Raw genomic sequence first — 52,832 nt, 5'->3', positions numbered from 1 at the left:
CGCTACGCACTCCACCCCCCGCCCGACGACCCCACACCGCCTCGGCGACGGTCCCGCCGCAGGGTCTTGGGAGCCGGGGGATGGCCGCTCGTCCGGACGGGAGTCAGGCGATGGCGCCGGATTGGATGACGTGGCGCAGGTGCTTGGGGTCGGCGAGGACGCCGGCGTCCTCCAAGGGGTCGCCGTCGAGGACGAGGAGGTCGGCGCGGGCGCCGATGTCCAGGGTGCCGATCTCGCCCGTCAGCCCGAGCAGGTCGGCCGCGCCGGACGTGGCCGCGCGGAGCACGTCGAGAGGTGGCTGCACCTCGGCCCGGAGGCGGAACTCGTGGCTCTGGTGCCGGTGCATGCCGCCGAGCAGGTCGGTCCCGAACGCCAGCCGCACGCCGCCGCGCGCGGCCCGCTCCAGCGCCGTCAGACCGGCCTCCAGCACCTCGTCCACCTTGCGCCAGCTGTTCTCCGGCAGCCCGAACGCCGGCCCCTCCTCCTTCAGCGCCCAGTACGTCACCAGCGTCGGCACCAGGAACGCGTCATGCCGCCGGAACAGCTCGACGCTCGTGTCGTCGATCAGGTTGCCGTGCTCGATCGAGCGCACGCCCGCCTCAAGCGCCCGGTTGACGGCTCGCGCGGTGTAGGCGTGCGCGGCGACGTACCGGTTGGCGGCCTCGGCCTCGGCCACGATGGCGCGCAGCTCGTCCATGGAGTACTGGGTCGAGTCGATCCGGTCGGTCGGGGAGGCCACGCCGCCGGAGGCCATCACCTTGACGTGGTGGGCGCCCTTGCGCAGCTCGTCGCGGGCCGCGGCGCGTACGGCGTCGACCCCGTCGGCGACCCGCCCGACGCCCGCGCAGCACGGATGATCGTCGACGTGCTGCTCGCCCCGGCCGCGGAAGTCGGAGTGGCCGCCGGTCTGGCTCAGCCCCTTGCCGCAGAACAGCAGCCGCGGCCCCCGGACGAGGCCTTCGGCCTGCGCGTCGGCCAGACCGAAGTCGGCGCCGGAGTTGTCGCGGACGGTGGTGAAGCCCCGGTCCAGCATGCCGCCCATGATGCGGGCGGCGTGCGCGGTGACGTACGAGGGTGACATCGTGCGCAGCGCGCCGAGGTCCGCGGTCGAGGCGGTGACGTGCACGTGAGCGTCGATCAGGCCGGGCACGACCCGGGCGCCCGCGAGGTCGATCACTCGCGTGCCGTCGGGGGCGCGCAGGTTCGTCCCGGTCTCGGCGATGCGGCCGTCGGCACAGCGCAGGTCGGCTTCGGTGTACTCGCCGGTCGCGACGTCGAGCAGCAGGGCGTTGCGCAGCAGCAGGCTCATGCGGCACCCCCACGCGGCGCCGCGCCTTCGTGCAGTGCCGCGGCGGCGTCGCCGGCCAGCGCCTGTGCCGCCGCCACGGAGCTCTCGTCGTAGCGGCCTTCGGCGTCGAGCAGGTTGAGCACGCCGACCACCTCGTCGCCGTCCACGACGGGCACGTTGACGACGGCGCCGCAGCCGAGGCTCTCGATCAGCTCGTGGTCGGCGAAGATCTCCCGCACGGCGGCCCGGTCCTTCCCGAGGTACGGCCGCCGCCCCTCGATGCACGTCGCCAGCCAGCCCTGGGCGACCTCGACGGTCTTCTCGCCGCCCACCGGGTACTGCTCGGGGTGGCTGCTGTGCACCCGGCGCAGCGCCCGCCGTTCCGGCACCCAGGCGAGCACGGTGAACAGCCGCACGCCCACCTCCCGGCGTACCTTCTCCTCCAGCTCGGTCAACGTGGTCACCTGGTGGCCTCCTGCACGGGGGGTTCGGTCAGCTCTTCAAGGGATTGCCCGGCCGTGGCCAGGCCGAAAACGATCACACACACCACCCCGGCCACCAGCACCGCGGTCGTCAGGCCGAACACGCCCGCGAACCCGAGGCTCGCCGCGGAGAACCCGATGATCGTCGGGGCGAGGATGCTGCCGACCCGGCCGAAGGCGCTGGACAGGCCGGTGCCCGTGGCGCGGATCCACGTGGGGAACACCTCGGGGGTGTAGGAGTAGACGCCGGCGTAGGTGCCGTTCAGGAAGAACGACAGCACCGCGCCCGCGACCGTGATGGAGACGGGCGAGTCCATCTGCGACAGCCAGAACGCGCTGACCGCCGAGCCGGCGAGGTAGAGGGCGATGGTGTTCTTGCGGTCCAGCCGCTCCGACAGCCAGGCGGCGGAGAAGTAGCCGGGGATCTGGGCGAGATAGATGATGATCGAGAACTCGAAGCTCTTGGTGACGGTGATGCCGCGGTTCACCAGCAGGGTCGGGATCCACGAGAAGAACCCGTAGTACGAGAACGTGATCACGAACCACACCAGCCAGATCACCCCGGTGCGCCTGGCCATGGCGGGGCTCCACAGGAAGCGCAGCGCGCTCACCAGGTTCACCTTGCGGGCCGTGGCCGAAGGGGCGACGGCGGTCTCGGGCACCGGGGGCAGCGGCGCGCCGGTGGCCCGCTCGACGCGGCGTTCCAGGTCGGCGACCACCGCCTCGGCCTCGGCCGTACGGCCCTGATGGAGCAGGAAGCGTGGCGACTCGGGCAGCGAGCGCCGCCACCACAGCAGCATGAGGATCGGCAGCGCGGTGATCACCTGCGCGATCCGCCAGCCGTCGTCGAACGTGGGCACCACGAAGCGCCCGATCAGCGCGGCCATCACGAACCCGAACGAGAAGAATCCGGCCAGCGCGCCGATGAACCACCCGCGCCGGTCGGCCGGCACGAACTCCGACAGGAACGGCGCGATGATCGCGCTCTCCGCGCCCGCGCCGGCCCCGGCCAGCACGCGCGCCGCCAGGAACACCTCGTACGAGGGCGCGAACGCGGCCACCACGGAGAAGACGGCGTAGAAGGCGAGCGCGTACATCATCACTTTTTTGCGGCCGATGCGGTCGCCGAGCAGGCCCGCCACGGTCGCGCCGAACAGGAAGCCGAACGGCGTCGCGGACCCGATGAAGCCGAGCTGTCCGTCGGACAGGCTCCAGGCGTCCTGAGCGCTCGGCAGCAGGAACGCGACCACGGCCGAGTCCATGCCGTCGAAGGTGTAGCCGAGCCCGCCGATCAGCAGGAGGACATAGTGAGGACGGCTCAGCGGGAGCCGATCGAGACGGGCCAACAAGGACATGGACGCACCTTTCCCCAGGTCGTGGCCCTACAGGGGGACTTCGAAGCAAGATATAGTGCGAAATGCCGGAAATGCAATGGTCATTGCATGAGGCGATTGCGGCGAATGCGTAGCATGGTCCCGGCCGAGGGAGGATCAGGGTGACAGAGCGCGCCGCCGACAGCTTCGAAGACTGGTTGCGTGAACGGCTGCCCGAGCGCGGGCTGCGCGGCAAGGCCGCCGCCGTCGTGGAGCTGCTGCTGTCCCAGCCACGGCGCGCGTCGTTCGCGTCGGCGGGGGAGCTGGCCCAGGTCGCGGGCGTCAACGTCGCGACCGTCACCCGTACGGCGCAGGCGCTCGGCTTCGCCGGCTGGCCGGCGTTGCAGCTGGAGCTGCGCGCCCGCTATCTGTCCTCGCTCAGCGCGGGCCAGGTCGCGGCCGAGCACCGGGGCAACGGCTCGCCCAGCTCCCGCTCGCTGCGCCGCGACCTCGACAGCCTGGCGCTGCTCAACCGGCGCATGGACGAACGCGTACTGCTCACGATCGCCGAGGCCGTCGCGGCGGCGCGGCGCACCGTCATCGTCGCCGACGGCAGCTACGCCGCCGTCGGCCTCGCCCTCGCGCACAACGCCCGCCTGGCGGGCTACCCCGTGGCGGCGGTGACGGCGGGCGACGCGGAGCTGGCCAACACGGTCTCCACCGTCGCCGCCGGCGACGTGCTGATCGCGATCAGCTTCTGGCGTCTGTACGAGAGCACGGTGCTGGCGGCCAACGAGGCCGGGTCGCGGGGCGCGCGGGTGTTCGCCATCACGGACGCGGCCAGCCCGGCGCTGGCGAACGCGGCGGAGGAGGTCGTGCTGGTGCCCGCCGAAGGGGAGGCCTTCTTCCCGTCGCTGACCGGGGGCATGGCCGTCGCCCAGGCCCTCGTCGCCCAGCTCGCCGCCGTCGACCCGGCCCGTACGGGCGCCTCCATCGAGGCCGCGGAGGCGATGTGGGCCAGGTTCGGCCTCCTCCACCGCCGCCCCGCGACCCCCTGAGATCAGGCGGTCGGGTAACCGGTCAGAGCCAGCTGGCGCGGACGCTGGTGGCCGACTCGGCGCCGGGAGGGGCGTCCGGGGAGGTGGTGCGGATCTGGTCCAGCAGGCGGGAGACCGTCTCGACGATCTCGGGGGCGCGGTCACGCAGGCCGCGTACGTCCTCCGGGGTCACCTCGTCACGTGCGACGCCCGCCTCGTCGAGGACGCCCTCCAGGTCGGCGAGGCGTTCCCCCAGCCAGGCCAGCGGCTCCTTCGACAGCCGCTCGTCGAACACCCGCCGCCCCGGCTCCCACCCCCGCGTGCCCGGATGGTGGTGCGTGCGGTCGAAGCTGCCCGGCGTGCCCTCGACGGACTCCAGCAGGTCGACGCGCCAGATCGGCCGGTCGATGCTGATCGGGCGGGCGGAGTAGATCGAGCCCTTCAGCTCACCCTGCTCCAGCCGGCGCAGCTCGAGCCGCACGCCGCGCTCGGCGCCGTCCTGGCCGGGCAAGGGGGCTGGGTCGACGAAGTAGATGTCGCTCACGGCCACGCCGATCCGCTCGAAGCCGAAGAGGTAGAGCACGGGAACCACGTCCTTCGCAGGTGTCGGGACACGCCTCGAACCTCAACGTAACACCGCATATCGGACGATCAACCCCCAACCGGCCCAGGGTCAGCAGAGCTCGTCGGGCGCGGGCAGATGCTCCTCGGCCCAGCGGGAGATCTGGTCGAGCGCCGGTATGAGCGCCCGCCCGCTCTCCGTCAGCTCGTACGACACCGTCACGGGCGGCCCCTCCTCGACCCGGCGGGCGATCAGCCCCGCCTTGGTCAGCTCGGCCAGCCGGTCGGAGAGCACCGAGTCGCTGACGCCGTCGATGGCCCGCGACAGCTCGCGGAACCCCGCGGGGCCGGCGCCCAGGCTGCCCAGCAGCAGGCCGCTCCAGCGCTTGCCGAGCAGGGTGAACGCGCGGGTGAGGGCGGCGTCGCCGCGGGCGCAGTTTTCCAGGTCGTGTCGCGTGGGCGCCATGCCCTCCAAACTAGCAGATCAGCTGTCGCTTTGATTTCCGAAGCGAGTATGAATAGCCTAGCAACGCCTTCCTTCCTAGTAGCTTTGGAGATGTGATGAGCGAGAACGCGCGTCCGAGCGTCGTGGTGGTCGGCGGCGGGTACGCCGGCTTCAAGGTGGCCAAGCTCCTCGACGACGTCGCCGACGTGACCCTGGTCGACAAGACCGACACGTTCATGCACAACGTCGCGGCGTGGCGGGCGCTGGTCGAGCCGGAGTGGCTGGAGCGGATCTTCCTGCCCTACCGCCGCCTGCTGAAGCACGGCAGGTTCGTCCAGGACCGTGTCGTGGAGGCCGACGGCCGCCGTGTGCGGCTCGCCTCCGGGCAGGTCCTGGAGCCCGACTACCTGGTGCTGGCGACCGGGTCGGCGTACCCGTTCCCGGCGAAGATCGACGAGCCGGACGTCGGGGCGGCCAGGGCCAGGGCGCGGGCCGCGCACGAGGCGCTGGCCGGCGCGGAGCGCGTACTGCTCCTCGGGGCCGGACCGGCCGGGCTGGAGCTGGCGGGGGAGATCAAGGCGTCGTTCCCCGGCAAGCACGTGATCATCGCCGACGCGGCGTCCGACATCCTGCAGGGGCCGTTCGACGACGAGCTCCGCGTCGAGCTGCGCAAGCAGCTCGCCGACCTGGGCGTCGAGCTGCGGCTCGGCGCCGCGCTGCGCGGGCTGCCGAGCGTGCAGCCCGCCGTCGCCGGGCCCGTCAGCGTCGTCACGGAGGCGGGGGAGGAGCTGACGGCCGACATCTGGTTCCGCTGCTTCGGCGTCGTGCCGCACACCGACTACCTGCGCGGTTCGCTCGCCGCCGCCCGCGACGAGCGCGGCTACGTACGGGTGGACGAGCGGCTGCGGGTCGCCGGGCACGAGAGGGTGTTCGCCATCGGCGACATCGCCGACGCCGACCGCAAGATGGCCGGCTTCGCCGGCGCCCAGGGCGAGCTGCTCGCGGCGAACCTGCGCGCGCTGATCACCGGCGAGGGTGAGCAGCAGGACTACGAACGGCAGCCGCCGGTCATCCTCGTCCCGCTGGGCCCGGAGGGCGGCGCCGGCCACCTGCCCGACTTCGGCGGGCTCGTGGGCCGCGAGGTGACGTCGCAGTTCAAGGGCCAGGCCATGCTGCTGGACATGTTCACCGGCCACTTCGACGCCTGACGCGCCGGGAAGGACTCCGGCCCGGGGCCGACGGCGTCCCCGGGCCGGATGACGGGGTCAGGACCGGACGGGGCGGTCGTCCACCCCGCTGACGTCAGCGCGTCTCGGCCCGCCGTTCGTAGCGGGCGCGGGCGAGGCGGTGGGCCGTGCGCAGCAGGTCACGGACCGCCGCCTCCGTGCGCGGGCCCGGGTTCACGACGGCGAGCCAGCCCAATTCGCCGTAGACGGGGTGCGCGATCACGGTGTCTACCACGCTCGGATCGGGGTCGTCCGTGGCCGGGTCGCGCGGCTGCCTGCCGGTCCGGCTGACGAAGGCGTCCTTGCCCGCGAAGAGGTTCAGGCGGAAGACGTCCGGCCGGTTCAGCCGCGATCTCTCGTCGCCGGGATAGTCCTTCGTCACGATCGTGGCGAAGGGCTGCGTCGTCGTCGGAACGACGCCATCGGGCGCGTAGGAGAAGAACGTGTCGCCCCAGCTGATCTCGGGTGAACCATCGCCGGGTCCCGGCCTGAGCGCGAGAACTCCGCCGAGGTCGTCGAGGAACTTGATGATCTCGTCAACGTCCATGCGTTCTAGCATTCCATTGAAGTCCTTGTGGAGACTTTTCACGAAAGAGCCGAGGTCACAGGGTGCGAAGCCGCAACTCGCCAGGAATGCGCACCGCCGACATCGCACGGCGGACCGGGTACTCCGTGCAGCAGATCCGCAATCTGGAGCGAGACGGTGTGCTGCCGCCCGTGGGACGCACTCCCACCGGTTACCGGATCTACGGCGATCCGCACGTGCACGCGGTGCTGGCCTATCGAGCGCTCGCGGCCTGCACGGGCCCGGTCGAGGCCAAGAGGATCATGCGCGCCGCGCACGCGCACCCGCTGTCGGAGGCGCTGGCCCTTCTGGACGCGGCGCATGCCCGGCTCGACACGGAGCGCCGTGAACTCGCGCTGGCCAAGAAGGCCGCCGAGGCCATCACCGCGGAGCCGATCGACGCCGTGCGCCCTTCGGACGCGATGAGCATCGCCGAGCTCGCCGCCGCGCTCGGCGTGCGCCCGTCGACCTTGCGGCACTGGGACGCGGAAGGTCTCGTCGTCCCCGGCCGCGACTCCGTACGAGGCCCGCGCCGCTACTCGCCCGCCCAGGTGCGCGACGCCCGCGTCGTCCACCAGCTGCGCATGGCCGGCTACCGCATAGCCCCGCTCAAGGCCCTGATGCCACAGCTGCGCCGCGGTCGTCGCTGGGAGGAGGTGCTGAGCACGCTGGCGGCCCGGGACGCGAGCATCGACACCCGTTCGAGAGCCCTCCTGGAAGCCGCCGCCGCACTCAACGCACTGCTCGCACGCTGAGAACCGACGATGAGAATGCCGCTGACCCGCGACCGGTTCCTGGCGCACCGCGGTCCCCCGCCGGCGCCGGCCAGATCCAGCCGGCGGGGGAAAAGCTGGTGAGGTGATAGACGAAGATCCCGGCGACCGACAGCAGCAGCACCGTCATCGGCAGGCGGCGCCTGACCAGCAGGAGGGCTCCGAGGAACAGGGCGAGCGGGATCACGCCCTGCCACGGGCTGCGCACTCCGGTGGCGAGGGCGACGGCGACGAAGAGCACCACGGCGACGGCGGCCAGCCCGACGTCCACGAGCAGAGCGGAGTGCCGGACGTGAAGGGGCTCACGTCGCGATGGCGATCCGGCCAGACCGCCGGACGCGCCTCCGGCGCCCAGCCCCAGCGCACCGGCCGTCAAGGTGAGCGCGGCCACCACATTGATCGTTCTCTTGCTCATGGCGGAACGCTATGCCGCGCCGCGGCGGCACCGCGTCGTCCATCGACTGTCACTCGCCTCTGCTCCGTTCGCCGTAGTCCCTGCACCGAAAGAAGCAGACGGCGGCTGTCGCGAGCCGAGTGCTCGTTCCGCTGCGGGATGACGTCCTGCGCGCCGGCGCGCCCCGGCCGGAGAGGTGCCGGTGTCCCTGACAACACGAAAGGGCGGTCACACCCGCGGGTGTGACCGCCCCGTGCCGGCCGTGGCTAGCCGGGGATCGGGTACGGGAAGGCGCTCGTCACGCCGATCTTGTCGTACTCCATCTTCGAGGCGTCGAAGCCGTCCTGCCAGTTGGCGTTCGTCACCTCGTTGCACTGGTAGCTCTGGTACTTGTCGTCCGTGACCTCGCCGACCTCGATGTTGGCGAAGGCGAAGCCGCAGCCGCCGGCGTCCATGTGCACGCCGCGGGTGCCGCTGTCGGGCATCGACGCGTCAGGGATGACGTCGCCAATGACGACCTGGGAGACGCGGTTGCTGATCGGATGCGGCTCGGCGTTGTCGACGCCGTAGGTGTAGAAGGCGCCCATGTCGCCGCTGTCCAGGCCCGCCTCCTCGATGCGGAGGTAGGAGAACTCGTTGCCGTGGGCGTAGCCGTCGCCGTCCTTGACCTCGGGGCGGACCTCCAGGCTGATGCCGTAGCGGGCGCTGTGCCGGACGACGGAGTGGCTGATTTCGTTGTTCCCGGTGTTCATCAGCTCGACCCCGGCCGCGTCACCGGGCACCAGCTCGCCGATGTGGTGGATGTAGTTGTTCGTGAACGTGTGGTGCCCGGTGAGGTCACCCTCGCCCGGGTAGCCGCCCTCGACCTTGATGCCGTCGGCGCCGATGTTCTCCAGCAGGCTGTCCGACACCCTGACCCGTTCGTTGGCGAACAGCAGGTAGACGGCGGTGAAGCCGGTGTCGGAGATGCGCAGCCGGGTCAGGTCGACGTCGCGCGTGTTCGTCAGCGTCACCGTGCCGAACCGGTTGCGCGGCATCTCGATCTGCCGGTCGTACTCCGGGTACTTGTGCGGCTCGCCGGCGTCGCCCGCGCTGATCCAGCCGTTGCGGTACCAGCTCACGAAGTCGCTGTACTGCAGGGCCAGGCCGTCGAAGGCGAGGTTCCGTACGCGCTTGTCCGGGCTGCTGCCCTTGAGCGACAGGATCGTCCTGACCGTCGGCGCCACGACCTTGTCGATCGAGCCGCGCGGCCAGTAGTACACCTCCTGCTTGTCGAAGTCGAAGAAGTACTCGCCCGGCTGGTCGAGGAAGTCCAGCGAGTTCTGCAGGAAGTAGCGCGAGCCGCCGCGGCTGTTGACCATGGCGTAGCGCGTCCAGTGTTCGAGGGTGATCTGGTTGTCGTCCCACGACGGGTTCTGGATCGGCACGGTGTCGGTGAACCAGCTCCACGACCCGCCCGACCAGACTACGGCCTGCGCGTTGTCGAAGTTCCAGCTCTTGTCCCAGTCGCCGGGGTTGGAGTACAGCCACTGCTGGACGGCCTCCTTCTCCGGCTCCTTGAGCACCGAGGTGAGGTACGGCGCCCACTCGTCGTCCGACCTGCGGTTCGGGTAGCGCGCGGTGGTGGCTCGCCTGCCGTCCTCGAACAGCGTGTAGAACGTACGGTCGACCTTCGTCTTGTAGATCTCGCCCTTGACCTTCTCCCACCCGGTCACCGGGCGTGCGCCCAGCAGCCGGGCCTTGCCCGGGCCGTCGGCACTGCGGTAGATGATCTTGTGGCCGTGCTCGCCGGAGTCGGCCTCGGTGAACTCGATCGTCTCGTCGACGTGGTAGTCGCCGGCCTTGACGTTGACCACGATGTCGCAGCTCTGCTGCCGCTTCTTGGCCCGCAGCTGGTCGCGGGCGTGCTCGATCGTCTGCCACGGGCGCTGCGCGTTGCCCGGGCCGCCGTCGGTGCCGTCCGGGGCGACGTAGAACTCGATCGGCTTGCACGGCGCCTGCGCGCCGGCCGAGGGGGTGACGACGAGGGCCGCCAGGACGACCGCCGCCGCGCCGATGACCTTCATCACGCCCCCTGACCCGGGATCGGGTACGGGAAGGCGCTCGTCACGCCGATCTTGTCGTACTCCATCTTCGAGGCGTCGAAGCCGTCCTGCCAGTTGGCGTTCGTCACCTCGTTGCACTGGTAGCTCTGGTACTTGTCGTCACTGACCTCGCCGACCTCGATGTTGGCGAAGGTGAACCCGCAGCCGCCGGCGTCCATGTGCACGCCGCGCGTGCCGCTGTCCGGCATCGCCCCCGCGGGGTCGTTGATCACGTCGGTGATCACCATCTGCTCCACGCTGTTGTCCCGCAGGTGCGGCTCGGTGTTGCTGACGCCGTAGGTGTAGAAGGCACCCATGTCGCCGCTGTCGAGGCCGGTCTCCTCCAGCTTGATGTAGGAGAAGGAGTTGTTGCGGGCGTAGTTGTCCTCGTCCTTGATCTCCGGGCGGACCTCGAGGCTGATGCCGTAGCGGGCGCTGTGCTTGACGTTGATGTGGCTGACGGTGCTGTTGCCCGTGCTCATCAGCTCGATGCCGGCCGCGTCGCCCGGCACGAGCTCGCCGACGTGGTGGATGTAGTTGTTCGAGATCGTGTGATGTCCGGAAATGTCGCCCTCGCCGGGGTAGCCGCCCTCGACCTTGATGCCGTCCGCCCCGATGTTCTCCAGCAGGCTGTCCGACACCCTGACCCGCTCGTTGGCGAAGAGCAGGTAGACGCCCATGAAGCCGCTGTCCGACAGGTGGAGCCGGGTCAGGCCGATGTCCCGGGTGTTCTCCAGCGTGATCATGCCGAACCGGTTGCGCGGCATCTCGATCTGCCGGTCGTAGACGGGGTACTTGTGCTCGTAGCCCGAGTCGCCCTCGCTGATCCAGCCGGCCCGGTACCAGTCCACGAAGTCGCTGTACTGCAGGGCCAGGCCGTCGAACGACAGGTTCCGCACGCGCTGCTCCGGGCTGCTGCCCTTCACCGACAGGATCGTCTTGACCGTCGGGGCCATCACCTTGTCGATCGAGGTGCGCGGCCAGTAGTAGACCTCACCTGCCGCGAAGTCGAAGTAGTACTCGCCCGGCTGGTCGAGGAAGCGCAGCGTGTTCTGCAGGAAGTAGCGCGAGCCGCTGCGGCTGTTGACGAACGAGTAGCGGGCCCAGTGATCGAGCGTGAAGAAGTTCTTGCGGAAGTCGGCGCCGCCCAGCGGCACGGTGTCGGTGAACCAGCTCCACGAGCCGCCCGACCAGACCACGACCTGCGCGTTCTCGTCGAAGTCGGCGTCCCACTCGACGGGCACGTCCTCCGGCTTGAAGTACAGCCACTGGCGCACCGCCTCCTTCTCCGGCTCCCCGAGCACGGAGAACAGGTACGGCGACCACAGGTCGTCGCTGGTCCTGTTCGGGTGGCGGGCCGTCGTGGCGCGCTTGCCGTCCTCGAACAGCGTGTAGAAGGTACGGTCGATCTTCGTCTTGTAGATGTCGTCCTTGTACTTCTGCCAGCCGGTCAGCGGCCTGGCGCCGAGCAGCCGGGCCTTGCCGGGGCCGTCGGCGCTGCGGTAGGTGATCGTGTGGCCGTTCTGGCCTGAGTCGGCCTCGGTGAACTCGATGGTCCGGTCGACCTGGTAGTCACCGGCCTTGACGTTGACCACGATGTCGCAGGTCTGGTGGTTCTTCTTGGCCCGCAGGTGATCGCGGGCCTGCTCGATGGACTTCCAGGGGTTTCTCGCGCTGCCGTCGCCCCGGTCGCTGCCGGTGGGGGAGACGTGGTAGTCGCAGTTCTGCCGGGAGGCCGCCGGAGTGGGCGCCGTCAGGCCGCCCAGAAGTAAGACGATCGCGCCAACGGACCTGAGGATCACTGGCTCTCCTTTACATCCCGCCACCGTTCGAACTCGGCGCGGGTCTCGGGGGTGAGGGGGTAGTAGTCGGACAGCGCCCCGCCCTCCTCGATGCGGGCACGGCTGTAGCGCTCCCACTGCTCGTGGTCGGCGGCGGCCTCCAGCACCGAGCCGGCCCGGCGGCGCGGCACCACCACGGCGCCGTCGTCGTCGGCCACGCACAGGTCGCCGGGCAGCGCGAGCGCGCCGCCGACCGCCACCGGCACGTCGTACGCCCACGGGAACAGCTCCGCCTGCGAGGCGTAGTGCGGGGTGGCGCCCGTGCACCAGATCGGCACGCCGAGCGCGCGCACCCGGGGCAGGTCCCGGATCCGGCCGTCCACGACGATGCCCGCGCCGCCCTTGCGCCGGAAATAACGGACCAGCATGTCGCCGAAGCAGCCGGTGTAGGCACTGCCATAGGCCTGAACCACGAGCACGTCGCCGGGCTGCACCGCCTCCAGGACGGCCCACAGGGCGGTGTGCCGCTCGACGTACTCCTGGCCGAGTCCGGAGGCGACGTCCTCGCGCTGCGGCATGAACTGCAGCGTCCGGACCCTTCCGGCGATCTTCTGTCCTGGTGCGATGGGACGCGGTCCCTCGATGAAGGTGCGCCGGATGCCCTGGGCGTGCAGCTTGGCGCAGGCGGTGGCCGAGCTGATCCGGGACAAACCCTCCACGAGGACGGGATCGGGTTCGGCGGGCAGCGGCCCGCGAACAGGCAGATCCCAGATGGCGTCGTCCATGAAACTCCTCAATAGTGCTGGTGCGACGGCGTGCGGACGCGCGCGGTCGTGTGCAGGTCGAGCCGGATGCGGCGGCCGGGCGGCAGCTCCACGAGCAGCCGCGGGCCGTTCACCGCCACCTCGTGCTCGGTCTCGGTGACGGGAGGAGAGGTGTAGTCGCGGGGGTCGCCCGGGTAGCCGTCGCCGGCGCGGGTGCCGGCCTGGGTGATGGTGGCGCCGTCGATGCGGTCCTCGCCGAACGCGCCCGCCTGCACGACGACCCGGCGGGTGCGGCCCAGGCTCAGGTTGACCAGGTCGACGGTGGTGCCGCCGGGGCGCACTGAGCCGACCAGGGCCGCCACGTCCGGAGGCAGTCCTGGACGGTGCCGGTCGGCATCGAAGTAGGCGAGGCGCGCGGGCAGCAGCCCGCCGTTGTAGAGGACCTGCGGGGTGCCGGTGACGAGCTGCAGCAGCGCCTCGGTGAGCACCGGGTTGAGCCGCTGCCAGTGGTGGACGTGGACGGTGGCCAGGTCGGCGCTGTCAGCGTCGATGAGCGCCGTGCGCCGCTGCACCTGCCCGAGCGCGGTGGTGAGCATCCGCTCGGGGTAGCCGGGGTTGGCGCCGCGCAGGAACTCCAGCCAGGGGGCCTCGTGCCCCGCCTCCTCCTTGTTGCGGAACGGCCGCACCGTGGCCCAGTCGTAGCCGGCGGCGGCGCGCACCCGCTCCAGCCGCTCGGCGTCCGCCCGCGCCCGGCTCGTGTGCCACAGCCAGACCGGCAGGCCCAGCTGCGGGGGCTGGAAGTCGAACCAGCCGTCGTCGTCGTGCCGGTTGGGCACCAGCATGGTGGGCTTGCCGGCCTCGTCGCCGAGCTCGGCCAGCCAGCGGTCGCTGATGCTCATCTCCGTCTCGGTCACGCTCGCCTGCGTGGCGCGGGCGTACACGGTGTCCAGCGGGCCACGCCCGATGGCGAGCGCGCTCTCGTCGCCGGTCAGCAGGTGGGCGTTGACCGCGGCGATCGCGGCGGCGGCCCCGACGCTGTAGAGGCCGTGCGGCCACTGCCAGCCGTAGTTGCCGCCGTACCAGCGCCCGCCGTGCAGCTCGCCGACCACGCCGGACGGGCCCACGTTGTCGGGCAGGATCCCGTCGTTGGCCTCCGCCCGCCGCTGCCAGGCGCTGATGTAGCGCAGCGCCCAGTCGCGGTAGCGGCCGTCGCCGTCGTACAACCAGGCGTTGACGGCCAGGCTGGTCGCCGCGAGGTTGACGGCGACGTCGCCGCGGCCGATGCGCTCGGTCATGGCCGCGCCCATCCGCGCGGCGTTGCACGGGTCCGCCAGGTCCTCCCACCGCGAGATGCCCGGCAGGTCGCGCAGCGGCAGCCCGTACGGCCGCATGCTCACCAGGTCGGTGTGGTAGGAGGCCCACTCCCGCTGCAGCCCGTAGCGGGGGCCGCCGGCGCCGTTGTGCGGGGCGCGGATGATGTCGTGCTCGGCGTCGTAGTTCGCCGAGCCCGGCAGGTAGAGGTCGGCGAAGCGGCGGGCCCGCTCGCGGAAGCGCTCGTCGCGCGGGTCGGCGGCGCAGATGCCGTAGAACAGCAGCAGCGACTCACCCTGGTGGAACCAGTCGTAGCCGCGCTCGAACTCGTCCACCAGGTAGCCCAGCTCGGTGAGCTGCGCGGTCACGCCCTCCCAGTGGTGTTTGGCGGCATCGAGCAGGTCGTCGGCCCCGCCGAGCTGGTAGAGCGTCGGCCAGTTGAAGAACGCCTCGTAGAAGTCGTCGGCGCCGTCGCGGTCGGCGGCCGGGCCGTGGTAGATCAGCCGGCCGTCGGGCCCGCAGTAGCGTGCGGCGAAGGCCCGCCAGGCCTCGTCCAGCGCGTCGAACAGCCTGCGCTCCAGCACCGCCCAGGCCGGCGGCTCGCCGAGCGGGACGGTCGCGATGATTTCCCGCATCTTCCACCCTTCCCTGTGGTTGTCGAGAGGGTCATCCCTTGGTGGCACCGGCGGTGAGGCCGCTGATGATGTGCCGTTGCATGAAGACGAAGAAGACCAGCAGGGGCGCGATGGCCAGCAGCAGCGTCGGGAAGACCACCGTGTAGTCGGTGGCGTACTGGCTGACCGCCGCGTAGACGCCGGTGGTGACGGTGTACAGGCCGCTGCCCGGGCCCAGGATGATCTGCGGGTTCACGAAGTCGTTCCACACCGAGAAGGTGTTGAGGATGACCATCGTGGCGACCGCGGGCCGCATCAGCGGGAAGACGATCTGCCAGAACGTCCGCAGCCTGCCCGCGCCGTCCACGGCCGCCGCCTGGTCGAGCACGGCCGGGATGGTGGCGATGTAGCCGGCGTACAGGAAGATCGAGAACGGCAGCGTGAGCGTGGTCTCGAACAACACGAACCCGCGGATGGTGCCCATCAGGCCGAGGGTCTTGAGCACGTACACGACCGGGATGACCAGCACCTGGCCCGGGATGAACGTCCCGGCGAGGAAGAACAGCATGAGGACCCGGAAGCGGCGCTTCGGGCTGCGCGCGATCACGTACGCCGCCGGGGCGGCCAGCACCACCGACAGCACGTTGACGGCCACCACGAACAGCAGCGTGATCGCGTACCCCTTGACCACGTTGAACTGCGGGTTCGTCAGCGCTCTGGCCAGCGGCTCCAGCGTCAGACCGGCGAGCCCGAACGGGTCGGCCAGGATCTCCTGCTGCCCCTTGAACGCGTTGACCGTCAGCACGTACAGCGGGACGAGCATGAAGACGGCACTCAGCCACAGGAACGTCTTCCTCACTGGTGCACCGCCAGCTCGCCGCGCCTGCGCAGCCTCGTCACCACGAACGCGAGCGCGGCCGTCACCAGCATGAGGATGACCGACTGGGCCGAGCCGAAGCCGAGGCGGGCGTCGTGGAAGGAGTTCCACAGGATGAGGTAGGCGACGGTCTGCGTCTGACCGGCCGGTCCGCCCGCCGTCAGCGAGACCACCAGGTCGTACGTCTTCAGCAGCGTCACCAGCGACAGCACGATGTTCACCGTCACCGACGGGCCCAGCGCCGGGAGGGTCACGTTCCGAAACACCTGCCACCGGGTGGCGCCGTCGATCCGCGCCGCCTCGATCAGCGAGTGCGGCACCGCCTGCAGCCCGGCCAGGTAGAGCACCACGTTGACGCCGAACCCGGCCCACACCAACACCGCGATCATGGTGACCGTGGCCCACTCCGGGTCCGACAGGAACGGCAGCACCTCGCCGCCCCACGAGGTCACCAGGTTGTTGACCGCGCCGCTGGTGCCGAGGATGGCCGACCAGAGGAAGCCGACCACCAGGGCGCTGAGCACGTGCGGGTAGAACAGCACGATCCGGAAGAACGTGTTGGCCCTGGAGGCGCCGTTCACCAGGAGGGCGAAGCCGAGGCCGAGCAGGTTCAGCCCGGCCGTGCCCGCGGCCGCGATCAGCAGCGTGACCGCGGCGGCTCGGCGCAGCTCGGGGTCGTCGAGCAGGTCGGCGTAGTTGCCGGCGCCGACGAAGGCCGGGTTCGCGCTGAAGCCGTCCCAGTCCGTCAGGCTCAGGTAGAACGCCAGGCCGACCGGGACGATGAGCATCACGGTGTAGAGGACCGTCGCCGGGGCCACCATGAGCGCGTTGGCCAGCCCGTCGCGCCTCGGCCGGGTGCGGGCGGCCGGCGGCGCCGCGACGACGGGCGCTTCCCGGGTGAGCGTCACGATCGCCCGGCCAGCCAGCGGTCGACGCCCTCGGCCACGTCCTTGGGCGACTTGCCGACGTACAGGCCCTGGACCTCGGTGTTCCAGGCGGAGTTGAAGCCCTTGGGCAGGCTGGCGTCGCCGTACCCCTCGCCCTGCGGGACGCCCGCGGGCGCGGCGTCGAGAATCGCCTGCACCTCCTTCTCCAGCGGGGTGAAGTCGCGCTCGACGCCGGTGCGGAAGTTGCCGTCCTGGGCGAGCTGGCTCTTGACCGCGGCAGGGTCGGTTACCAGCCACTGGACGAGCTTGAGCGCCGCGTCCTTGTTCGGGGTCGACTTCAGGATCATGTACGGGGCCGCGAGCGTGGCGCCCTGCGGGCCTGGGTGCTGCTGGCCCTCGTCGACGGGGGCCGGGAAGACGCCGACCTCGAAGTCCTTGTCCGCCTTGGCCTCGGTGGCGGTGAACCAGCTCCCCATGACGTACATACCGGATTTTCCGGACAGGAACGCCGTCTCGGCGTCGGCGTACTTCATGCCGAGGGCGTTCTTGTCGACGTACCCCTTGTCGATCCAGGTGCGGTAGCGCTCCAGGTGGGGCAGCATCGACTCGCCCGCCTTGATCGTGCCCGCCTTGACGTCCTGCTGCCAGGTGGGGTGGGTCTGGGCCCGGCTGGGGTTGGTCAGCTGCAGCAGCTGCAGGCCGGTGAGGAAGTCGCCGCCGGTCTGCAGCGGCAGGTAACCGGCCGTCCTGAGCTTGCCCATCGCGGCGTCGAACTCGTCGAACGTGGTCGGCGGCAGCTCGATCCCGGCCTTGTCGAAGGCGGTCTTGTTGTAGAAGACCAGTGACTGCGCCTGCACGCCCACGCCCACCGTGTAGATCCGGCCGCCCAGCTTGGCCTGCTCGGCGAGCGGTGTGTCCTTCGCCCACGGCTGGTCGGTCAGGTCGAGCATCTGCTTCGCCAGCGTCTCGTCCGCCATCAGCGTCTCGACCACGTCGGGCGCGTTGCCGGCGGCCAGCTGCTGCGGCAGCGTGTCGGCCACGCCCTTGCCGGTCGGCGCCTCGATCTTGACGTCGATGCCGGGGTTGGCCTGCTCGAACGGCTTCACCAGGCCGTCCCAGTACGCCTGGGTGAGGTTCGGGCTGATGTTGACCAGCATCCTGACCGTGACCTGGCCGTTCTCGTCCTGCCGGGCCTGCGAGTCGCCGGCGAAGCCGCCCCCGCCACAGCCGGTGAGCAGGAGCAGGGAGCCGAGAGCCGGCCAGAGCGGGAAGAGGGATGGACGGGGGGAACGCATCGCACCTCCAAGGGGGCGAGATCTGCGACGCCTATTAATGGGTCGTACTCGATTAGCGATTATTTAATACGTTGGTCATATGGGGTCGTCAAGGGAGAACAGGGCGCTACAAATATGTTTCCTCTGGAACGCTGAGTCATAAGTACGTTAAAGTCGTCCGCATGGTGGGACGCGGAGACGACAAGCGCCTGGTGTTGAGCGCTGAAGAGCTGGCCACGCTGCGCGACTGGGCGGCCGGGCGGTCGGAAGGGCTGGCCCTGCGCAGCCGCATCGTGCTGGCATGCGCCGACGGGTCGCCGCGTAAGGAGATCGCGACGCGGCTCGCGGTGAGCCCGGCGACCGTGGCGAAGTGGCGGGCCCGCTTCGTGGAGCGCGGCCTGGACGGCCTGGCCGACGCGCCGCGCCCCGGCCGCCCGCGCAGCCGCGAGCGCCAGGAGGCCGAGCGGGTGATCGCCGCCGCGGGCGGCGGCGCCGTGCCGTCCACCCGGACGATGGCCAAGCAGCTCGGCCTGTCGCAGTCGACGGTGGCGCGCATCTGGCAGGAGCAGCAGCTCGCGCCGCCGGCCGACCGCGTGCTGCCCAGGGAACTGCTGTCGGACCGGGTCTACGCGCTGCTGCGCGGCTGGATCGTCTCCGGCGAGCTGGTGGCCGGGCAGCGGCTGGTCGAGGCCGAGATCGCCAGGCGCGTCGGCACCAGCCAGGCCCCGGCGAGAGAGGCGATCAAGCGCTTGGCGCATGAGGGCCTGGTCATCTCCTATCCCAACCGGGGCAGCTATGTCGCGGAGATCTCCGACGAGCAGGCCAGGGAGGTCCGCGACATCAGGGTGCTGCTGGAGGAGTATGCCGCACGAGGCGCCGCGGTCCGCATCCTGCCCGACACGCTGCGGCAGCTCTCGGCCGACGTGCTGGCCATGCGCCGGGCCGCCCGCGACGGCGACATCGGCGCGTTCCGCGACGCCGATCTGGCCTTCCACCGGCGGGTCTGCGCGGCCTGCGGCAACTCCTTCCTGCTGCGGTTGTGGCGGACGATCGAGTCGAACCTGTGGAGCCTCCATGTGGTCGGCAACCCCCTCTACGACGGGGACTGGACGGCCATGGCCGGCCACCACGACGACCTGGTGGCCGTACTGGCCGCGGGCGACCCCGACGAGGCCGCCCGGCTCTTCGCGGCCCACGCCCGCGGCGAGGCCTCCCGCACCCGCCCGCGCACGCGTCCCTCCACGTCCACGGAGCCGTGACGGTCAGACGGTGATCTCGTAGGTGGCGCCCCTCCAGGTGGGGAAGGTGACGACGCCCGGCTCCGGGCGCTCCCCGCGCACCGGCCGGCCGTCCTCCGTCACCGTGACAGGGGTCGCGGTGCGCAGGGTGAGCGGGCGGCCCAGGTCGGAGCGGACGCGCCCACGGCGCAGCGCGCCACCGGCCCACTCCACGTCCACCTCGAAACCGCCGCGCGCCCGCAGGCCGCGGAACGACCCGGCCGGCCAGGCGGCGGGCAGGGCGGGCAACAGGTGCACCTGGCCGCCGTGGCTCTGCAGCAGCATCTCGGTGATGCCGGAGACGCCGCCGAAGTTGCCGTCGATCTGGAACGGCGGGTGCAGGTCGAACATGTTGGGCGCGGTACGCGCGGGCACCAGCAGGTTCCCCAGCCGCTTGTACGCCTCGGCGGCGTCCAGCAGCCGCGCCCAGAAGTTGATCTTCCAGGCCAGCGACCACCCGGCCCCCGCCTCCCCGCGCAGCTCCAGCGTGCGCCGGGCGGCCCTGGCCAGGTCGGGAGACAGGCGCGGGTCGATCTGGTGCCCGGGGAACAGCCCCCACAGGTGGGAGATGTGGCGGCTGCGCGAGAGCGCGGCGTCGCCCCGGTAGTCCTCCTGCCACTCCTGGATCTGCCCCAGATGACCGATCTGGTGGGGCACGAGCCGTTCGCGGGCCTCCAGCGCCTGCGCCCGCATGCCTGCCTCGGCCTCGAGGACCTCCGACGCCTCGGCGAACGCGCCGAACAGGTCGCGCAGGATCTGCATGTCCATGGTCGGGCCGGCGCAGATGCTGACGTTCTCGCCGCCGTCCTCGTGGTGGCCGACCTCGGGGGAGTGCGAGGGGTTGGTCACCAGGTAGCCGGTCCTGGGGTCGGTCTGCAGGGTGTCGAGGAAGAACTCCACCGAGCCCCTGATCAGCGGGAAGTGCTCGCGCAGCCGCCGCTCGTCACCCGTGTAGAGGTAGTGCTCCCACAGCGTCAGGCACAGCCACGCGCCGCCGGTGGGCCACACGCCGTAGAAGGCGAAGTCGACGGGCGCGGTCCCACGCCAGCCGTCGGTGTTGTGGTGGGCCACCCAGCCCTTGGCGCCGTACATCGTCCTCGCCGTCCGGGCGCCGGTCTCCGCCAGGTCCTTGATGAGGTCGAACAGCGGATCCATGCACTCGATGAGGTTGGCGGGCCCGGCCGGCCAGTAGTTCATCTCGCAGTTGATGTTGATGGTGTACTTCGACTCCCAGGCCGGCGCGAGGGAGTCGTTCCAGATGCCTTGCAGGTTGGCGGCGTAGCCGGGGGAACGGGAGCTGGAGAGCAGCAGGTAACGGCCGTACTGGAAGTAGAGCGCGGCGAGCTGCGGGTCGGTGTCGAGCTGACGGCGGGCGATGCGCTCGTCGGTCGGCAGAGCGACCGCCTCCGAGGTGCCGAGGTCGATCTCCACCCGCCCGAACAGCTGCCGGTGGTCCTCCACGTGCCGGCGCAGCAGCATCTCGTACGGCCGCTCCTTCGCCCGGACGAGATGCCGCCCTGCCACCTCGGCCGGGTCGCCGCCGACGTCCTTGAAGCTGCGGTAGCTCGACCCCATGGAGATCAGCAGCGTGACCTCGTCGGCGCCCTCGACGGCCAGCGTGCCGCCGTCCGTGGTGACCGTGCCGCCCTTCGCCTCGGCCCTGGCCAGGGCGCGGAAGCGGACCTCGCCCGGGCGGCCCTGGGACGCGCCGCTGACCCCGTCGAGCGCGATCGTGTCGCGGTCGGCCGCGGACGCGGCCGAGCTCTGCGGGCTGGAGAAGGCCGCACGGAACGTCACCGCGCCCGCTCTGTCTGCCGTGTGCCTGACGACGATGACCTGGTCGGGCCGGCTGGCGAAGACCTCGCGCGTGTGCCGTACGCCGTCGCGGACGAACGTCACGGTGGTGACCGCCCGCGTCAGGTCGAGCTCGCGCCGGTACTCACCGAACTCCTCGGGCCCCGGGTACGTCAGCGTGAGGTCGCCCAGCACCTGGTACGCCGCCTGCTCGCTGGGCCGGCCGAGGAACTTCTGGTCGGCCAGGTTCTGCGCGGCCTGCCACTTGTCCTCCCAGACCAGCTGCCTGATCTGCGGAAGTGCGGCCAGGGCCTCGGGGCTGTCGTAGGCGTGCGGCCCGCCGGCCCAGATGCTGTCCTCGTTGAGCTGCAGCCGCTCGGTTGTCACGCCGCCGAAGACCATGGCGCCGAGCCGCCCGCAGCCGACCGGCAATGCCTCCAGCCATTCGGCGGCCGGGCGGGTGTACCAGAGGGTGAGCGGGCCGGCCTGGTCGGCCGCCCGCGCGGGGCCGGCGGTGACGCCGCCCGCCAGCAGGGTCCCGGCCGCCGCGCCTAAGCCGGTCGTGATCACGCCTCGCCGTGTGTAGCCGTCGTTGGTCACCGTCACTCCTGTTCAGTGAGCCGAGGGGAGTCGGGAGGGCCGCGCCGTATCGGCGCGCTCGCCGGACGTCGGACCCGCGTACGCGGGGAGTCGAAGGCGATGGGTTCGTGGAGATTACTCGGACACGTCGGATGTATATCTACGCGTAACGGTGAGATCTGTCCATAGCTGGCGGCAATTCGGACGAAACATAGGAGGTCTGTTAGGTTGCGTGCGGCCGTCGTCCCCCGGCCATGGCATGATCCTGACCGAGCCGTACCGACCCGCACGGAGCTGGAACCCCATGAGCCGCATCGACGCCCACCACCACGTCTGGGACCTGTCCGCACGCCCGCACGCCTGGCTGGAGCCGGAGCGGATGGCGCCCGTGCGCCGCTCGTTCACCCTCGGCGATCTCGCCGATCACGCCGCCTCGGCCGGGGTGACCCGCACGGTGCTCGTGCAGGTGCTGCCCGCCCTCGACGAGACGCGCGAGTTCCTGGCCCTGGCCGCCGCGTCGGAGCTGGTCGCCGGGGTGGTCGGCTGGATCGAGCTCACCGCGCCCGACGTCGCCGACACGCTGGCCGCGCTGCCCGCCGGGCTCGTGGGCGTGCGTCACGGCGTGCAGTCCGAGCCCGACCCGGCCTGGCTCACCCGCCCCGACGTGCGCCGGGGCCTGGCCGCCGTGGCCGCCGCCGGGCTGGCCTACGACCTGCTCACGCTGCCGCACCAGCTGACCGCCGCCATCGAGACCGTGGCCGCGCTGCCCGAGCTGACGTTCGTGCTCGACCACCTGTCCAAGCCGCCGATCGCCTCCGGCGAGCTGGAGCCGTGGCGTACGCGCGTCCGCGAGCTGGCCGCCCACCCCAACGTCTTCTGCAAGCTGTCCGGCATGGTCACCGAGGCCGACTGGGCCTCCTGGCGGGTGGCCGACCTGCGGCCGTACGCCGAGGTGGTGCTGGAGGCGTTCGGGCCCGAGCGGGTGATGTTCGGCTCCGACTGGCCGGTCTGCCTGCTGGCCGCCGAGTACGAACAGGTCGCCGCGGCCGCCGACGAGCTGTGCGCCGGGCTGTCGGAACACGAGCGTGCCCAGGTCTTCGCCGGCACGGCACGGCGGGCGTACCGGCTGGGCTGAGCCTCGGCCCGTCAACTCATGGGGCCTCCACCCGGAACGTCGTGTGGTACGTCCGCGACTCCTGCGGGCCGAGCCAGATCATGGCGCCGTCCCGGCGCGCCGCCGCGTCGCCGGCCACGTGGTGCGTGGACGGCTCCAGCCCCACCGCGTAGTTGCCGGAGCGCAGGTTCAGCCACTCGAAGAAGTACGGGAACTCCGCGGCCCGCCACTCCACCGCCACCCGCATGCCCAGCCGGTCGTTGACCACGGCCACCCTGTGCAGCCCGTCGGCGCGAGGCACGAGCGCGTGCTCGTACACCTGCTCCACGAACCCCGGAGCCGGCCCTGGGAAGACGACGTGGTCGGCCTTCTGCTCGGCCACGCTGTCACTCTGCCACAGCGTCTCGCGGATGTCGGCGTCGAACCTGGCGCCCTCGTCGAGCAGCGGCCAGCCCAGGTTGATGTGGTACAGGTACATGTGCGGCGCCGGCTCGAACCCGGCGTTGGTCACCGTGTCGACCAGCCGGATCTCGTCGCCGCCGAGATCGGCCTCGATCCGGCGCACCAGGCGCAGGTTCTCGGCGAAGACCGCCGCCTGGCGCACCTCGCCCTCCGCCCACAGCACGCAGCGTTCGCCGTCCCACCGCTCGCCGTAGCCGGTCAGCCGGGCGGGCAGGTTGCCGGCCCGGCCGTGCAGCCCGTGCCGTACGGACTGCCGGGGCGGATACCGGTAAGTGTCGGCGGGCACCTCGTCCCCGAACAACGTGTGGTCGAGCCCGGCGGTGACGATCAGCCCCGAGAACGAGCGCAGCCACGACAGCCCGTCCTCGTCGGCGTGCTCGTGCAGCCCCGGGTGCCGGAAGCCGGTGGGGGAGCGCCAGCCGAACGAGCGCCCGGCGTGCTCGGCGTGCCCGATGTCCATGCACCGGTCCACCAGCACGTCGAACGCCAGACCCGATCCGGTGCGGAACTCCAGCGCCCTGATGCCGCGCTCCACCCCGTCGCCCAGCGTCACCAGGCGCACCCCTCCAGCCGCGCCGAGGTCGCCCGTCAGCTCGGCCAGCCGCCTGCGGTCCGGCGTCATGCCATCACCCACCCTCCGTTGACTTCGATGGTCTGGCCCGTGACGAAGGAGGCGTCCGGCCCGGCCAGGAACGCCACCACGGCGGCCAGCTCCTCGGGCCTGCCGCGCCGCCGCAGCGCCTGCCGCTCCAGCACCATCGCGTTGTACGCCTCCGGGTCCTCGTGGATCTCCTCGGCGGCCGTCGGGAACGCGCCGGGGGAGACACAGTTGACCCGGATCTCGCCCGGGCCCAGCTCGCGGGCCAGCGCCCGGGTCAAAGAGGCCGCCGCGCCCTTCGTGGCCACGTACGCGGCCAGGTCGGACCAGCCGCCGTGCATGGTGATCGAGGCGACGTTGACGATCGCGCCGCCGCCGTTCGCGTTCATCTGGCGGGCCGCGTGCTGGGCGCACAGCCAGTAGGCGCGCTGGTTGACCGCGTGCACGGCGTCGTACTCGGCCAGCGGCACCTCCAGGAACGGCCGGGCCGGGTAGACGGCGGCGTTGTTGACGAGGATCCCGACCGGCCCGAGCCGCGCGGCCGTCTCGGCGAACGCGGCCTCGATCGCCGCCGGGTCGCGCAGATCCGCTTTGAGTGCGAGGTCGCCGTCGAGCGAGCTCGCGTCGACGTCGAGTGCCGCCACCCGGTGGCCGTCGGCGGCCAGGCGGGCCGCGATCGCGCGGCCGAGCGCTCCGGCGGCGCCGGTGACGAGCGCCGTGGTCATGCGTTCCTCCATTTCTCGTGCAGCTCCTTGAGCACGTCGCGGGTCTTCACGCGGGCGAGCAGCCCGTCGCGGATCAGCGCGGACGACCTCTCCTGCAGGGCGATGTAGCCGGGGAAACGCGGCCTGACCCAGGCGGCCTCCACGGTGGCGCGGGTGTCGCGGTGGAAGCCGGCGCGCTCCCACGCGGCGCGGGCGGCGGGCTGCCCGCCGGTCGCCGGGAACAGCCGGGTCTGCACCGGCTCGGACACCAGGCGCAGCAGGTTGGCGCGGACTGCCTCGCGGATTCCCTCGGCGCGCCGCCGGGAGACCGCGAGTCCGGTGCCGCCGAGCACGCTGCCCGGCGCGCCGCCCGGCCAGGCGGGGGCGTCGGCCCAGGCCAGGGGGTAGGAGGCGTAGCCGTACAGCAGGGGGCACAGGTCGGGGCCGCCGTCCGTCATGGCCTCCAGCACGCCGATCGGGTTGCGCAGGGAGACCTCCGGATCGGACAGCGCCAGCAGCTCGGCCATCGTCTCCAGCGCCCGTTCCCCGGTCTCCTCGCCGAGGAAGTCGCCCTCGCACAGCGCGCAGAACATCAGGAACGCGTGCGGCCCGCCCAGGCACAACGCCGTCCGCGTGCTCCGCGCCAGCTCCACGACCTGGGGCCACGTCTCCGGGACGGTCACGCCGGGGCGGGCGGCGGCCACCTGGGCGGCGGCGTCCAGCGGCAGCGCCCACTGGCGGCCGTCGAGGTGGTAGCTGTCGTAGCCGCGGCCAACCGTGCCGGCCCGCACGGCCGCCAGCTCGTCCGCCGTGAACAGCTCCTCCATCGGCATCAGCGCGTCCAGCGCCGCCCCGAGACCGGGATGGTCGACCACCAGCACGTCGTACGTCTCGCACAGCCGCGCGATCGGCTCCGACTCGAAGCCCTCCAGCGGCTGCCGGTCCCACATGATCGGCTCCGGCACGTCCCCGTACGGGTTGCGCCCGGCCAGGTCGAGCCGCGTCAGCTCGTCCAGCGGGGCGTACCCGCGCGGGTGGTCCCAGGTCAGTCCGAGCATGCCAGCACGCCCTTCGCCAGCAGCTCCGCCGCGCGCTCCGCCGGGTAGCCGAGCTCCTCCAGCAGCTCCCTGGTGTGCTCGCCCGCGAGCGGGGCGCCCCTGCGCACCTGCGGCGGGGTCGCGCTGAGTCCGTACGGGAAGCCCGGTGTGGTGACGGTGCCCTCGGTGGGGTGCTCGTAGGTGACGAACGAGCCGTTGTGCCTGACCTGCGGGTCGTTCACCAGCTCCGCGTAGCCGTACACCGGCCCGGCCCACAGGTCGTGGCGGGCGCAGATCTCCAGCCACTCGGCGGTCGTGCGCTCCGGCAGGCGGCGGGCCACCATCGCGGTGATCTCGTCCCGCCTGGTGTGGCCGTCGGCGTCGCCATCCATGGCGGCGAGCTCCGGCAGGCCGAGGGCGACCGCCAGCGCGTCGAGCCGCGGCATGGCGAGCGCGAGGTAGCCGTCCTTGGTGGCGAACACGCCGTACGGGGCCCGGATGTAGGTGTGGCCGTGCGGCTCGCGCCCGCGCCGCTGCGGCACCTTGCCGACCGTGAAGACCGACAGCTCCTGCATCTGCACGGCGACGGCCGCGTCCAGCATGTTCACGCTCACCCGCTGGCCCTCGCCGGTCCGCTCGCGGTGCAGCAGCGCGGCCAGCGCGCCCTCGAACGCGCTGTAGGCGGTGATGGCGTCGATCGCGTACGTGCCGGCGGGCGCGGGCGGGTCGCCGTCCCGGCCGGTGCTCAGCATGGCGCCGCTCATGGCCTGGAGCAGCAGGTCCTGGCCGGGCCTCGACACGTACGGGCCGCTCTCGCCGTAGCCGGACATGGAGACGTACACGACGGAGGGGTTGAGCCCGCTGATCGTGGCGTGGTCCATGCCGAGCCGCTCGGCCACGCCGGGCCGGTAGTTCTGCAGGAACACATCGGCGGTCGCGGCGAGCCGGTGCACGATCTCGCGGCCCTCCTGCGACTTGAGGTCCACGGCGAGGCTGCGCTTGTTGCGGTTGAGCGACAGGAACGAGGCGTTCACCCGGTTGCCGGTCGCGCCGCCCGCCGGGGCGTGCCGCTGCCACTCGCCGGTCACCGGCTCCACCTTGACCACGTCCGCGCCGAGGTCGCCCAGTCGCATGGCGGCCAGCGGGCCCGCCATCGCGATCGACAGGTCGACCACGCGGTAGCCGTCGAGGACGCCCATCAGCGCCCCTCGAAGACGGGCTCGCGCCGGGCGGCGAAGGCGGCCCGGCCCTCAGCCGCGTCGGCGGTGGCGAAGCAGACGGTCTGCAGGTCGCGTTCGTAGCGGATGGCCTGGTCGAGCGGCATCGAGTAGGCCGCCCTGAGGTTGGCCTTGGCGGTCTGCGCGGCGATCGGCGGCCGTGCGGCGATGGTCTCGGCCAGCCTCCGTGCCGCCGGTATCAGCTCCTCCCGCGGATGCACGTCGGTCACCAGGCCCCAGGCCGCGGCCCTGGCGGCGTCGATCGGGTCGCCGGTGAGCAGCATCTTGGCCGCGTTGCCCGGCCCGACGGCATGGGCGAGCAACGCCGACTGGCCGCTGCCGCCGATCCAGCCGAGCTTGATCTCCGGCGCGGCGAACATGGCGGTCTCGGCCGCCAGCCTGATGTCGCAGGCCAGGGCCAGCTCCAGGCCGCCGCCGTAGGCGTAGCCGTTGACGGCCGCGACGATCGGCTTGCGCAGCGCGCGGACGGCGTCGCCGTAGTCGGCCCGGTTGCGGAACTCCCACGGGGTGGCGTACGCGTCGAGCTCGCCGATGTCGCTGCCGACGCAGAACGAGCGTTCTCCGGCGCCGGTGAGCACGGCCACCCGGATGCCCGGGTCGGCGTCCACCCGGTCCAGGCAGGCGCGCAGCATGGCTGCCATGTCGGGGGTGATGGCGTTGAGCTTGGCGGGTCTGTTGAGGGTGACGACGGCCACGGGGCCGTCGACGTCGAGCAGGACGTCCACGGATCGGCTCTTTTCTAGCAGCTCTTCTAGCAGCAGAGACGTGCGTGCTGGTCGGCGCTTCGCGCGGCGTCGGCGCGGGCGACCTCGACCACGCCCCGCATGGCCTCCTCGGCCTTGCGGTGGTGGCGGCGCCGGATCGCCTGGGCGACGCGCTCGTGGCCGGGCAGCGTTTCCTTGTTGTGCTCGACCGAGCGGGTGTGCACCTGGCGCACCGACCGCAGGGCGATGCTGATCATGTCGTAGATGTAGAGCAGCAGGTCGTTGTCGGCCGCGGCGAACACGGCCTGGTGGAAGGCCAGGTCGGCCTCGATGAACGGCTCGGGGTCGTCGGCGGTGGCGTACAGCGCGGCCAGGGCCTCGTCGATGCGGCGCACGGCGGCCGCGTCCGCGCGTTCGGCGGCCACTCTGGCCGCGCCCGGCTCCAGAGCGACGCGCAGGTCGGCCAGCACCCGGATGTCCTCCGGCCGCGGCTGCGGCTCGAAGCGCCAGCTCAGCACGTCGGCGTCGAGGAGGTTCCAGGACGCGCGGGGGCGCACGATCGTGCCCGCGCTCCTCCTGGTCTCCAGCAGGCCCTTGCCGGCCAGCACCTTCACGCCCTCGCGCACGGCCGAGCGGCCCACACCGAGCTCGGAGACCAGCTCCTCCTCGATGGGGATGGACGTGCCGGGGGCCAGCGAGCCGCCGACGATGCGGGCGCCGAGGGCCTGCACGACCTGGACGTTCCGGGCCGAGTCCCTCTGGGGATCAGTTGCCACGGTTCCGCACGGTATCCCGGCCGCGCCGGTTTTCCTAGCCTTTCATCGGATGAAGTTACTTTTTCATCAGATGAAGGTCTTAACACGGCGCACCGTCGGTAGTACCGTCCGGACAAGTCCCTCACCGGCCTGAACCAGGAGCGGCCTTGACGAAGACCCTCGGACTGATCCACACGTCGGCGACCTTGGTGGAGGTGTTCGCCGCGTTGTGCGCGAAGCACCTGCCGGGCGTCGAGACGTTCAACATCGTCGACGACAGTCTGATCAAGAACACCATCGCCGCCGGCCGTCTCACACCCCTGACCGCGCGCCGGGTGGCCGATCACATCGGCTCGGCGGAGGCCGCCGGAGCCGACCACGTACTGGTCACCTGCTCCTCGATCGGCCCGGCCGTCGAAGCGGCCGAGCCGCTGACCGGCGTCCCGGTGACGCGCGTGGACCGGCCGATGGCCGACCGGGCCGTCTGCCTGGGACGCCGGATCGGCGTGCTCGCCACCGTGTCCACCACCCTCGACCCCACCGCCGACCTGGTACGGCGGCGCGCCGCGGCGGCGGACCGGCTGATCGAGCTCACCACGCGGCTGTGCGAGGGCGCGTTCGAGGCGCTGATGAGCGGCGACGCCGCCGCTCACGACGCCGCCGTGGCGGGAGCGCTGCGCGAGCTCGCCGCGCAGGTGGACGTGGTCGTGCTGGCCCAGGCCTCGATGGCGCGGATGGCGGGCGCGGTCGAGACGCCTGTGCCCGTCCTGGCCAGCCCGCGGCCGGCCATGGAGCACCTGGCGACCCGACTGGCGCACTCGTGACCCGAGCGCGCTGCAGGGGGACCACCGTGACGGGTCGCCGGGGGCGTTCGGCACGATGGCGGGGTGGACTTGCAGTCTGTCGCGCGGGATGGCGGCGCGTTCCAGCAGCCGGTGACCTCCGGCCTCATCCGGCGGATCTGCCGGCGCGTCCTCGGCCGGGACGCGGTCTCGGCGGTCGAGCTCGGCTGGGGGAGGTACAACACCACCTACCGGGTCGCCGTCGCCGGGCTGGAGCGGCCGGTCGTGCTCCGGTTCGCGCCCGAGCCGGCCCGCCAGTTCGCCTCCGAGCGGGAGCTGATGCGCAACGAGTACGCCACCGTGCCGTACCTGTCGGTGATCGCCCCGCTGATGCCGCGGGTCATCGCGGCCGACTGGTCCCATGAGCTGATCGGCCGCGACTACCTGGTGCAGACGTTCCTCGACGGTGTCCCGGCCCCGGAGCGCCTTCCCGGCTACCCACGGGCGTCCTGGACGGCCTTCTACCGGCGCCTCGGCGAGATCACCCGCACCGTCCACGACGTGCGCGGCCCGGCGTTCGGCCCCGTCGCGAACCCGGCGTACGCCACCTGGAGCCAGGCGGTCACCGCGTCGCTGTCGGAGATCGCCGCCGACCTGGAAGGCGCCGGCCTCGACGGCGCCGACGTGCGCCGGGCGGCGGCTCTGGCGGCCGACCGGCACGAGCTCCTGGACGAGATCACCGAGCCCCGCCTGCTCACCGGCGACCTGTGGACGGTCAACACCATGCTCGCCGCCGACGCCCCTGAGCCCACGATAACCGGGGTGTTCGACTTCGACCGCACCTGGTGGGGCGACCCGGCCGCCGACTGGACCATCCGCCTGGCCTCGGCCAAGCAGGACGAGCGCGTGGCGTTCTGGGAGGCGTACGGCCCGGCGGACCGAGCTCCCGCGGCGCTCTGGCGCTCCCTGGTGTACGAGATCCGCCATCTCGGCGCCGTCCGCCTGGAGCGCCACCGTCACGGCGACGCGGCCGGCGTCCGGACGTCCTACGCCGAGGTGGCCGCCGTGCTCGCGGAGCTGAGTGACCCAGGTCGCGCCCTATGACGTGGATCACTTTCTCCACACGTCAATATATGTCCGGATTCTGTGACGTACAGGGCGGTCGAGGGCACTCTGAGTGATCGCTACGGAGCGTGTTCTCCCTGGTCGGGAGGTTGTGATCGAGTATCGGACAGGTCGCGGTGATCGTTTGTGAGTGACCTGACCGTTATGTGGTGCCGTTTCTGACTGTTATATATTTGCTTATATTCTTTCGCCCTGATCGCCACCTACTCGTCAGTTGAATTTAAAACTACGAGCGGGTTTACGTCGCGGCGCCGCCTCCCCAGGCGGACGCTCGCGCCCCGGTCAGCGCGAACGGAGAGTAATGGGCAAGTACCTGCTCCGCAGGTTGGCAATAAACGTGATCCTGGTCGCCCTAGCGGCCAGCCTCGCGTACATGCTCGCGGCCACCACCATGAACCCGCGGGCCACGTACCAGGGACGCCAGCCTCCCATTCCCGAGGCGGTCATCGACCAGACCCTCGACGCCTACAACCTCAACGACAAGACCCCGGTCCTGCAGCGGTACGCGACCTGGGCCTCCGGCGTCATCGTGGGCGACTTCGGGAAGACCTGGAACGGTGGATCCGTCAACGCCGAGATGGGCCGGCGGATCTTCGTCAGCCTCCGGCTGCTGCTCATCGGCACCATCCTCGGCTTCGCCGTGGGGGTGGCGCTGGGGGCGGTCTCGGCGGTCAGGCAGTACAAGCTCAGTGACCGGTTAATAGGCGTCAGCTCGTTCGTGATCATGGCGATCCCGGTGTTCGTGCTGGCCACTCTCCTCGCGATCGCCACGTACAACGTCAACCGGGGCCTCGGGTTCACGCTGATCGAGTACACCGGCGAGTACAACCCCAGGCTGTCGGGCTTCGATCAGTTCCTCAACCGGCTGAACCACCTGATCCTGCCCACCATCTCGCTCAGTCTGGGCTCGATCGCCTTCTACAGCCGCATCCAGCGCAACATGATGCTCGACGTGCTCGGCCAGGACTTCGTCCGCACGGCCATGGCCAAGGGCCTGCGCCGCAGGACCGCGCTCACCAAGCACGCGCTGCGCACGGCGCTGATCCCGTCCGCCACGTACTTCGCCTTCGCTTTCGGAACGATGTTCACCGGAGCCATCTTCACCGAGAAGATCTTCGCCTGGCACGGCATGGGTGCCTGGCTGATCGACGCCATCAACGCCAACGACGTCAACTCCGTCGCCGCGGTGACGTTCTTCACCGCCATCTGCGTCCTGTTCGCCGCCTTCCTGTCGGACCTGCTGGTGGCGGCCCTCGACCCCCGGGTGCGGGTGAGCTGAGATGCGTTCGAAGGTCGTCCTCAGGCGCCTGTACAAGAACAGGCAGGCCCGCTACGGGTTCGCCGCGCTGATCCTCCTCGTGGCGCTGGCCTACGTCGGCCCGCTCTTCGGCAACTACGAGTGGACGGAGAAGGACTTCCTGTCCTTCCTGTCGCCCCCCGGTCCCGACCACTGGTGGGGCACCACGTCGATCGGCCAGGACATGTACGCGATCACCCTGCGCGGCATGCAGAAGTCGATCGTCATCGGCCTCCTGGTCGCCGTCATCTCGACCGGGCTGGCCGCGATCGTGGGCGCGTTCGCCGGATATTTCGGCGGATGGGTGGACCGGTTGCTCATGTCGGGCGTGGAGCTGCTCCTCGTCCTGCCGAGCTTCCTCATCATCGCGATCGTCTCGCCGCGGCTGAAGTCCGACGCCTCCTGGCTGTGGTTCGTGGTGCTGCTGGCCGCGTTCTCCTGGATGGTCACCTCCAGGGTGGTGCGCAGCATGACGATCTCGCTGCGCGAACGCGAGTACGTCCAGGCCGCCGTCTACATGGGCATCCCGCGCTGGAAGATTATCTTCCGGCACATCGTGCCCAACATGTCCTCCCTGCTGATCATCGACGCGACGCTGAACGTCTCCGCGGCGATCATCGGTGAGGCGGCGCTGTCCTTCTTCGGCTTCGGCATCCAGCCTCCGGACGTCTCGCTCGGCACGCTCATCGCGAGCGGTTCCGGCAACGCCACCGGCTATCCGTGGCTGTTCGCCTTCCCCGCGGGCCTCCTGGTGCTCCTCGTGCTCAGCGTGAACCTCATCGGCGACGGCCTGCGTGACGCACTCGACCCCGGGAGCAACTCGTGAGCATCTTGGAGGTCAAGGACCTCACCGTCACCTTCCCCGGCGGCATCCAGGCCGTGCGCGGGGTGTCGTACGAGGTCGAGCGCGGCGAGGTGCTCGGCATCGTCGGCGAGTCGGGCTCGGGCAAGTCGGTCACCTCGCTGGCGATCATGGGCCTGCTGCACCGGAACGCCGTCGTCACCGGCTCGGCGAAGCTGCACGGCCGCGAACTGATCGGCATGAAGGAAGACGAGCTGATCAAGGTCCGCGGCAAGGCGATCAGCATGATCTTCCAGGACCCGCTGTCGGCGTTCACGCCCGTCTACACCATCGGCGACCAGATCGCCGAGGCCGTGCGCGTCCACCAGAAGATGAACAAGGACAAGGCCGCCAAGCGGGCCGTGGAGCTGCTCGACCTGGTGGGCATCCCGCACCCGAACGTGCGCGCCAAGGCCTTCCCGCACGAGTTCTCCGGCGGCATGCGGCAGCGCGCGATGATCGCCATGGCCATCGCCAACGACCCCGACCTGCTGATCTGCGACGAGCCCACCACCGCGCTCGACGTCACCATCCAGGCGCAGGTCCTGGAGGTGCTCAAGACCGCGCAGCGGGAGACCGGCGCCGGCATCGTGATGATCACCCACGACCTCGGCGTCATCGCCGGCATGGCCGACCGGGTGCTCGTCATGTACGCGGGCCGGCCGGTCGAGCAGGGGGCGGTGGACGACATCTACTACCGGCCGCGCATGCCGTACACGATGGGGTTGCTCGCCTCGATCCCCAGGATCGACGGCGAGGAGGGGGCGCTGGTGCCGATCGAGGGCAACCCGCCCTCGCCGGCGTCGCTGCCGCCGGGCTGCCCGTTCGCGCCGCGCTGTCCCATGAAGGTGGACATGTGCGACGAGGAAGAGCCGCCGCTGGTGCCGTTCGGCGGCGGGCGGCACGTCGCCTGCATCCGCGCGCAGGAGATCGAGCACAAGGGCCTGACGGGCGCCGACGTGTTCCCCGTGCCGGTGATCCCGCCGAGCGACGTGGTACGGGTGCCGCGCGCCGAGCGCGCGACCGTGCTGGAGCTGAACGACATGATCCGGCACTACCCGCTGATGAAGGGCGCCGTCTTCAAGCGCCGCGTCGGCACGGTGCACGCGGTCGACGGCATCAGCTTCGACATCGCCGAGGGCGAGACGCTGGCCCTGGTCGGCGAGTCCGGCTGCGGCAAGACGACCACGCTGCAGCAGATCATGCAGCTCGTGCCGCCGCAGGGGGGCCGGGTCGTCGTGCTCGGCAAGGACAGCGCCGAGATGGACTCCGCGACGCGCCGGGCGCTGCGCCGGGACGTGCAGATCGTCTTCCAGGACCCGATGGCCGCGCTCGACCCGCGCATGCCGGTCGGCGACATCATCGCCGAGCCGCTGCGCGCCCACGGCAGGAAGGACGTGCAGGCCCGGGTCGCCGAGCTGCTGGACCTGGTCGGGCTCGCCCCCGAGCACGCCGAGCGCTACCCGCAGCAGTTCTCCGGCGGCCAGCGGCAGCGCATCGGCATCGCCCGCGCGCTCGCGCTGGAGCCGAAGCTGGTCGTCCTGGACGAGCCGGTCTCGGCGCTCGACGTCTCCATCCAGGCGGGTGTGATCAACCTGCTGGAGGAGCTGAAGAACACTCTGGGGCTGTCGTACCTGTTCGTCGCGCACGACCTGGCCGTGGTCCGGCACCTGGCCGACAGGGTCGCCGTGATGTACCTCGGCAAGATCGCCGAGATCGGCACGGTCGAGAACGTCTACGACCACCCCGCCCACCCCTACACGCAGGCGCTGCTGTCGGCGATCCCGCTGCCGGACCCGGAGCTGGAGCGCAGCCGCAGGCGGATCCTGCTCGAAGGGGACCTGCCCAGCCCGGCAGACCCGCCATCGGGTTGCCGGTTCCGTACCCGCTGCCCCAAGTTCGCCCGCCTCACCGAGGCCGAACGGCGGCGGTGTGTGGACGAAGAGCCCTCGGTTGCTCGGCTGGCGAACACCGTGGACCACGGTGCCGCCTGCCATTACGCGGAGGAGATCGAGGTCATCACGGCCTCGGACGATCAGGAGGAAAAGTGAAGGTTCGTTACCGGGCGGCCGCGGGCATCGCGGTCCTGTCCCTGGCCGTCGCAGCGTGCGGCGGAGGTGGCGGCGAAACAAACCAGCCGAACGCCGAGCAGTCGCAGCAGGCCCAGCAGGCGATGACGCAGACCCCTGCCATCAGCATCAACCCCATTCCTTACGAGCAGGTCAAGGAAGGCGGCACCCTGACGCTGGCGATCGGCCAGTGGCCGTCGCAGTGGAACCCCGCGCACGTCGACGGCAACCAGGCCGACACGGCCGACATGCTGGACCCGATCCTGCCCCAGCTGCTGATGGCGGACGAGAACGCCACGTTCACCCCGAACCCCGACTACGTCACCGACGTCAAGAACGAGACGGTGGACGGCAAGCAGGTCGTCACCTACACGCTCAACGACAAGGCCCAGTGGTCGGACGGCACGCCGATCACCTGGAAGGACCTCGAAGGGGCGTGGAAGGCCGCCAACGGCTCGAACGACAAGTACAAGCCGGCCTCCACTGACGGCTGGAAGCAGATCGAGTCGGTCGAGCAGGGCGACTCCGAGAAGGTCGCCGTCGTCACCTTCTCCAAGCCGTACCTGGAGTGGGAGGGCCTGTTCAACCGCGGCACCTTCCACCTCGTCCCGGCCAAGCACCTCGACACGCCGGAGAAGTTCGACAACGACTACCTGCAGAAGATCCCGGTCACCGCGGGACCCTTCAAGGTCGAGAAGATCGACGAGGGCACCAAGACGCTCACCCTCGTGCGTGACGACAACTGGTGGGGCAGGAAGGCCAAGCTCGACAAGATCATCTTCCGGGGCATCGAGTCGCCCGAGGCGCAGGTGAACGCCTTCGCCAACGGCGAGATCGACGGGGTCGAGATTCCCTCCGGCGCTCCGGCCGAGCTCAAGCGGGCCAAGGAGGTGCCGAACGTCGACATCCGCAAGGCGCTCAGCCCCGACTGGCGGCACTTCACGGTCAACAACCAGAGCGAGATCCTGAAGGACAAGAACGTCCGGCACGCCGTGGCGTACGCGATCAACCGGGACGCGGTCACGCAGTCCGACCTGAAGGACATGGACTGGCCGATCCAGACGCTCGGCAACCACGTCTTCATGAACAACCACAAGGGCTACGTCGACAACTCCGGCGACCTCGGCAAGTACAACCCGGAGAAGGCCAAGCAGCTCCTCGACCAGGCGGGCTGGAAGCTGGACGGCCAGGTCCGCAAGAAGGACGGCAAGGAACTCAGCCTGAGGTTCGTCATCCCGACGGGCACGCCGGTGTCGCAGTCGGAGGGTGAGCTGGCCCAGGCGATGCTGCAGGAAGTCGGGATCAAGGTCAACATCCAGGCGGTCCCGCTCGACAAGTTCTTCAACGACTACATCATCAAGGGCGACTTCGACCTCACGCCGTTCTCGTGGATCGGCACGCCGCTGCCGATCGGCTCGCTCGCGCAGATCTACAAGACCGGCTCCGACAGCAACTTCCCGAAGGGCAGCGACCCGGCGGTCGACGCCGCGATCGACGCGGCCGTGGCCGAGACCGACCCGGCCAAGGCCATCGAGCTCGCCAACGCCGCCGACAAGCTGATCTGGGACATGGTGCACACCATCCCGCTGTACCAGCGGCCCAACATCCAGGCGACGAAGAAGACGCTCGCCAACTGGGGCGCGCGCGGCTACAAGTACCTCGACTACACGGAGGTCGGCTTCACCGGCTGATCCCCTGAGGTGACGAACCCCCGGCCGTTCCCCCGGCCGGGGGTTCTCTCATGCCCGGGCGAACGCCCTCAGCGACAGCGGCGCTCGGCCGCCGTGACGTTCGATGCTCCGCGTGACCCGGTAGAGCGGGTGGTCGCCGGAGCCGATGAAGCGGAACAGCGCCCACAGGTGGGTCAGATGCTCGACCGTGTACGGGTCGCCGTACACGTCCGTCGCCCACCTCTCCCACTCCGTCGGCGGCACGTCCTCGTACGCGACCCCGAGCGCCTGCGCCGCCTCGCCGGCCGTCGCCATCTGCCCGGTCACGAGACACACCGGGTCGGCGGGCACGGGGTCGAGCAGCAGCCCCGCCGCCACCCGGGCCACGTCCTCGCCCGCGACCAGCGGGATCCGGGTGTCCGCCGGGCCCAGCGGCAGGGCCAGCCGGCCGGCCGCGGCAGCCACGACGGCCAGGTTCTCGAAGAACACCGCCGCCCGCAGGTGCACCGCGCCCACCCCGGCCCGGTCGAAGACCTGTTCGGCCACCCAGTGCCGTCGCATGCGCGGCGTGCCCGCCACGGGGGAGGCGTCGAGCTGCGACACCTCGACGACGCGCGTCACCCCCTCCTCCCTGGCCGCCGCCGCGAACACGGCCGTGGCGTCCAGCAGGCCCGCCGTCACCGGGTAGGTGAAGAACGCCCGCCGCACGCCGTGCATCGCCGGGCGCACGTCGGAGATCTCGCGCAGGTCGCCGACGGCCACCTCGGCGCCGAGCTTGCGCAGCTCCTCCGCGCGGTGGTCGTCGGTGCGCACGAACGCCCGCACCCGTTCGCCGCGCGCCAGCAGCAGGCCGGCGACGTGCCGGCCGGTCGATCCCTGCGGCCCGCCGGCCGCTCCCGTGACGAGGATCATGGCTTCTCCGGGAGGGTGAGGGTGAACAGGCCGAGCCGTTCCAGGTCGCGCAGGAACGCTTCGGCGGGGACCGCCTCGGCCGGCCCGTACACGCCTGGGCCGGGCCCGCCGCCGTCGGCCAGGCGGACGGCGGCCTCGACGGAGGTCACGGCGCTCATGCGCCACAGGTCGCGCCCGCTCGCCCGCCCCGCGCGGCCGCCGCCGTCCCCGGCGATCACCTGGGCGGCGACCGTGAACTCCGAGCCCGACCGGGTGGCCGCGGCCACGTGCTCGCTGGTGAACGCCTGCTCCTCCTGGAACGTGTGCGCCGTCAGCTGCGCCTCCACCCGCCGCGCCGGCACGTGCCGCGGCACGGTGACGACCTCGGAGAACGGCACCGGGGCGATCATCGTGCGCGGGCCGAGCGGCGGCGGGAACGGGAAGACGGCGTTGCGCGGCTCTACGTAGCCGACGTGCCGGGCGCCGTCGGTGAACGTGATGCGACGCGTGTCGGCGAACAACAGCTCGGCCGTCTTCTTGGCCCCCGTGGTGAGCCGCCAGCCGCTGACGGCGTACGCGGTGATCACCCGTTCGACGTCCGTCATGCCGGTGGCCACGGCGCCCGCGAGCAGGTCGCCGAGGCCGCCGTAGAAGCTCATCGCGGTGACCATGGTGATCCCGGCGCGGCGCGCCGGCTCGTCCATCGCGTCGAACATCCACGCCGTGTGGTGCTGCTCCAGCGCGTGGTCGACGTAGTGGCAGCCGCTCTCGGCCGCCGCCCTGGCGACCGCCTGGCCCGTGTGTGTGAACGGGCCGGCGCAGTGGATCAGCACGGACGCCCGTCCGGCCAGCTCGCGCAGCGCGTCGTGATCGTCGAGTGCCGCCTGGTGGACCGGGGCGCCCAGCTCGTCGGCCAGCGCCTTGAGCGCGCCGGCGTCCCGGCCGGCCAGGATCACGTCCCGGCCGCGGGCGCGTAAGTCCGCCGCGACCAGGCGTCCGGTGTGGCCCGTGGCGCCGTAGACGGCTACGGGGGATGAGTCCTGGTGCGGGGACTGCGGTGGGGACATCGCCCACCTCCCTGATTCATACTGTCGGTACGTAACTACGCTCGAAGTTACGTACCGCGAGTATGCAAGTCAATGGGGAGCACGATGATCCGCCGTACCCAGGCCGAGCGCTCTGACGAGACGACGGCGCGGCTGGTGCGTGCCGCGCGTGACCTGTTCGGCGCCGACGGCTACGCGGCCACCTCGATCGACGCCGTCGCCGCCGCGGCCGGGATGACCAAGGGCGCCGCGTACCACCACTTCGCGGGCAAGGCGGAGCTGTTCCGCGCGGCCTTCACCGCCGAGCTGGCCGACGTGGCCACCCGGCTGGAGCTGGCCGCCGCCGAGGAGCGCGACCCGTGGGCGGCACTCAGCCGTGGCACCCGCGCGTTCCTGGAACACTGCCTCGACCGCCGCTTCCGCCGCATCGTCCTCCTGGACGCCCCCTCGATCCTGGGCTGGGAGACCGTCCGGGAGATCGAACACGCCCACACCCTCCGCGTCCTGCTCACCGCCCTCCGCCAGGCCGCCACCCCACCCACGGAAGCGGCCTCGTCCGGCCACCCACCCACCGACGGGAAACCGAACGGACAGCCGCTCACCGAGGCGAAGCCGGACGGACGCACGCTCCCGTCGTCCACCGAGCAGAAGCCGGGCGGACGGTTGCCCACCGAGCAGAAGCCGGGTGGACGGCTGCCTGACCAGGGGGAGCCGGACGAGCGGCTGCCCGTCGAGGGGGATGTGGACGAGCGGCTGCCCGCCCGCGCGCAGCTGCTGTTCGGGGCGTTGTGCGAGGCCGGCATGCTGCTGGCCCGCTCCGCCGACCCCGCAGCCGACCTACCCCGCCTCGCCGCCGAAGCAGACCGCTTCCTCACCGCCCTGAAACCCTGACCCCACCGACACCAACCCCTCCACGATCAAGATGGCACCCCGAGGGAGCGTCGCTCCTGAAACCGGTACGGAGTCCGCTCCTGACCGCCCTCCACACAGGGACCTTACGTTGCGCAGTCCGTTCGTGATTGCCCTGCACACACGGACCTCAGCCCGGGGAGCGCGTTACGCCCTCCGTTCCTGATCGGGGGGCCTCAGCCCGGGAGAGTGTCCCTGGGACCCGTTGCGCGGTCCGTTCCTGAGGTGCCTTCCACGCAGGGCGCCTCAACCCGAGGGCGGTCGGCAATCGGACCCGCCAGGCGCCCCGCAACCTCCTTTTTCTCCAGAAGGACACCAGCCAGGACGGACGGGCAGTTCCGGTGAGACGGGCGTGGTGAGCGCCTGATGGCCCGGGACGCAAGGGCAGTAACCGTCCACGCCGGAGATCGACGATACGAGCCTCGGCGGGCATCGAAACTGTCGGTGCCCGCGTGCACACTCGCAGCATGCAGAACGAGCCCCTCGAACTCGGCGAGATCTCCTTCCCCACGTGGAGCGCCCACACCGACAAGATGGCGCAGGTGGGGTTCCTGACCATCGCCAGAAGGCTCCCCTCCCTCGTCTCCCAGGCGCTGCGCATGGCCTGGGAGGCCAGCCCGCGCGACACGCTGGCCACGGTCGTGCTCAACCTGCTCGGCGGTTTGTTCACCGCGTTCGGCCTGCTGGCCACCACCGGTGTCCTGACCGCGCTGTTCTCCGAGGGCCCCACCCCCGACCGGGTCGTCGCCGCCCTGCCCAGCCTCGCGCTGGTCGGCGTGGCGGCGGTGCTGCGCACCGCCATGCAGGCGGGCGCCGGCTGGGCGCAGGCCCGCCTCACCCCGCAGATCTCCCGGCTCGCCGAGGAGCGCCTCTACGGCCTGACCAGCCAGGTCGAGCTGGTCGCCTACGACGACCCCGACTTCCACGACTCCATGGAACGCGCCAACAGCCGAGGCGTGGCCACCGCCGAATACGTGGTGTCGGCGGCCGTCGACGTGGTCACCGCCGTCGTCGGCATCACGGCCGTGGCCGGCGTGCTGGGCGTCCTGTACCCGGTGCTGCTCCCGCTCCTGCTGCTGGCCGTGCTGCCCGACGCCTGGGCCGCGGTGCGCAGCGCCCGCATGCGCTATTCCACGATGTACTCCCTGATCCCCGTTCGCCGCCGCAAGTGGATCATCGCGGGCCTGCTGGCCGAGCGCCGGTCCGCGGCCGAGGTGCGCGCGTTCACGATGCGCGGTTTCCTGCTGCGCATGTACGACGCGGTGGCCAGGGCCGAGCAAGACGTCATGCTCACCCTGGCGAAGCGGCAGATGACGGCCAGGATCGTGGGCGAGGCGCTCGGCGGCATCGGCGCCGCCCTGGTCTACGTCGCCCTCGGCGTCCTGCTCGCCACCGCCGCGATCCCGCTGGCCGTGGCCGGCACCGCGGTGCTCGCCATCCGTTCCGGCCAGTCCTCCCTGGCCACCCTCATGTTCGCCACCAACCGCCTCTACGAGCAGGGCCTCTACTTCACCGACTTCCTGGAGTTCTGCGCCCAGGCCGAGCAGCGCCTGACCGGCCCCCGCCCTCTCGCCGTCCCCGAGGGCTTCTCCAGCATCACGGCGCGCGACGTGACGTTCACCTACCCGGGCGCCGAGACGCCCGCCCTGCGCGGCGTCTCGGTCGAGATCAAACAGGGCGAGGTCATCGCGCTGGTCGGCGAGAACGGCTCCGGCAAGACGACCCTCGCCAAGATCCTCGCGGGCCTCTACGAGCCCGACTCCGGCACCGTCCACTGGGACGACACCGCCCTGCGCGACGTCAGCCCCGACGAGCTGCGTTCGCGCACCGCCGTGATCGCGCAGGACCACACCCGCTGGCCCCTGACCGCCCGCTACAACATCACGATGGGCACCGACAAGGGCGAGCCGGCCCTCCACGCGGCCGCCGCCGTGGCCGGGGCCGACGAGGTGGTCGATGAGCTCCCTCACGGCTACCGCACGCTGCTCGACCGCCGCTTCAAGGACGGCCACGAGCTGTCCGGCGGCCAGTGGCAGCGCATCGCCGTCGCGCGCGGCTTCCACCGCGACGCCGTCCTGCTCATCTGCGACGAGCCCACGGCCGCCCTCGACGCCCGCGCCGAACACGCCCTGTTCGAACGCATCCGCGCCCACTCCGACGGCCGCACCGTCCTGCTCATCACCCACCGCCTGGCCAGCGTCCGCTACGCCGACCGCATCTACGTCCTCGACCACGGCACGATCACCGAGCAGGGCGACCACAGCACCCTCATGGCACTGGCCGGCCTCTACGCCGACCTCTACACCCTGCAGGCCAGCGCCTACCGCTGACGACCTAGCGCTGTAAGGGTCCGCGATTCCGTGAGCAAGCGCGGCTGATCATGAGCGCTGTCCGGGCAAAACCGCGTGATCAAGAGCTTTGCTGACGCTCCGTGCTGCCGGACTTACCTTTGTTCGCCGTCGGTTCGGCGGTCACCCGCGGGGGCCGGCTCGTGGGGCGCAGCAGCGGCATGAGGCAGTCCAGCCGCCGAAACGGCGTCTGGGTTCGCTGCCATCAAGCCGCCTCGTCCGTGGAATCGGGAGCGCGAGCCAGTCGCACGCTGCCGGACTCGGTCTTCTCGTCAGGGAAGACCCACTTCCGGAGCGCCCAGAAGCGGAAGACCATGGCGACCAGCGTGCCGATGACCTGCGCGCTCATGAAGTCGGCGATCTCCTGGGTCACCAGGCTCACATCTGGGGTCTCCAGGCGAAACACGTACCGGGAGATCCACAGCGGCGCGGAGCTGAGCACGAGACCGACGCCACTGACCAGGAAGAACAGCGCCGCCTCGTGGCGGCGCTCGTGGCCGCCCCTGGTCCGGAACGACCATTCGCGGTTCAACACGTAGGACACGATCGTCGCCACGAGCACCGCGATGATCTTCGCGGTCACCGGCTTCGGTTCCAGAATGGTCAGCTTCAGCCCATAGAACACCAGGTTGTCCACTAAGAACGCTGTTCCACCCACCACCGCGAACTTCAGCAGTTCACGGTGCTTCAGCGCAAGTGCGTACAGCGGTTCCGGCAACCTCGCGAGTACTGCGTTCGCTATTCGGAGCACCCCCGATCTTCTCACCAGTCGAACACCCTGGTAACAAGACTTGCGGACACGGCTTGCCCGGCTTCGCCATCATCGACCGCGCTCAACTCTTGGCGCGACCCCGTCGCCGTGGGGTCGAGGGGCTCATCCTCGAAGCAGATCATTTCCTGGGTGAGGCGTTCCGGCCGGGCTCAGTGGCCCACGCTCTGGTAGTGGTCGAGCTGACGTCGCCAGACGAGGTAGGCCAGCGCGACCAGGACTACGCCCAGCAGCGGGGCGGCCAGCGCCAAGGGGGTGTCGAGCTTGCCCAGCACGACGCTCGCGGGTATGTACGCCACGAAGGCGACCGGCAGCACGAAGGTGAGCAGCCACTCGGTCACGCCGCCGAAGATCTTCATCGGGTAGGACCCGAACTTGCTGAAGACGTCGTCGACGAAGACGCGCAGGGCGAAGGTGTCGATCATGCGTAGTGCCAATGAGCACAGCGCGAGGAAGAAGGCGGCCTCGATGAGGGCGCCGCCGATGATCGCCACGAAGCAGAAGGCGATCAGCCAGGCGTTCCACGAGATCTGCGCGTTCTGCCCGGCGACGGCGAGCAGCGTCACTCCCACGAGCAGGTCGCCGAACTGGGCGATGCCCATCCGATTGCCCATGAGCTGGACGAGGGGGTTGAGCGGGCGTAGCAGGAACCGGTCGAACTCCCCGTTGCGCACCACCCATTGGATGTCGTTCACGCTCATCAAGGGGATCATCGCCAGGGCGTGGGCGGTCAGGCGCAGGCCGTACAGGAAGGCGATCTCCGCCAGTCCCCAGCCCGCCAGCGAGGGGAAGGTGTGCATCACCACCCAGATGAAGGCGAACCCGGTGCCCTGCCAGATGGCGCCGCTGAGGATGCCGATCACGGTGTTCAGGCGGTACTGCAGGGCGCCGCGGGCGGAGGCACGCTGGAGCAGGACGTACAGGCGCAGGGAACGGAAGACCTCAGCCACCCTGGATCACCACCCGCCGGCGAGCCCGGGACCAGGTCAGCACGAGCAGCCCACCCAGCCCGACGATCCAGCCGACCTCGACCAGGACAGGGCCCGAGACGTCGGAGATGTGCCCGACGTAGATGGCCGCGGGCACGTAACCCATGTACTTGAAGGGCAGGATCTCGGCCAGCGCTCCCAGAGCGCCGGGGAAGAAGGTGAGCGGCACCATCGTCCCGGCGAAGAACTGGCTGACCAGCCGGTAGAACAGCGAGATCGCCCCGGTCTCCATCGTCCAGAAGCCGATCAGACTGATCAGCAACGCCAGCTGTACGGCGATCACGTAGCCCAGCGCCAGAGTGACCAGGTAACCGAGGCCGTTGACCGGCACGGTGATCGAGCCGACCAGGAGGACCACCGGGATGACAGGAGCGAGCAGCAGCAGCCCGCCGCCGGTGTTGCCGATCTGGAAGCCGGCCATCTGCCTCAGGTAGCCGACCGGGCGCGCCAGGTCGAAGAAGACCGTGCCGGTGCGGATGCGGTCGTGGATGGTGTGGGCGACGATGGTGTGGGTGGCGAACGCCTGCAGGTTGGCCAGGGTCAAGTAGGCCAGCAGCGCGTCCAGCGTGAGCCCCGCGGCCGAGGGGCGCGAGCCGTACACCGAGGTCCAGATCATGCGCAGGAGGAACACCTGGGCGACCAGCGTGACGCAGGTGATGATGATGTTGCTGCGGTAGGCCAGGGCGAGGCGGAAGCCGATGCGGGTCATCGGGTGTAGATCCCTTTGATCACGCTTTCCAGGTCGGGTTCCTCGACCGACAGGTCGCGGATGGTGTGTTCGGCGGCGATCGAGGCGATCATGCCCGGCAGGTCGTCGTGGATCTCGAAGACGTAGCGGCCCTCGGCGTCCCGTGGCACGCCGCGCACCTCCTCCGGCTCGGACTCCAGCGTGACCACCAGCCGCCGGGGCTCGTTGACCAGGGCGTCGATGGCGCCGTCGAAGAGCACTTTGCCGTGGTCGATGAGGATGATCCGCTTGCACAGGGCTTCGACGTCGGCCAGGTCGTGTGTGGTCAGGATGACGGTGGTGCGCCCGGCGCCGTTGGTCTCGACGATGAACTCGCGCACGGCCTCCTTGGCCACCACGTCCAGTCCCACGGTCGGCTCGTCGAGGTAGAGGAGTGGAGGTTCGTACAGCACGGCCGCGGCCAGGTCGCCACGCATCCGCTGGCCCAGGCTGAGCTGGCGCACGGGAGTGTCGAGGAACTCGTCGAGCCCGAGGAGGTCGCGCAGCTTCTTCAGCGACCTCTCGAAGCGCGGGGCGGGGACATCGTAGAGGGCACCGACCAGTCGCAGGGACTCGATCAACGGTAAGTCCCACCACAGCTGGCTGCGCTGGCCGAAGACCACGCCGACGTTGCGGGCGTTGACCGAGCGGTCGCGCCAGGGCACCAGGCCGTTGACCTCTACGGTGCCGCTCGTCGGGGTGAGGATCCCGGTGAGGATCTTGATGGTGGTGGACTTGCCGGCGCCGTTCGGCCCGAGGTAGCCGATGACCTCGCCCTCATGGATCTCGAAGCTGACGTCGTCGACGGCGGTCTTCTCCACGTGCTGGCGAGTGACCAGCGTGCGCAACGCCCCGAAGGGGCCGGAGAAGGTGCGCGGCCGGCGGAACACCTTGGTCAATCCCTCGACCCGGATCATGCAGAGATACTTTCCGCCGGACACGCGCGTTGCAAGTTGTTTTCATCGCCGTCCGCCGGGCGTCGCAACCGTGACGGGCTGAGCTGCGGTTACGGGTGGCCCCTTAATCGCACAATTTTCGCATTTGTGTGGACCTGTCGTAGTTTTGGCAAGCATTATATGATCTTGGTTTTCTGCTCTGAGCTTGACGGGGAGCGTGGGGGAGGGCTAAACGACAGCTATGACGTCCGTCAAAATGCGGCTCCGCGGCGCGCTCACCAATATCGACCTCGGGATCGTGCTGCTCGTGGGTGCCGTGGTGAGCGTGCTCGACCTACTGGAAGTGCTTCCCGAGCAGAACGCCGACGAGCTGATCCTGCCGGTGCTGGCCCTGCTCGCGTTCGTGTGGATCAGGGACAGGAACCGGCAGGCGCGCGTGGCCGACCAGATCGCCGCCCTGAGCCGTACGGCGGACGGCATGTGGCGGGTGCTCTCCACTGGCGACTCCGTCAAGTCCCTCAACGGGGCGGCCATCACGCGTCTGCTGGCCGAGGCGCGGGCGGGCAGCGACATGTGGCTGTTCAAAGGAGGCACCGGCACGTATATCCGGGCGGTCACGCTGCCCGAATGCATCGAACGTGCGAAACGTACGCGCAGCAGGATGCGTTTCCTGCTGGAATTACTCGACCCGACGAATAAGGAGTTGTGCAAGGCGTACACCAGATTGCATCAGAATCTGGCGGGCGACGGGGGCGAGGAGAAGAAGTGGACGGTGCTCGGCACCCGCAAGGACGTCTATTCCACGATTCTGGCCGCCTGCTGGTTCCGGCAGCACAACAGCCATCTCCTCGATCTGAAGATCGGCCTTTCTGGCACGATCTCGCTGTTCCGCTGCGACCTCACCTCGCACAACCTGGTGATCACACAGCGCGGCCCCGAGTTCCCCGGCCTGGCGATCCCCCGTGACAGCCCTCACTACAACCCCTGGTACGTCGAGCTCGAGAACAGCCTCGACCAGACCCGGGTGCTGGAGATCGGCAAGGCCTCGCCGCTCAGCTCCCCGCCCACGGCCGAGGAGGCCCGGCGGCTGTTCGAGGTGCTGGGCATCCCGCTGACAGACGACTTCAAGGACTCCGACGTGAAAGACATCTGCAACGCCGCGCTCAGCCGCACCGACCCGTACCAGGGCCGGGTGCCCGGTCCCGCGCCCGCGGCGTCGGTCAACTGAGCCCTCCTGCGGGTGTCAGGCCTTGATCAGTTGCTCGCTCAGCTCCCAGAGCCGCTGGGCGGAGCGGGGGTCGATGGCGTGCGGCACGATGTCGGCCGGGACGTCCTGGTCGGCGCCGAAGACGATGGGCTTCGGGTCCTCGTCCAGCGGTGAGACGTCGTTGTCCTTGAGGTAGACACCGCCGATCTCGGCGAGCAGCGGGCTGGTCGCCGCGAACACGATGGTGGCGGCCCCCTGCTGCGGGGTCTTCAGTCCGCGGCCGGGGGCGATGATCGGCCGGCCGGACTCGTCGATCAGCCCCATGGCCCGCAGCTGGTCCTCGCCCGCCGCGCTGTTCAGGTTCGTGCCGACGACGACGCCCGGGTGCGCGGCGTAGCCGCGGATCCCGTCCTCGGCCCATCGGCGGTCCAGCTCGACGGCGAACAGCACGTTGGCGGTCTTGGACTGGGCATAGGCGAGGTGAGGGTCGTAGCCGGTGGTGAAGTGCGGGTCGTCCCAGCGGATGTCGGACATTCGCTGCGCACCGGATGACACGTTGACGACTCGGGCGCCGTGCGCGGCGCGCAGTGCGGGCAGCAGGCCCAGGGTCAGCTGGAAGTGGCCCAGATGGTTGGTGGCGAACTGCGCTTCGTAGCCGCGCGCGTCTCGAACCGGTTCGTCAGGGGCCGGGAGGCCGGCGTTGTTGATCAGGACGTGGAGCGGACGGCCGAGATCGAGGTACCGGGTCGCGAAGGCGTCGATCGACGCCGGGTCGAGCAGGTCCAGCCGGCTGACCTCGACGCGCTCGATCCCGGCCAGCGCGACTGCGGCGCGGTCCGGGTCGCGCGAGCCCACGGTGATGGTGGCGCCGGCGTCGCCGAGCGCCCGGGTGGTCTCCAGGCCGAGCCCGGAGTGGCCGCCGGTGACGATGACGTTCGTACCGGTCAGGTCGATGCCGGCGAGGACGTCGGCGGTCGTCGACGCGGCGGTGAACCCTGTCCCGACGGGGTGTTGCTTGTGGGTCATGAGAGCGGTCCTTCGTGGTGGGGCGTCGCGGGTACGGGGATGCGGTCAGGCGGCGGCGCGTTCGTCGACGGGCCGGCGACGCAGGCGCGCCTGCTGGATGGCGGGCGGGTCGTAGGCCATGTCGAGGGCGCCGATGTCGGTGCCGGGCGGCACGATCTCGTCGATGCGGTCGAGGACCTCGTCGGTGAGCGTGACCTCGACGCCGGCGAGGAGGCCGTCGAGCTGCTCCATGGTGCGCGGCCCGATGATCGCGGACGTGACGCCGGGGTGGGCGATCGCGAAGGCCATGGCCAGGTGGGTCAGCGGGATCCCGGCGTCCTGGGCGAGCGGGATGAGCTCCTCGACGGCGTCCAGGCGGCGCTCGTCCGTCAGGTGCTGGAAGCCGAACCGGGAACGATGCGTGGTGTTCGGCTGGTACCTGCGGTAGCGGCCGGTGAGCAGGCCGCTGGCGAGCGGGCTCCAGACCAGGGTGCCCATGCCGTACTGCTGGGCCACGGGCAGGACCTCACGCTCGATGCCGCGGTTGAGTATCGAGTACGGAGGCTGCTCGGTGTGCAGCCGGGCCAGGCCGCGCCGCTCGGCGACCCAGTGGGCGTGCACGATGTCCGAGGCGGGCATGGAGGACGTGCCGATGGCCCGGACCTTGCCGGCGCGCACCAGGTCGGTGAGCGCCGAGAGGGTCTCCTCGATGTCGGTGTCGGGGTCGGGCTGGTGGATCTGGTACAGGTCGACGTAGTCGGTGCCGAGGCGGCGCAGCGAGTCGTCCAGGGCGCGGATCAGCCAGCGGCGTGAGGCGCCCGACCGGTTGGGGAGGACCGGGGCGGCGCCGCTGGGGTCGTAGTCCACGGGGAACCGGGCCTTGGTGGCGAGCACGACGTCGTCGCGGCGCCCCTTGAGCGCCTTGCCCACGATCTCTTCTGACTCGCCGTGGGAGTACATGTCGGCGGTGTCGATGACGTTGATCCCGGCGTCGAGAGCCCTGTGGATGATCTTGAGCGAGTCGTCGTGGTCGGGGTTGCCGACGGCTCCGAACATCATGGCGCCGAGCGCGTACGGGCTGACCTTGATGCCGGTCCTGCCGAGAGTGCGGTACTGCATACGGATTCTCCTGAGGCTGGAGGTCGAGGTGTCGCCGGCGAGTGTGCATGCCGTACCCTGGACCTAAGTGGAACGTCTTTCCAGAACTATACGGAAAGACTTTCCGGTTATGCAAGAGCGAAGGAGAGCCGTGCCCGAGAAAACGGCGCCCACCAGAGCCGACTCGACCGGCTCCGCGGATCAGGGCGCACGCGAACGAGCGCCGCGCCGCCTGCGCGCCGACGCCCAGCGCAACGTCGACTCCCTGCTCGAAGCGGCCAAGACGGTCTTCGGCACCTCAGGCGTCGACGCCCCCGCCAAACAGATCGCCGATCTGGCCGGCGTCGGAGTCGGCACGCTGTACCGGCACTTCCCCCAGCGTTCCGACCTGGTCAAGGCCGTGTTCCAGCGCGAAGTGGACGCCTGCGCCGACGCCGCCCCGGCGCTCAGCGCCGCCCACGAGCCAGGAGAGGCACTCGAGAGGTGGCTCCTGCGCTACACCGAATTCCTCGCCACCAAACGCGGGCTCGCCACCGCCCTCCACTCCGGCGATCCGGCGTTCGACGCCCTGCCCGGCTACTTCATGCAACGACTCGGCCCCACCCTCGACTCGCTGCTCGAAACCGCGACCGCGAGCGGTGAGATCCGCGCCGAGATCAGCGCCAAGGACCTGCTGTACGCCGTCGCCAACCTGTGCCTGCCGGTGGAGGGCGGAGGGGTCGCCTACAGCCGGCGCATGGTCGCGCTCCTCGTCGACGGGCTACGCTACGGCGCCGGAACGAGCCCGTCTCGCTCCTGAAGGGGGCCATGCGATCCCGGGTCGATGGCGTACGGCGCGGCCACCGGCTCGTTGCCGATCGCGGCGTCAGCTCCAGCGCGCGCAGCCGCGACGGGCGCCATCCGCTGTGATGAGCCAGACGATGTGCCCGGGTGGGACGGCGCCTCCCGCCCGCGGGGCGAATCAGGAGCTGGGGGATTTGCCGTGTGGCGCGTCGACTTCACCGGGGCTCGCGGCTTGATGGCGGTGAGCCGGCCGCTTGCAGCAGCGTGAGCGCGGCCTGCCGGGCGAGGCGGGCAGCGTCGGGTGTGGCAGGGTGCTGGTCCGCCACGACGGTTGAGCCGGTCACCAGGATGAGCAGCTGACGGGCCAGCGCCCCGGGGTCGGTCGCCCCTGCCCTCGTGGCGATCTCGGTCAGCAGCGCCAGCCGGCGTTCGAGGTGGCGCGCCGCGAGGTCCAGCTCGGGTGCGCCGTGATGCTGGGCGGCGGCGTTGAGCAGGGCGCAGCCGCGGAAGTCGGGCTCGGCGTGCCAGTCGGCCAGCGCGTCGAAGACCGCGGCCAGTTGGTCGGCCGGGTCTTCGCCCGCGGCCTCGGCGGATGTGCGCAGCCAGCGCGTCACGCGGTCGCTCCTGGCCTCCAGCACCGCCTCGATCAGGCCCTCCTTGGAGCCGAAGTGCCGGTAGAGCGTCTCTTTCGACACCCCGACGGCGGCGCAGAGCCCGGCCACGCCGACGCCGTCCAGGCCCCGCTCGTACAGGATCGGCATGGCCGCCTCGATGATCGCGGCGCGGGTTCGCTCCGGGTCGAGAGTGCTTCCCTTCGGTACAGGCACCCCTAGATGGTAACGGGCGGTTCGATTACTGTTATCGTACCGATCGGTTCGATCTAAGGAGGATCATCGTGAGAGCCGCCACCCCCGCAGTGACGTTCGACAGCGGCGGAGTGCCGCTGGCCGGGTTGCTGCACCTGCCGGCCGGGCCGGGGCCGTATCCCGTCGTGCTGCTCCTGCAGGGCTTTCCGGGCAACGAGCGCAACCTCGACCTGGCGCAGGCGCTGCGAGCCGCGGGCTACGCCGCCGTCGCCTTCCACTACCGCGGCTCGTGGGGCATGGGAGGCACCTGGTCGTGGGCGAACGCGCTGGAGGACGCCGCCGCCGTGGCGCGTGCCGTGCGTACGGAGGCGTTCGCGTCGGCGTACCGGCTGGATCCGGGACGTCTGGCGCTGTTCGGGCATAGTTTCGGGGGATTCGCCGCGCTGATGATCGCCGCCGCCGACCCGTCCATCGCGGCCGTGGTGTCGGTGTCGGGCTTCGACTTCGGTACGGTGTCCCGCACGCTCGACCCGGCCGCCCGGGCGCGTTACGTCGAGGCGTTCGGGGAGGAACTCCTGCCCCTGCGCGGGACGAGCGGCGAGGCGCTGGTCGCCGAGATGGAGCGGGCAGGTGACCGGTGGAGCCTGGCCGGCCTGTCACCCCGGCTCGCCGGCCGGCCGGTGCTGCTCATCGGCACCTCGGACGACACCGTGACCCCGGCGGACGTACACCACCGGCCGCTGGTGAAGGCGTACGACCAGGCCGCGCTCGACCATCACGAGTGGCACACCGACCACGCCCTCTCCGACCACCGGGGGCGCCTCATCGAGACCGTCCGCGCCTTTCTCGACGGCCGGCTGTGACGCGCTCCTCCCAGGACGCCGGTCTTCGCGATCACGCGAGCCGCCGGTCGGCCGCCCGCCGCGCGCTGTGGCAGGCGGCGGGGCTCTCCTTGGGGGTCGCGGCGGCGCTCGGACTGGGACGGTTCGCGTACGGGCTGCTGGTCCCGGGCATGCGTACGGCGCTGGGATGGAGTCTCGCCCAGGCGGGCGCGATGACCACGGCCAACGGCGCGGGCTACCTGGCCGGCGCGCTCGTCACCGCCGCCGTGACACGCCGCCTGGGGCTCTCCGTCACCTTCCGCGCCGGGATGATCCTCACCTCCGTGTCGCTGGCGGCCACGGCCGTCAGCGGAGAGGCAGCGGCGCAGGTCGTCCTGCGCGCCGTCGCGGGGCTCGGCTGCGCGCTCGTCTTCGTCACCGGGGGCGTACTCGCCGGCCGGTTGGCCACCCGGTCCGGCTCGGCGTCCCCGATCGGCGTCTACTACGCGGGCGGCGGGCTCGGCATCGTCCTCAGCGGCGCCGTCGTCCCTTTCGTCGCACCGGATCGATGGCAGCTGGTGTGGCTGGGATTCGGGCTGGCCGCACTCGCCGGCACGGCCATCGGCTGGCGCGCCGCCCTGTCAGCCGGGGCGAAAACCGACGCCCCCGGCCGTGTATGCGCTGAGGTGGACGAGGCAGCGGCACGCTCCCATCCACCACGGCCGGCGAGGATGGGGAAGGGTGTGGTCCGTCCTCGCCCGCCACGGCCGGCGGTGGGGGAGGGGGCGGCGCGTCCTCACCTGGCGCGGCTGTGGCGGATCGCGGTGGTGTACGCGCTGTTCGGCGCGGGGTATCTGGCCTATCTCACGTTCCTGTCGGAGTTTCTCGCCGGTCAGCGGGCGAGTCCGTTCCAGGTGGCGTTGACGTGGACGGTCGTGGGCGTGAGCGCGTTGGTCGCGCCGGCCCTCTGGAACAGGCCCATCGCGGCCTGGCGGGACGCGCGGGCACTGGCCGTCCTCCTGGCGGTGCAGGCGGTCGCCGCCACGGCGCCGCTGGCGGGTGCGGCGCCCCTGCTGTCGGCGATCGCGTTCGGGCTCACGCTCATGGTGATCCCGTCGGCGGTGACGGCGCTGGTCCGCGCCACCGTCCCGGAGGCGGCGTGGACGGGTGTGCTGGGCGCGCTGACGGTGGTGTTCGCCGCCGGTCAGACGGCAGGGCCGTGGGTGGCGGGCGCGCTGGCCGACCTCACCACCCCCGGCATGGCGCTGGCCTGGAACGCGGCACTGTGCGGCTGTGCCGCGCTCGTCGCACTGACATGGCAGGCGACAGAACCGCACCACCGAGCCTCAACGGGTACAGCCCCGGGCACGTAGTGGAGTGCCATAGGACGGCACTGTCTGCCGGGTCCGCCTTCGAGCTGCCCGTTCGGGACGGTGCTGGGCGACGTGGCTCCTCGCGGGGCATGCGGCCGGCCGGCGATGGCTCTATCGCGGTGGGCCGGGGCGGGGTTTCATCGAAGGACATCCCGACCTTGGAGGCGGACAGTGGCTTATCAGCTCATCGTGCTCTACCACCATCCCGAGAGCACCGAGGCCTTCGACAAGCACTACGACGAGACGCACGCCCCGCTCGCCGCCCGGCTGCCGGGGCTGCGCGCGTACTCGGTCATGCGGCCCGTCGCCCCCAGGGGCGATCGGCCCGCGTACCATCTCGCGGCGGTGCTGACGTTCGACGACGAGAACGCCTTCAACGCGGCGATGGCAGGTGAGGAGGGCCGGGCGGCGGTCGCCGACCTGGCGAACTTCGCCGGCGCGGGCACCACGATGCTGACCGGCCCGGCCGGCCTGATCGTCTGACGCGCGCCGGGGCGGGCCGCCCGGACGATGCGGTACGGCACTCAGGCCGCCCGCACCGCCTGGCGGTCCGCCCCGCTTCGAGACCCGCCAGGCCGCCCCAGTGGGCCGAGTCAGCCCGGGGCGACCTGGACGGCTCAGTCAGCCGAGCCAGCCCGGGGCCACCAGGACGGCCCAGGCGGCCAGAGGGCCCACGGCGACGACGGCGGCGCCGTACGCCAGGAGCTTGCGGTAGAACTGGTCGCGTTCCATGCCCCTGACGTTGGCCACGAGCAGTGCGCCCGTCGTGGAGAAGGGGCTGACGTCCACGATCGCCGACGACACCGACAGCGCCGCGATCATCGCCACCGGGCCCAGGGTGCCCTGCGACAGCAGCGGTACGGCCAGCGGCACCAGCGCGCCCAGGATGCCGACCGTCGAGGCGAACGCCGACACGACGCCGCCCACGTAGCAGATCAGCAGCGCCACCAGCAGCGGGATGCCGATCGCGGCCACCGCCGAGCCGACGTAGTCGATGGTGCCGATCTCCTGCAGGACGCCTACGTACGTGACGACGCCGCAGATCAGCAGCACGGTCGGCCAGGCGACGCGCTCGACGGCGCCCTTGTTCGCCTTCGGGGAGGTGAGGGAGAGGATCACGGCGACGGTGACGGCGGTCAGGCCCACGTCGAGCTGGAACGCCAGCACGGCCACGCAGAGCGCGAGGATCCCGGTCAACGTCAGCGCCTGATGCGCCGTGAGCCGAAGCCCACCGGCATCGGGAGCGGGGGTGGCGCCGGGGGACGTACCCGATGACGTGCCGGGGACGATCGTGGTGGTCACCTCGCCGCTGGGAGAGTCGGGGCCGGAAGGGGTGACTGGGCTGAGAACGGGGGCGGGAGCACCAGGGTCGGTGCCTGTGCCGGGTGCCGAGCCGGGGGTCGCCGGGGAAGCGGGGGAGGCGGAGCCGGGAGATTCAGGGG

49 protein-coding genes are annotated in these 52,832 nt (G+C 70.9%); 18 read left to right on the top strand and 31 right to left on the bottom strand.

Annotated elements, in window-relative coordinates:
* Window positions 1–103 precede the first annotated feature (103 nt).
* From E1286_RS15685 to E1286_RS15675, 3 genes are read right to left on the bottom strand one after another with little or no spacing between them, the layout of a single operon-like run.
* Window positions 104–1,309, bottom strand: coding sequence for a metal-dependent hydrolase family protein (locus E1286_RS15685; RefSeq protein WP_132613101.1), 1,206 nt, complete (start codon window positions 1,307–1,309; stop codon window positions 104–106).
* Entirely contained in the window at window positions 1,306–1,752 is a 447-nt protein-coding gene (locus tag E1286_RS15680; protein WP_132613099.1) for a GAF domain-containing protein, read from the bottom strand. Before E1286_RS15680 ends, E1286_RS15685 begins: the two co-directional genes overlap by 4 nt.
* Entirely contained in the window at window positions 1,749–3,125 is a 1,377-nt protein-coding gene (locus tag E1286_RS15675) for an MFS transporter (RefSeq protein ID WP_132613097.1), read from the bottom strand. The genes E1286_RS15680 and E1286_RS15675 overlap by 4 nt, the downstream gene beginning before the upstream one ends.
* A 140-nt stretch (window positions 3,126–3,265) precedes the next feature.
* Here E1286_RS15675 and E1286_RS15670 point away from each other — a divergent pair, with 140 nt between their 5' ends.
* A complete protein-coding gene (locus tag E1286_RS15670; RefSeq protein ID WP_132613095.1) occupies window positions 3,266–4,141 on the top strand; it encodes a MurR/RpiR family transcriptional regulator in 876 nt (291 codons plus the stop codon).
* Window positions 4,142–4,163: 22 nt separating this feature from the next.
* On the opposite strand, the gene E1286_RS15665 is transcribed toward E1286_RS15670, so the two are convergent.
* Complete coding sequence (locus E1286_RS15665; protein ID WP_132613093.1) at window positions 4,164–4,703, bottom strand: hypothetical protein; 540 nt, start codon at window positions 4,701–4,703, stop codon at window positions 4,164–4,166.
* 90 nt (window positions 4,704–4,793) lie between these two features.
* Window positions 4,794–5,147: a winged helix-turn-helix transcriptional regulator gene (locus tag E1286_RS15660; RefSeq protein ID WP_132613091.1), complete on the bottom strand. Its 354-nt coding sequence runs from the start codon at window positions 5,145–5,147 to the stop codon at window positions 4,794–4,796.
* A gap of 95 nt (window positions 5,148–5,242) precedes the next feature.
* On the opposite strand from E1286_RS15660, the gene E1286_RS15655 reads away from it, so the two are divergent.
* Window positions 5,243–6,334, top strand: a complete 1,092-nt coding sequence (locus tag E1286_RS15655; protein WP_132613089.1) for an NAD(P)/FAD-dependent oxidoreductase — start codon at window positions 5,243–5,245, stop codon at window positions 6,332–6,334.
* 94 nt (window positions 6,335–6,428) lie between these two features.
* On the opposite strand, the gene E1286_RS15650 is transcribed toward E1286_RS15655, so the two are convergent.
* Window positions 6,429–6,899, bottom strand: coding sequence for a DUF6194 family protein (locus tag E1286_RS15650; RefSeq protein WP_132613087.1), 471 nt, complete (start codon window positions 6,897–6,899; stop codon window positions 6,429–6,431).
* An 86-nt stretch (window positions 6,900–6,985) separates the two neighbouring features.
* On the opposite strand from E1286_RS15650, the gene E1286_RS15645 reads away from it, so the two are divergent.
* Window positions 6,986–7,672, top strand: coding sequence for a MerR family transcriptional regulator (locus tag E1286_RS15645; protein ID WP_132613085.1), 687 nt, complete (start codon window positions 6,986–6,988; stop codon window positions 7,670–7,672).
* On the opposite strand, the gene E1286_RS15640 is transcribed toward E1286_RS15645, so the two are convergent.
* The 8 genes from E1286_RS15640 to E1286_RS15605 form a co-directional block, all read right to left on the bottom strand.
* Window positions 7,650–8,105, bottom strand: coding sequence for a hypothetical protein (locus tag E1286_RS15640; protein ID WP_132613083.1), 456 nt, complete (start codon window positions 8,103–8,105; stop codon window positions 7,650–7,652). The two genes, E1286_RS15645 and E1286_RS15640, sit on opposite strands and share 23 nt — an antisense overlap.
* A 245-nt stretch (window positions 8,106–8,350) precedes the next feature.
* On the bottom strand, window positions 8,351–10,150 hold the full coding sequence (locus tag E1286_RS15635) for a right-handed parallel beta-helix repeat-containing protein (protein ID WP_132613081.1): 1,800 nt from the start codon (window positions 10,148–10,150) through the stop codon (window positions 8,351–8,353).
* Window positions 10,150–11,970: a right-handed parallel beta-helix repeat-containing protein gene (locus tag E1286_RS15630; protein WP_187368169.1), complete on the bottom strand. Its 1,821-nt coding sequence runs from the start codon at window positions 11,968–11,970 to the stop codon at window positions 10,150–10,152. The genes E1286_RS15635 and E1286_RS15630 overlap by 1 nt, the downstream gene beginning before the upstream one ends.
* On the bottom strand, window positions 11,967–12,734 hold the full coding sequence (locus E1286_RS15625; protein ID WP_132613077.1) for an RraA family protein: 768 nt from the start codon (window positions 12,732–12,734) through the stop codon (window positions 11,967–11,969). The genes E1286_RS15630 and E1286_RS15625 overlap by 4 nt, the downstream gene beginning before the upstream one ends.
* Before the next feature lie 8 nt (window positions 12,735–12,742).
* Window positions 12,743–14,659, bottom strand: coding sequence for a DUF8034 domain-containing protein (locus E1286_RS15620; protein WP_132613075.1), 1,917 nt, complete (start codon window positions 14,657–14,659; stop codon window positions 12,743–12,745).
* Window positions 14,660–14,690: 31 nt separating this feature from the next.
* Window positions 14,691–15,497, bottom strand: coding sequence for a carbohydrate ABC transporter permease (locus tag E1286_RS15615; protein WP_223189989.1), 807 nt, complete (start codon window positions 15,495–15,497; stop codon window positions 14,691–14,693).
* Window positions 15,494–16,423 (bottom strand): carbohydrate ABC transporter permease, encoded by a 930-nt coding sequence (locus tag E1286_RS15610; RefSeq protein WP_223189987.1) that lies wholly within the window; start codon window positions 16,421–16,423, stop codon window positions 15,494–15,496. The genes E1286_RS15615 and E1286_RS15610 overlap by 4 nt, the downstream gene beginning before the upstream one ends.
* A complete protein-coding gene (locus E1286_RS15605) occupies window positions 16,420–17,697 on the bottom strand; it encodes an ABC transporter substrate-binding protein (protein ID WP_132613073.1) in 1,278 nt (425 codons plus the stop codon). The genes E1286_RS15610 and E1286_RS15605 overlap by 4 nt, the downstream gene beginning before the upstream one ends.
* A 161-nt stretch (window positions 17,698–17,858) precedes the next feature.
* Between E1286_RS15605 and E1286_RS15600 the strand changes: the two genes are divergently transcribed.
* Window positions 17,859–18,935 (top strand): FCD domain-containing protein, encoded by a 1,077-nt coding sequence (locus E1286_RS15600; protein WP_132613071.1) that lies wholly within the window; start codon window positions 17,859–17,861, stop codon window positions 18,933–18,935.
* A gap of 3 nt (window positions 18,936–18,938) precedes the next feature.
* Here the strand turns inward: E1286_RS15600 and E1286_RS15595 are convergent, their stop codons facing one another.
* Window positions 18,939–21,347 (bottom strand): glycoside hydrolase family 95 protein, encoded by a 2,409-nt coding sequence (locus E1286_RS15595; protein WP_223189985.1) that lies wholly within the window; start codon window positions 21,345–21,347, stop codon window positions 18,939–18,941.
* 283 nt (window positions 21,348–21,630) lie between these two features.
* On the opposite strand from E1286_RS15595, the gene E1286_RS15590 reads away from it, so the two are divergent.
* Window positions 21,631–22,461: an amidohydrolase family protein gene (locus E1286_RS15590; protein WP_132613067.1), complete on the top strand. Its 831-nt coding sequence runs from the start codon at window positions 21,631–21,633 to the stop codon at window positions 22,459–22,461.
* Window positions 22,462–22,477: 16 nt separating this feature from the next.
* Here the strand turns inward: E1286_RS15590 and E1286_RS15585 are convergent, their stop codons facing one another.
* Genes E1286_RS15585 through E1286_RS15560 form a run of 6 tightly spaced genes read right to left on the bottom strand, consistent with a single transcriptional unit; the run spans window position 22,478 to window position 27,959 of the window.
* Window positions 22,478–23,524, bottom strand: a complete 1,047-nt coding sequence (locus E1286_RS15585; RefSeq protein ID WP_132613065.1) for an aldose 1-epimerase family protein — start codon at window positions 23,522–23,524, stop codon at window positions 22,478–22,480.
* Window positions 23,521–24,225, bottom strand: coding sequence for an SDR family NAD(P)-dependent oxidoreductase (locus E1286_RS15580; RefSeq protein ID WP_132613063.1), 705 nt, complete (start codon window positions 24,223–24,225; stop codon window positions 23,521–23,523). The genes E1286_RS15585 and E1286_RS15580 overlap by 4 nt, the downstream gene beginning before the upstream one ends.
* Window positions 24,222–25,262: a type 2 periplasmic-binding domain-containing protein gene (locus E1286_RS15575; RefSeq protein ID WP_132613061.1), complete on the bottom strand. Its 1,041-nt coding sequence runs from the start codon at window positions 25,260–25,262 to the stop codon at window positions 24,222–24,224. Before E1286_RS15575 ends, E1286_RS15580 begins: the two co-directional genes overlap by 4 nt.
* A complete protein-coding gene (locus tag E1286_RS15570; RefSeq protein WP_132613059.1) occupies window positions 25,250–26,440 on the bottom strand; it encodes a CaiB/BaiF CoA transferase family protein in 1,191 nt (396 codons plus the stop codon). The genes E1286_RS15575 and E1286_RS15570 overlap by 13 nt, the downstream gene beginning before the upstream one ends.
* Entirely contained in the window at window positions 26,440–27,204 is a 765-nt protein-coding gene (locus E1286_RS15565; protein WP_223189983.1) for an enoyl-CoA hydratase/isomerase family protein, read from the bottom strand. Before E1286_RS15565 ends, E1286_RS15570 begins: the two co-directional genes overlap by 1 nt.
* 26 nt (window positions 27,205–27,230) lie before the next feature.
* Window positions 27,231–27,959: a FadR/GntR family transcriptional regulator gene (locus E1286_RS15560; protein ID WP_132613055.1), complete on the bottom strand. Its 729-nt coding sequence runs from the start codon at window positions 27,957–27,959 to the stop codon at window positions 27,231–27,233.
* Between the two features lie 146 nt (window positions 27,960–28,105).
* Between E1286_RS15560 and E1286_RS15555 the strand changes: the two genes are divergently transcribed.
* From E1286_RS15555 to E1286_RS15530, 6 genes are all read left to right on the top strand, one after another.
* Complete coding sequence (locus E1286_RS15555) at window positions 28,106–28,762, top strand: aspartate/glutamate racemase family protein (RefSeq protein WP_132613053.1); 657 nt, start codon at window positions 28,106–28,108, stop codon at window positions 28,760–28,762.
* A 63-nt stretch (window positions 28,763–28,825) separates the two neighbouring features.
* On the top strand, window positions 28,826–29,824 hold the full coding sequence (locus tag E1286_RS15550; protein ID WP_132613051.1) for a phosphotransferase family protein: 999 nt from the start codon (window positions 28,826–28,828) through the stop codon (window positions 29,822–29,824).
* A 322-nt stretch (window positions 29,825–30,146) separates the two neighbouring features.
* The gene (locus E1286_RS15545; RefSeq protein WP_132613049.1) at window positions 30,147–31,124 is read left to right on the top strand and encodes an ABC transporter permease; all 978 of its coding nucleotides are present in this window, start codon (window positions 30,147–30,149) and stop codon (window positions 31,122–31,124) included.
* A gap of 1 nt (window position 31,125) precedes the next feature.
* The gene (locus E1286_RS15540; RefSeq protein ID WP_132613047.1) at window positions 31,126–31,968 is read left to right on the top strand and encodes an ABC transporter permease; all 843 of its coding nucleotides are present in this window, start codon (window positions 31,126–31,128) and stop codon (window positions 31,966–31,968) included.
* Window positions 31,965–34,034 (top strand): ABC transporter ATP-binding protein, encoded by a 2,070-nt coding sequence (locus tag E1286_RS15535; RefSeq protein ID WP_132613045.1) that lies wholly within the window; start codon window positions 31,965–31,967, stop codon window positions 34,032–34,034. The genes E1286_RS15540 and E1286_RS15535 overlap by 4 nt, the downstream gene beginning before the upstream one ends.
* The gene (locus tag E1286_RS15530) at window positions 34,031–35,743 is read left to right on the top strand and encodes an ABC transporter family substrate-binding protein (protein WP_132613043.1); all 1,713 of its coding nucleotides are present in this window, start codon (window positions 34,031–34,033) and stop codon (window positions 35,741–35,743) included. The genes E1286_RS15535 and E1286_RS15530 overlap by 4 nt, the downstream gene beginning before the upstream one ends.
* 48 nt (window positions 35,744–35,791) lie before the next feature.
* Here the strand turns inward: E1286_RS15530 and E1286_RS15525 are convergent, their stop codons facing one another.
* Both E1286_RS15525 and E1286_RS15520 read right to left on the bottom strand, forming a co-directional pair.
* Window positions 35,792–36,634 carry an NAD(P)H-binding protein gene (locus E1286_RS15525; protein WP_132613041.1) on the bottom strand — a complete coding sequence of 281 codons (843 nt, stop codon included), beginning with the start codon at window positions 36,632–36,634 and terminating at the stop codon, window positions 35,792–35,794.
* Window positions 36,631–37,680, bottom strand: a complete 1,050-nt coding sequence (locus E1286_RS15520; protein WP_132613039.1) for a saccharopine dehydrogenase NADP-binding domain-containing protein — start codon at window positions 37,678–37,680, stop codon at window positions 36,631–36,633. The genes E1286_RS15525 and E1286_RS15520 overlap by 4 nt, the downstream gene beginning before the upstream one ends.
* A gap of 84 nt (window positions 37,681–37,764) precedes the next feature.
* On the opposite strand from E1286_RS15520, the gene E1286_RS15515 reads away from it, so the two are divergent.
* The gene (locus E1286_RS15515) at window positions 37,765–38,550 is read left to right on the top strand and encodes a TetR/AcrR family transcriptional regulator (RefSeq protein WP_165969749.1); all 786 of its coding nucleotides are present in this window, start codon (window positions 37,765–37,767) and stop codon (window positions 38,548–38,550) included.
* A gap of 485 nt (window positions 38,551–39,035) precedes the next feature.
* Window positions 39,036–40,898: an ABC transporter ATP-binding protein gene (locus E1286_RS15510; protein WP_132613035.1), complete on the top strand. Its 1,863-nt coding sequence runs from the start codon at window positions 39,036–39,038 to the stop codon at window positions 40,896–40,898.
* Between the two features lie 223 nt (window positions 40,899–41,121).
* Here E1286_RS15510 and E1286_RS15505 read toward each other — a convergent pair whose 3' ends face one another.
* From E1286_RS15505 to E1286_RS15490, 4 genes are all read right to left on the bottom strand, one after another.
* Window positions 41,122–41,634, bottom strand: a complete 513-nt coding sequence (locus tag E1286_RS15505; protein ID WP_246074886.1) for a GtrA family protein — start codon at window positions 41,632–41,634, stop codon at window positions 41,122–41,124.
* A gap of 203 nt (window positions 41,635–41,837) precedes the next feature.
* On the bottom strand, window positions 41,838–42,635 hold the full coding sequence (locus E1286_RS15500) for an ABC transporter permease (RefSeq protein ID WP_132613031.1): 798 nt from the start codon (window positions 42,633–42,635) through the stop codon (window positions 41,838–41,840).
* A complete protein-coding gene (locus E1286_RS15495; RefSeq protein WP_132613029.1) occupies window positions 42,628–43,383 on the bottom strand; it encodes an ABC transporter permease in 756 nt (251 codons plus the stop codon). The genes E1286_RS15500 and E1286_RS15495 overlap by 8 nt, the downstream gene beginning before the upstream one ends.
* Complete coding sequence (locus E1286_RS15490; protein ID WP_132613027.1) at window positions 43,380–44,318, bottom strand: ABC transporter ATP-binding protein; 939 nt, start codon at window positions 44,316–44,318, stop codon at window positions 43,380–43,382. Before E1286_RS15490 ends, E1286_RS15495 begins: the two co-directional genes overlap by 4 nt.
* Before the next feature lie 220 nt (window positions 44,319–44,538).
* On the opposite strand from E1286_RS15490, the gene E1286_RS15485 reads away from it, so the two are divergent.
* The gene (locus tag E1286_RS15485; RefSeq protein WP_132613025.1) at window positions 44,539–45,525 is read left to right on the top strand and encodes a hypothetical protein; all 987 of its coding nucleotides are present in this window, start codon (window positions 44,539–44,541) and stop codon (window positions 45,523–45,525) included.
* A gap of 15 nt (window positions 45,526–45,540) precedes the next feature.
* Here E1286_RS15485 and E1286_RS15480 read toward each other — a convergent pair whose 3' ends face one another.
* Together E1286_RS15480 and E1286_RS15475 are read right to left on the bottom strand one after the other, a co-directional pair.
* Window positions 45,541–46,530 carry an SDR family NAD(P)-dependent oxidoreductase gene (locus E1286_RS15480; RefSeq protein WP_132613023.1) on the bottom strand — a complete coding sequence of 330 codons (990 nt, stop codon included), beginning with the start codon at window positions 46,528–46,530 and terminating at the stop codon, window positions 45,541–45,543.
* Window positions 46,531–46,575: 45 nt separating this feature from the next.
* Window positions 46,576–47,628 carry an aldo/keto reductase gene (locus E1286_RS15475; protein WP_132613021.1) on the bottom strand — a complete coding sequence of 351 codons (1,053 nt, stop codon included), beginning with the start codon at window positions 47,626–47,628 and terminating at the stop codon, window positions 46,576–46,578.
* A gap of 130 nt (window positions 47,629–47,758) precedes the next feature.
* Between E1286_RS15475 and E1286_RS15470 the strand changes: the two genes are divergently transcribed.
* Window positions 47,759–48,406, top strand: coding sequence for a TetR/AcrR family transcriptional regulator (locus E1286_RS15470; protein WP_246074885.1), 648 nt, complete (start codon window positions 47,759–47,761; stop codon window positions 48,404–48,406).
* 199 nt (window positions 48,407–48,605) lie between these two features.
* Here E1286_RS15470 and E1286_RS15465 read toward each other — a convergent pair whose 3' ends face one another.
* Window positions 48,606–49,217 carry a TetR/AcrR family transcriptional regulator gene (locus E1286_RS15465; RefSeq protein ID WP_132613017.1) on the bottom strand — a complete coding sequence of 204 codons (612 nt, stop codon included), beginning with the start codon at window positions 49,215–49,217 and terminating at the stop codon, window positions 48,606–48,608.
* A gap of 68 nt (window positions 49,218–49,285) precedes the next feature.
* Here E1286_RS15465 and E1286_RS15460 point away from each other — a divergent pair, with 68 nt between their 5' ends.
* From E1286_RS15460 to E1286_RS15450, 3 genes are all read left to right on the top strand, one after another.
* Window positions 49,286–50,059, top strand: a complete 774-nt coding sequence (locus tag E1286_RS15460; RefSeq protein ID WP_246074884.1) for an alpha/beta hydrolase family protein — start codon at window positions 49,286–49,288, stop codon at window positions 50,057–50,059.
* The gene (locus E1286_RS15455; protein WP_165969748.1) at window positions 50,056–51,390 is read left to right on the top strand and encodes a YbfB/YjiJ family MFS transporter; all 1,335 of its coding nucleotides are present in this window, start codon (window positions 50,056–50,058) and stop codon (window positions 51,388–51,390) included. Before E1286_RS15460 ends, E1286_RS15455 begins: the two co-directional genes overlap by 4 nt.
* A gap of 171 nt (window positions 51,391–51,561) precedes the next feature.
* A complete protein-coding gene (locus E1286_RS15450) occupies window positions 51,562–51,873 on the top strand; it encodes an EthD family reductase (protein WP_132613011.1) in 312 nt (103 codons plus the stop codon).
* A 138-nt stretch (window positions 51,874–52,011) separates the two neighbouring features.
* On the opposite strand, the gene E1286_RS15445 is transcribed toward E1286_RS15450, so the two are convergent.
* Window positions 52,012–52,832: SLC13 family permease (locus E1286_RS15445; protein ID WP_281282681.1), on the bottom strand; the 821-nt coding region annotated here is incomplete at its 5' end.

This window comes from Nonomuraea terrae, from assembly GCF_004348995.1.
Lineage (GTDB): Bacteria > Actinomycetota > Actinomycetes > Streptosporangiales > Streptosporangiaceae > Nonomuraea > Nonomuraea terrae.
This window is presented reverse-complemented; position numbering and strand designations above follow the sequence as displayed.

Excerpts from the sequence above, each read along its gene's own strand:
- E1286_RS15685 (WP_132613101.1), bottom strand. The coding sequence starts at position 1,309 with ATGAGCCTGCTGCTGCGCAACGCCCTGCTGCTCGACGTCGCGACCGGC.
- E1286_RS15675 (WP_132613097.1), bottom strand. The coding sequence starts at position 3,125 with ATGTCCTTGTTGGCCCGTCTCGATCGGCTCCCGCTGAGCCGTCCTCAC.
- E1286_RS15660 (WP_132613091.1), bottom strand. The coding sequence starts at position 5,147 with ATGGCGCCCACGCGACACGACCTGGAAAACTGCGCCCGCGGCGACGCC.
- E1286_RS15655 (WP_132613089.1), top strand. The coding sequence starts at position 5,243 with ATGAGCGAGAACGCGCGTCCGAGCGTCGTGGTGGTCGGCGGCGGGTAC.
- E1286_RS15650 (WP_132613087.1), bottom strand. The coding sequence starts at position 6,899 with ATGGACGTTGACGAGATCATCAAGTTCCTCGACGACCTCGGCGGAGTT.
- E1286_RS15645 (WP_132613085.1), top strand. The coding sequence starts at position 6,986 with ATGCGCACCGCCGACATCGCACGGCGGACCGGGTACTCCGTGCAGCAG.
- E1286_RS15640 (WP_132613083.1), bottom strand. The coding sequence starts at position 8,105 with ATGAGCAAGAGAACGATCAATGTGGTGGCCGCGCTCACCTTGACGGCC.
- E1286_RS15635 (WP_132613081.1), bottom strand. The coding sequence starts at position 10,150 with ATGAAGGTCATCGGCGCGGCGGCGGTCGTCCTGGCGGCCCTCGTCGTC.
- E1286_RS15625 (WP_132613077.1), bottom strand. The coding sequence starts at position 12,734 with ATGGACGACGCCATCTGGGATCTGCCTGTTCGCGGGCCGCTGCCCGCC.
- E1286_RS15620 (WP_132613075.1), bottom strand. The coding sequence starts at position 14,659 with ATGCGGGAAATCATCGCGACCGTCCCGCTCGGCGAGCCGCCGGCCTGG.
- E1286_RS15605 (WP_132613073.1), bottom strand. The coding sequence starts at position 17,697 with ATGCGTTCCCCCCGTCCATCCCTCTTCCCGCTCTGGCCGGCTCTCGGC.
- E1286_RS15600 (WP_132613071.1), top strand. The coding sequence starts at position 17,859 with ATGGTGGGACGCGGAGACGACAAGCGCCTGGTGTTGAGCGCTGAAGAG.
- E1286_RS15590 (WP_132613067.1), top strand. The coding sequence starts at position 21,631 with ATGAGCCGCATCGACGCCCACCACCACGTCTGGGACCTGTCCGCACGC.
- E1286_RS15585 (WP_132613065.1), bottom strand. The coding sequence starts at position 23,524 with ATGACGCCGGACCGCAGGCGGCTGGCCGAGCTGACGGGCGACCTCGGC.
- E1286_RS15580 (WP_132613063.1), bottom strand. The coding sequence starts at position 24,225 with ATGACCACGGCGCTCGTCACCGGCGCCGCCGGAGCGCTCGGCCGCGCG.
- E1286_RS15575 (WP_132613061.1), bottom strand. The coding sequence starts at position 25,262 with ATGCTCGGACTGACCTGGGACCACCCGCGCGGGTACGCCCCGCTGGAC.
- E1286_RS15570 (WP_132613059.1), bottom strand. The coding sequence starts at position 26,440 with ATGGGCGTCCTCGACGGCTACCGCGTGGTCGACCTGTCGATCGCGATG.
- E1286_RS15545 (WP_132613049.1), top strand. The coding sequence starts at position 30,147 with ATGGGCAAGTACCTGCTCCGCAGGTTGGCAATAAACGTGATCCTGGTC.
- E1286_RS15540 (WP_132613047.1), top strand. The coding sequence starts at position 31,126 with ATGCGTTCGAAGGTCGTCCTCAGGCGCCTGTACAAGAACAGGCAGGCC.
- E1286_RS15525 (WP_132613041.1), bottom strand. The coding sequence starts at position 36,634 with ATGATCCTCGTCACGGGAGCGGCCGGCGGGCCGCAGGGATCGACCGGC.
- E1286_RS15520 (WP_132613039.1), bottom strand. The coding sequence starts at position 37,680 with ATGTCCCCACCGCAGTCCCCGCACCAGGACTCATCCCCCGTAGCCGTC.
- E1286_RS15515 (WP_165969749.1), top strand. The coding sequence starts at position 37,765 with ATGATCCGCCGTACCCAGGCCGAGCGCTCTGACGAGACGACGGCGCGG.
- E1286_RS15510 (WP_132613035.1), top strand. The coding sequence starts at position 39,036 with ATGCAGAACGAGCCCCTCGAACTCGGCGAGATCTCCTTCCCCACGTGG.
- E1286_RS15495 (WP_132613029.1), bottom strand. The coding sequence starts at position 43,383 with ATGACCCGCATCGGCTTCCGCCTCGCCCTGGCCTACCGCAGCAACATC.
- E1286_RS15490 (WP_132613027.1), bottom strand. The coding sequence starts at position 44,318 with ATGATCCGGGTCGAGGGATTGACCAAGGTGTTCCGCCGGCCGCGCACC.
- E1286_RS15485 (WP_132613025.1), top strand. The coding sequence starts at position 44,539 with ATGACGTCCGTCAAAATGCGGCTCCGCGGCGCGCTCACCAATATCGAC.
- E1286_RS15480 (WP_132613023.1), bottom strand. The coding sequence starts at position 46,530 with ATGACCCACAAGCAACACCCCGTCGGGACAGGGTTCACCGCCGCGTCG.
- E1286_RS15475 (WP_132613021.1), bottom strand. The coding sequence starts at position 47,628 with ATGCAGTACCGCACTCTCGGCAGGACCGGCATCAAGGTCAGCCCGTAC.